At 65.4% G+C, this 55113-nt stretch carries 57 protein-coding genes and 1 pseudogene (2 of these 58 only partly in view); 26 read left to right on the top strand and 32 right to left on the bottom strand.

All coding sequences use genetic code 11. The annotated features are described in order from the left end of the window. The 7 genes from XI09_RS32785 to XI09_RS32755 all read right to left on the bottom strand — a co-directional run. On the bottom strand, positions 1-628 hold the 5' portion of the coding sequence (locus XI09_RS32785; RefSeq protein WP_271570548.1) for a PhzF family phenazine biosynthesis protein. 287 nt of this gene lie to the left of the window's left edge; the window shows 628 of its 915 coding nt (coding positions 1-628); its start codon is at positions 626-628; its stop codon lies beyond the left edge, outside the window. 216 nt (positions 629-844) lie between these two features. Continuing rightward, positions 845-1048 carry a hypothetical protein gene (locus tag XI09_RS32780; protein WP_271570547.1) on the bottom strand — a complete coding sequence of 68 codons (204 nt, stop codon included), beginning with the start codon at positions 1046-1048 and terminating at the stop codon, positions 845-847. A gap of 145 nt (positions 1049-1193) precedes the next feature. Further along, a complete protein-coding gene (locus tag XI09_RS32775) occupies positions 1194-2501 on the bottom strand; it encodes an adenylate/guanylate cyclase domain-containing protein (protein WP_271570546.1) in 1308 nt (435 codons plus the stop codon). Between the two features lie 30 nt (positions 2502-2531). Continuing rightward, on the bottom strand, positions 2532-3695 hold the full coding sequence (locus tag XI09_RS32770) for an ABC transporter permease (RefSeq protein WP_271570545.1): 1164 nt from the start codon (positions 3693-3695) through the stop codon (positions 2532-2534). Then, the gene (locus XI09_RS32765; protein WP_271570544.1) at positions 3692-4624 is read right to left on the bottom strand and encodes an ABC transporter ATP-binding protein; all 933 of its coding nucleotides are present in this window, start codon (positions 4622-4624) and stop codon (positions 3692-3694) included. The genes XI09_RS32770 and XI09_RS32765 overlap by 4 nt, the downstream gene beginning before the upstream one ends. Beyond that, positions 4621-5409 carry an HlyD family secretion protein gene (locus tag XI09_RS32760; protein WP_271570543.1) on the bottom strand — a complete coding sequence of 263 codons (789 nt, stop codon included), beginning with the start codon at positions 5407-5409 and terminating at the stop codon, positions 4621-4623. The genes XI09_RS32765 and XI09_RS32760 overlap by 4 nt, the downstream gene beginning before the upstream one ends. Continuing rightward, positions 5406-6029 (bottom strand): TetR/AcrR family transcriptional regulator, encoded by a 624-nt coding sequence (locus XI09_RS32755; protein WP_271570542.1) that lies wholly within the window; start codon positions 6027-6029, stop codon positions 5406-5408. Before XI09_RS32755 ends, XI09_RS32760 begins: the two co-directional genes overlap by 4 nt. A gap of 162 nt (positions 6030-6191) precedes the next feature. On the opposite strand from XI09_RS32755, the gene XI09_RS32750 reads away from it, so the two are divergent. Genes XI09_RS32750 through XI09_RS32740 form a run of 3 tightly spaced genes read left to right on the top strand, consistent with a single transcriptional unit; the run spans position 6192 to position 7414 of the window. Next, positions 6192-6527: an ArsR/SmtB family transcription factor gene (locus XI09_RS32750; protein WP_271570541.1), complete on the top strand. Its 336-nt coding sequence runs from the start codon at positions 6192-6194 to the stop codon at positions 6525-6527. Further along, the gene (locus XI09_RS32745; protein WP_271570540.1) at positions 6524-6988 is read left to right on the top strand and encodes an SRPBCC family protein; all 465 of its coding nucleotides are present in this window, start codon (positions 6524-6526) and stop codon (positions 6986-6988) included. The genes XI09_RS32750 and XI09_RS32745 overlap by 4 nt, the downstream gene beginning before the upstream one ends. Positions 6989-7000: 12 nt before the next feature. Beyond that, positions 7001-7414, top strand: coding sequence for a GFA family protein (locus XI09_RS32740; RefSeq protein ID WP_271570539.1), 414 nt, complete (start codon positions 7001-7003; stop codon positions 7412-7414). A gap of 10 nt (positions 7415-7424) precedes the next feature. Here XI09_RS32740 and adhP read toward each other — a convergent pair whose 3' ends face one another. The 11 genes from adhP to XI09_RS32685 all read right to left on the bottom strand — a co-directional run bounded on the left by adhP (position 7425) and on the right by XI09_RS32685 (position 16522). After that, on the bottom strand, positions 7425-8450 hold the full coding sequence (gene adhP / locus XI09_RS32735; RefSeq protein ID WP_271570538.1) for an alcohol dehydrogenase AdhP: 1026 nt from the start codon (positions 8448-8450) through the stop codon (positions 7425-7427). Between the two features lie 143 nt (positions 8451-8593). Continuing rightward, positions 8594-9004: a DUF2000 family protein gene (locus XI09_RS32730; RefSeq protein ID WP_271570537.1), complete on the bottom strand. Its 411-nt coding sequence runs from the start codon at positions 9002-9004 to the stop codon at positions 8594-8596. Between the two features lie 66 nt (positions 9005-9070). Further along, positions 9071-9460 carry a DUF4189 domain-containing protein gene (locus XI09_RS32725; RefSeq protein ID WP_271570536.1) on the bottom strand — a complete coding sequence of 130 codons (390 nt, stop codon included), beginning with the start codon at positions 9458-9460 and terminating at the stop codon, positions 9071-9073. 198 nt (positions 9461-9658) lie between these two features. Next, entirely contained in the window at positions 9659-11263 is a 1605-nt protein-coding gene (locus XI09_RS32720; RefSeq protein ID WP_271570535.1) for a molybdopterin-binding/glycosyltransferase family 2 protein, read from the bottom strand. Further along, on the bottom strand, positions 11260-11961 hold the full coding sequence (locus XI09_RS32715; protein WP_271570534.1) for an XdhC family protein: 702 nt from the start codon (positions 11959-11961) through the stop codon (positions 11260-11262). The genes XI09_RS32720 and XI09_RS32715 overlap by 4 nt, the downstream gene beginning before the upstream one ends. 2 nt (positions 11962-11963) lie before the next feature. After that, entirely contained in the window at positions 11964-12287 is a 324-nt protein-coding gene (locus tag XI09_RS32710; protein ID WP_271570533.1) for an XdhC family protein, read from the bottom strand. Positions 12288-12298: 11 nt separating this feature from the next. Then, complete coding sequence (locus tag XI09_RS32705) at positions 12299-13501, bottom strand: vWA domain-containing protein (protein ID WP_271570532.1); 1203 nt, start codon at positions 13499-13501, stop codon at positions 12299-12301. Positions 13502-13639: 138 nt separating this feature from the next. Beyond that, the gene (locus XI09_RS32700; RefSeq protein WP_271570531.1) at positions 13640-14548 is read right to left on the bottom strand and encodes an AAA family ATPase; all 909 of its coding nucleotides are present in this window, start codon (positions 14546-14548) and stop codon (positions 13640-13642) included. Positions 14549-14611: 63 nt separating this feature from the next. Further along, positions 14612-15418 (bottom strand): FAD binding domain-containing protein, encoded by an 807-nt coding sequence (locus tag XI09_RS32695; RefSeq protein ID WP_092192496.1) that lies wholly within the window; start codon positions 15416-15418, stop codon positions 14612-14614. 36 nt (positions 15419-15454) lie between these two features. Then, complete coding sequence (locus XI09_RS32690; protein WP_212288800.1) at positions 15455-15940, bottom strand: (2Fe-2S)-binding protein; 486 nt, start codon at positions 15938-15940, stop codon at positions 15455-15457. 135 nt (positions 15941-16075) lie between these two features. After that, the gene (locus XI09_RS32685) at positions 16076-16522 is read right to left on the bottom strand and encodes an SRPBCC family protein (protein WP_271570530.1); all 447 of its coding nucleotides are present in this window, start codon (positions 16520-16522) and stop codon (positions 16076-16078) included. A 169-nt stretch (positions 16523-16691) separates the two neighbouring features. On the opposite strand from XI09_RS32685, the gene XI09_RS32680 reads away from it, so the two are divergent. From XI09_RS32680 to XI09_RS32670, 3 genes are all read left to right on the top strand, one after another. Next, complete coding sequence (locus XI09_RS32680) at positions 16692-18047, top strand: 3-carboxy-cis,cis-muconate cycloisomerase (protein WP_271570529.1); 1356 nt, start codon at positions 16692-16694, stop codon at positions 18045-18047. 72 nt (positions 18048-18119) lie between these two features. Continuing rightward, on the top strand, positions 18120-18902 hold the full coding sequence (gene pcaD / locus XI09_RS32675; protein ID WP_271570528.1) for a 3-oxoadipate enol-lactonase: 783 nt from the start codon (positions 18120-18122) through the stop codon (positions 18900-18902). A gap of 104 nt (positions 18903-19006) precedes the next feature. Then, positions 19007-19399 (top strand): carboxymuconolactone decarboxylase family protein, encoded by a 393-nt coding sequence (locus tag XI09_RS32670; RefSeq protein ID WP_271570527.1) that lies wholly within the window; start codon positions 19007-19009, stop codon positions 19397-19399. On the opposite strand, the gene XI09_RS32665 is transcribed toward XI09_RS32670, so the two are convergent. Together XI09_RS32665 and XI09_RS32660 are read right to left on the bottom strand one after the other, a co-directional pair. Continuing rightward, the gene (locus XI09_RS32665; RefSeq protein WP_092192502.1) at positions 19361-19885 is read right to left on the bottom strand and encodes a hypothetical protein; all 525 of its coding nucleotides are present in this window, start codon (positions 19883-19885) and stop codon (positions 19361-19363) included. The genes XI09_RS32670 and XI09_RS32665 overlap by 39 nt on opposite strands. A 210-nt stretch (positions 19886-20095) precedes the next feature. After that, on the bottom strand, positions 20096-20281 hold the full coding sequence (locus XI09_RS32660) for a hypothetical protein (RefSeq protein ID WP_271570526.1): 186 nt from the start codon (positions 20279-20281) through the stop codon (positions 20096-20098). Positions 20282-20582: 301 nt separating this feature from the next. Between XI09_RS32660 and XI09_RS32655 the strand changes: the two genes are divergently transcribed. The 5 genes from XI09_RS32655 (at position 20583) to XI09_RS32635 (ending at position 25795) form a co-directional block, all read left to right on the top strand. Beyond that, on the top strand, positions 20583-21500 hold the full coding sequence (locus XI09_RS32655; protein WP_027548690.1) for an ABC transporter permease subunit: 918 nt from the start codon (positions 20583-20585) through the stop codon (positions 21498-21500). A 59-nt stretch (positions 21501-21559) separates the two neighbouring features. Further along, positions 21560-22837: a high-affinity branched-chain amino acid ABC transporter permease LivM gene (livM, locus tag XI09_RS32650; protein WP_271570584.1), complete on the top strand. Its 1278-nt coding sequence runs from the start codon at positions 21560-21562 to the stop codon at positions 22835-22837. Continuing rightward, on the top strand, positions 22834-23667 hold the full coding sequence (locus tag XI09_RS32645; RefSeq protein ID WP_271570525.1) for an ABC transporter ATP-binding protein: 834 nt from the start codon (positions 22834-22836) through the stop codon (positions 23665-23667). The genes livM and XI09_RS32645 overlap by 4 nt, the downstream gene beginning before the upstream one ends. A 124-nt stretch (positions 23668-23791) precedes the next feature. Beyond that, positions 23792-24526, top strand: a complete 735-nt coding sequence (locus XI09_RS32640; protein ID WP_271570524.1) for an ABC transporter ATP-binding protein — start codon at positions 23792-23794, stop codon at positions 24524-24526. Between the two features lie 150 nt (positions 24527-24676). After that, on the top strand, positions 24677-25795 hold the full coding sequence (locus XI09_RS32635; protein WP_271570523.1) for a branched-chain amino acid ABC transporter substrate-binding protein: 1119 nt from the start codon (positions 24677-24679) through the stop codon (positions 25793-25795). 89 nt (positions 25796-25884) lie between these two features. On the opposite strand, the gene XI09_RS32630 is transcribed toward XI09_RS32635, so the two are convergent. Then, complete coding sequence (locus tag XI09_RS32630; RefSeq protein ID WP_271570522.1) at positions 25885-26271, bottom strand: response regulator; 387 nt, start codon at positions 26269-26271, stop codon at positions 25885-25887. Between the two features lie 226 nt (positions 26272-26497). On the opposite strand from XI09_RS32630, the gene XI09_RS32625 reads away from it, so the two are divergent. Together XI09_RS32625 and XI09_RS32620 are read left to right on the top strand one after the other, a co-directional pair. Next, positions 26498-29323 carry a PAS domain S-box protein gene (locus tag XI09_RS32625; RefSeq protein WP_271570521.1) on the top strand — a complete coding sequence of 942 codons (2826 nt, stop codon included), beginning with the start codon at positions 26498-26500 and terminating at the stop codon, positions 29321-29323. A gap of 59 nt (positions 29324-29382) precedes the next feature. Next, positions 29383-30378 carry a P1 family peptidase gene (locus XI09_RS32620; protein ID WP_271570520.1) on the top strand — a complete coding sequence of 332 codons (996 nt, stop codon included), beginning with the start codon at positions 29383-29385 and terminating at the stop codon, positions 30376-30378. A 174-nt stretch (positions 30379-30552) separates the two neighbouring features. On the opposite strand, the gene XI09_RS32615 is transcribed toward XI09_RS32620, so the two are convergent. Then, positions 30553-31368 carry an EF-hand domain-containing protein gene (locus tag XI09_RS32615; protein WP_271570519.1) on the bottom strand — a complete coding sequence of 272 codons (816 nt, stop codon included), beginning with the start codon at positions 31366-31368 and terminating at the stop codon, positions 30553-30555. Positions 31369-31622: 254 nt separating this feature from the next. On the opposite strand from XI09_RS32615, the gene rpe reads away from it, so the two are divergent. The 4 genes from rpe to XI09_RS32595 all read left to right on the top strand — a co-directional run bounded on the left by rpe (position 31623) and on the right by XI09_RS32595 (position 33603). Next, complete coding sequence (gene rpe / locus XI09_RS32610) at positions 31623-32324, top strand: ribulose-phosphate 3-epimerase (RefSeq protein ID WP_271570518.1); 702 nt, start codon at positions 31623-31625, stop codon at positions 32322-32324. Between the two features lie 49 nt (positions 32325-32373). Then, positions 32374-32973 carry a hypothetical protein gene (locus XI09_RS32605; protein ID WP_271570517.1) on the top strand — a complete coding sequence of 200 codons (600 nt, stop codon included), beginning with the start codon at positions 32374-32376 and terminating at the stop codon, positions 32971-32973. Positions 32974-33207: 234 nt separating this feature from the next. After that, complete coding sequence (locus XI09_RS32600) at positions 33208-33387, top strand: hypothetical protein (RefSeq protein ID WP_271570516.1); 180 nt, start codon at positions 33208-33210, stop codon at positions 33385-33387. Between the two features lie 24 nt (positions 33388-33411). Beyond that, positions 33412-33603 carry a hypothetical protein gene (locus XI09_RS32595; RefSeq protein WP_271570515.1) on the top strand — a complete coding sequence of 64 codons (192 nt, stop codon included), beginning with the start codon at positions 33412-33414 and terminating at the stop codon, positions 33601-33603. 27 nt (positions 33604-33630) lie between these two features. Here XI09_RS32595 and XI09_RS32590 read toward each other — a convergent pair whose 3' ends face one another. From XI09_RS32590 to XI09_RS32570, 5 genes are all read right to left on the bottom strand, one after another. Beyond that, a complete protein-coding gene (locus tag XI09_RS32590) occupies positions 33631-35070 on the bottom strand; it encodes a bifunctional serine/threonine-protein kinase/universal stress protein (RefSeq protein WP_271570514.1) in 1440 nt (479 codons plus the stop codon). Between the two features lie 5 nt (positions 35071-35075). Then, a complete protein-coding gene (locus XI09_RS32585; RefSeq protein ID WP_271570513.1) occupies positions 35076-35816 on the bottom strand; it encodes a metallophosphoesterase family protein in 741 nt (246 codons plus the stop codon). Positions 35817-35932: 116 nt separating this feature from the next. Then, positions 35933-36538 carry a hypothetical protein gene (locus XI09_RS32580; protein ID WP_271570512.1) on the bottom strand — a complete coding sequence of 202 codons (606 nt, stop codon included), beginning with the start codon at positions 36536-36538 and terminating at the stop codon, positions 35933-35935. Further along, complete coding sequence (locus XI09_RS32575) at positions 36531-37202, bottom strand: hypothetical protein (protein ID WP_271570511.1); 672 nt, start codon at positions 37200-37202, stop codon at positions 36531-36533. Before XI09_RS32575 ends, XI09_RS32580 begins: the two co-directional genes overlap by 8 nt. Further along, entirely contained in the window at positions 37199-37969 is a 771-nt protein-coding gene (locus XI09_RS32570; protein WP_271570510.1) for a MotA/TolQ/ExbB proton channel family protein, read from the bottom strand. The genes XI09_RS32575 and XI09_RS32570 overlap by 4 nt, the downstream gene beginning before the upstream one ends. A 179-nt stretch (positions 37970-38148) precedes the next feature. On the opposite strand from XI09_RS32570, the gene XI09_RS32565 reads away from it, so the two are divergent. From XI09_RS32565 to XI09_RS32555, 3 genes are all read left to right on the top strand, one after another. Then, the gene (locus XI09_RS32565) at positions 38149-39519 is read left to right on the top strand and encodes a sensor histidine kinase (protein ID WP_271570509.1); all 1371 of its coding nucleotides are present in this window, start codon (positions 38149-38151) and stop codon (positions 39517-39519) included. A 7-nt stretch (positions 39520-39526) separates the two neighbouring features. Continuing rightward, positions 39527-40180, top strand: a complete 654-nt coding sequence (locus XI09_RS32560; protein ID WP_271570508.1) for a response regulator — start codon at positions 39527-39529, stop codon at positions 40178-40180. 107 nt (positions 40181-40287) lie between these two features. Next, positions 40288-40593, top strand: coding sequence for a hypothetical protein (locus XI09_RS32555; protein WP_271570507.1), 306 nt, complete (start codon positions 40288-40290; stop codon positions 40591-40593). Positions 40594-40609: 16 nt separating this feature from the next. Here XI09_RS32555 and XI09_RS32550 read toward each other — a convergent pair whose 3' ends face one another. Beyond that, positions 40610-41197 (bottom strand): TetR family transcriptional regulator, encoded by a 588-nt coding sequence (locus tag XI09_RS32550; protein ID WP_271570506.1) that lies wholly within the window; start codon positions 41195-41197, stop codon positions 40610-40612. Between the two features lie 541 nt (positions 41198-41738). Between XI09_RS32550 and purB the strand changes: the two genes are divergently transcribed. After that, positions 41739-43046, top strand: coding sequence for an adenylosuccinate lyase (gene purB, locus XI09_RS32545; protein WP_027548669.1), 1308 nt, complete (start codon positions 41739-41741; stop codon positions 43044-43046). 145 nt (positions 43047-43191) lie between these two features. Beyond that, positions 43192-44364 carry a M20 aminoacylase family protein gene (locus tag XI09_RS32540; RefSeq protein ID WP_271570505.1) on the top strand — a complete coding sequence of 391 codons (1173 nt, stop codon included), beginning with the start codon at positions 43192-43194 and terminating at the stop codon, positions 44362-44364. A 138-nt stretch (positions 44365-44502) separates the two neighbouring features. Here the strand turns inward: XI09_RS32540 and XI09_RS32535 are convergent, their stop codons facing one another. After that, a complete protein-coding gene (locus XI09_RS32535; protein ID WP_271570504.1) occupies positions 44503-46356 on the bottom strand; it encodes an ATP-binding protein in 1854 nt (617 codons plus the stop codon). 202 nt (positions 46357-46558) lie between these two features. On the opposite strand from XI09_RS32535, the gene XI09_RS32530 reads away from it, so the two are divergent. After that, positions 46559-47920: an ABC transporter substrate-binding protein gene (locus XI09_RS32530; RefSeq protein ID WP_271570503.1), complete on the top strand. Its 1362-nt coding sequence runs from the start codon at positions 46559-46561 to the stop codon at positions 47918-47920. Between the two features lie 58 nt (positions 47921-47978). Beyond that, positions 47979-48134, top strand: a pseudogene (locus XI09_RS32525) (amidohydrolase); the annotation flags it as partial. A gap of 57 nt (positions 48135-48191) precedes the next feature. Here the strand turns inward: XI09_RS32525 and XI09_RS32520 are convergent. Continuing rightward, positions 48192-50072: a caspase family protein gene (locus XI09_RS32520; RefSeq protein ID WP_271570502.1), complete on the bottom strand. Its 1881-nt coding sequence runs from the start codon at positions 50070-50072 to the stop codon at positions 48192-48194. A 127-nt stretch (positions 50073-50199) separates the two neighbouring features. After that, complete coding sequence (locus XI09_RS32515) at positions 50200-52107, bottom strand: acyl-CoA synthetase (RefSeq protein WP_271570501.1); 1908 nt, start codon at positions 52105-52107, stop codon at positions 50200-50202. Between the two features lie 250 nt (positions 52108-52357). On the opposite strand from XI09_RS32515, the gene XI09_RS32510 reads away from it, so the two are divergent. Both XI09_RS32510 and XI09_RS32505 read left to right on the top strand, forming a co-directional pair. Continuing rightward, entirely contained in the window at positions 52358-53455 is a 1098-nt protein-coding gene (locus XI09_RS32510; RefSeq protein WP_271570500.1) for a SecDF P1 head subdomain-containing protein, read from the top strand. Positions 53456-53707: 252 nt separating this feature from the next. Further along, entirely contained in the window at positions 53708-54514 is an 807-nt protein-coding gene (locus XI09_RS32505) for a Crp/Fnr family transcriptional regulator (protein WP_271570499.1), read from the top strand. A gap of 7 nt (positions 54515-54521) precedes the next feature. Here the strand turns inward: XI09_RS32505 and XI09_RS32500 are convergent, their stop codons facing one another. Next, positions 54522-55113: the 3' portion of a glutathione S-transferase family protein gene (locus tag XI09_RS32500; protein ID WP_271570498.1), read on the bottom strand. 50 nt of this gene lie beyond the right edge of the window; the window shows 592 of its 642 coding nt (coding positions 51-642); its start codon lies beyond the right edge, outside the window; the stop codon is at positions 54522-54524.

The raw sequence follows: 55113 nt of genomic DNA, 5'->3' as shown, positions 1-55113 counted from the left end.
CTTCCGCCGCCGGCACGTCGCGCGTGTAGAAATAGACCGAGAAGGCGCCATCGCGCGGCAACATCCGGCTGAACGCCGCAGCATCGGGCTTGGCCCGCCGCACAGCCTCGCGCGACCCCACTTCCGCCACCACGAAGGGCGTTCCAACGCCGACGACCTGCGGTGCATGGCGATCGATCTTGATATCCTCCGCGGTCAGGGAAATGCAGGCCGCGATCTCTTCGGCGGAACACTTCGCGAGGCGCGCCAGCGGCTGCGGCGCGGTGAGCTCGGTGCTGACCACCCGTCCCTGCTCCCGTACGATCTCGACCGGGACCAGCCCCGCTTTCTCCTCGAACAGCAGGCGCGGCTTCGGCTCCTTTGCGAGGCTCGCCAGCACGAAGGCGGTGCCGACATTGGGATGACCGGCAAAGGGCAGCTCCCGCACCGGCGTGAAGATGCGCACCTCGGCGTCATTGGCCTTGTCGCGCGGCGGCAGCACGAAGGTCGTCTCGGAATAGTTGAACTCGGTCGCGATCGCCTGCATCTGCGCCGTCGACAAGCCGCCGGCATCGAGCACCACGGCAAGCTGGTTGCCGCCGAAGGGGCGGTCGGTGAACACGTCGACGGTGATGTAGCGGCGCTGCATCGTCACTTCCTCATGCAAATGGCGACCACGACCGGCCGCATCGCGCAGCAGTCTACAAGCCGAAAACATCACTCGTCATGCCCCAAAATTCGGAGCAATCGGAGCAATGGCGGAAGAGATCTAGAGGCGGAAGAGCAGGCGCGCACGCTCGCAACGGCCTTCGCCGCGACGCCGGGCTGGCGGACGTCACCAGCCCGGCGTCGTCTACCGTGGTCGTTAGTACGTCGCCGTGTTGGGCAGGCAAGGCGGCCGCTTGTAGGGCGCCGTGGCATACGCGCCCTCTGCCGGGGCCCTGACGCAGTAGTCGGCCGTCGCCTCGGTTGTCGCGCGCGGTGGGGCGACGTGGCGCGCGGATGCGGCCTGGGTTTGGGTGACGGCGGCGGCGATCAGGGCGGCCGCAACGAGGGTCAGTCGGGTCATTGGCTTTCTCCGGGTGACAGACGGAAGCCGAGCTGTTTCGGCTTCCACTGCGCAAGACCCGAAAGCTAGCAGAGATATTTCATCACGCGCCTTCAACGGCACGCGACTCAGCTTCAACCAAACGCGACCCACATTTGAACGCGCGCTATCCCAGTTGAAACACCGCCACCTTCTGCTCGTAGCCGCGCACCTCGACTTCGCCGAGCGCGACGGCATCCTCGCCGTCATCGCCGAGCGCCTCGCGCACGGACGCGGAGATCAGGAGCTGCGAGCCAAAATCCTTGTTCAGCGCCTCCAGCCGCGAGGCGAAGTTCACGGTGTCGCCGATCACCGTGTACTCCTTGCGCCGGGGCGAGCCGATATTGCCGGCGACGACCTCGCCGAAATGGATGCCGATGCCGATCCGCAGCGGCCAGCTCGTCTGCGCGTTGATGTGGTCCATCGCGGCCAGCATCTCGCGGCCTGCAGCGACCGCGCGGTGCGCAGCGTCGGAGGCCTCCAGCGGCGCGCCGAACAGCGCGAGAAAGCCGTCGCCGAGAAACTTGTTCACGATGCCGCCCTGACGGTCGAGGATGTCGACCAGCACCGCGAAGGCGCCGTCGAGCCGGTCGACCACCTCCTGCGGGGTGCGCGACTGCGCGCCGGCGGTGAAGCCGCGGAAATCGACGAACATCACCGCGACGCGGCGGAGGTCGCCGGCGGCGCTCGTCCCCTCCGCCATCAGCCGCTCCACCACCTGCGGCGAGACGTGCTGGCCGAACAGGTTGGTGACCCGGTCGCGCGCGGTGGCCGCCGCGATGCTCGCGGCAAATTGCCGCCGCAACTGCGCGCCGACGGAGCCGGCGAGCACGCCGCAGATCAGGATGATGGTGCTGCGGACCGCGTGGAAATAGGCCTGGGGCTCGCCGACGCCACTTGCAGGATCATAGATCAGCGCCACGGCGAGCAGCTCGGCCGCGGCGACGAAGCCGGTGAAGGTGGACAGCCAGAAATCAAGCCGCAGGGTCGAGAGAATGATGAAGATGAAGTACATGAGCGGCACGGCAAAGCCGAGCGCCTGGGTTGCACCCATCGACCGGATTTGCAGGATGAGGATCACCGTGGGCAGCGATGTCTCGATCAGCGCACCGATATAGCGGCGGACCACCGGGAGGTCGCGATCAAGCCTGAGATTCTTCCTGATCTGGCTGTGGACCCAGGTCTCGAACAGGATGAAGCCGGCCAGAAGGCTGTAGACCTCGACGAGCCCTTCCGTCCCGCGCCAGACCCGGTTCACGATGGCAGGATCGATCAGATAGATCGCGGTGAGGAACACGGTCATGACGCAGCCCGTCATGATCAGCGCCCGCACCCGCAACAGCTCGGTGCGCAGCACCTCCCGCGTCAGCTCGCGCTCGAATTCCTCCGACAAGGCGGCGTGCTGCCGCGCCTTCCTGCTCGCAAACCTGACCATTCCACCCCCTTGATTCAGGGGTATCTTGCCTCAATCCAGCGTGCGGCGGAAGCGCGTCACGGCGATGGTCATGGCGATCAGCATCAGGGCCGCCAGCGCCAGCGCGTCGAAGTGCAAATTCTGCATGCTTGCGCCCTTCAGCATGATGGCGCGGACGATGCGCAAATAATGGGTCAGCGGCAGGCATTCGCCGACATATTGCGCCCAGGCCGGCATGCCGGCGAACGGGAACATGAAGCCGGAGAGCAGAATGCTCGGCAGGAAGAACATCATCGACATCTGCATGGCCTGGAGCTGGTTCTGCACGACGGTCGAGATCGTGTAGCCGATCGACAGGTTGGTGGTGATGAACAAGGTCGAGAGCAGCGCGAGCAGGAACAGATTGCCGAGCACGGGCACGCCGAACAGGCCGACGCCGATGCTGATGATCAGGAAGGCCTGGACGAAGCCGACCAGCACGTAAGGGATGATCTTGCCGAACATCACCTCGACCGGCTTGATCGGCATCGACAGCAGGCTCTCCATGGTGCCCCGCTCGACCTCGCGCGTGACCGAGAGCGCGGTGAAGATCAGCATGGTCATGGTGAGGATGGTGCCGACAAGCCCCGGCACGATGTTGAGGCTTGACGCTGCGGCCGGATTGTAGCGCGCATGCGCCCGGATCTCGAACGGCATCTCCGGGGGATTGCCGATATAGAGATCGTGCTTGAGCGCGGTCTGCACGACCATGCCGAGCGAGCCGAGCGCGGAGCTCGCGGCGACCGGATCGGTTGCGTCGGCCGCGACCAGCAGCGCCGGCCTGTCGCCGCGCCGCACCGCCCGCTCGAAGCCGCGCGGGATCTCGACGCCGAACAGCACCTTGCCGGACTTCAGCAGATTGTCGAAATCCTCGACGTCGTGCACTTCGTAGATGAAGCGGAAATAGGCGGTGTTCTCCAGCGCTTTCAGGATCGAACGGGTGAGATCGGAGTCCTCCTGGAGCAGCACCGCGCTCGGCAAATTGTGCGGCGTGGTGTTGATGGCATAGCCGAACAGCGTGAGCTGCATCACCGGCAGCATCACGATCATCGCGAACGAGACGCGATCGCGCTTGAGCTGGATAAACTCCTTGACCAGCATCGCGTAGGAGCGCCGCAGGAAACCGAAGCGCTCGCGGATTTCGTGGGGTGGTGCGGGATGATCGATTGCGCTCATTGGAAATTGTCCTTGGACCGGCCCATCAGTTCGATGAACACGTCTTCGAGCGAGGGATGCGACTTCTGCCAGTGCAGGCCGCTCCGCTCGCGCCACGGTGCGATGCTGGCTTCGAGCGCGGCAACGTCGCGCCCCGAGACGTGCAGCGAGGTGCCGAACGGTGCCACCATGTCCACGCCGGGCTTGCCGGTGAGCGCAGCCGCGAGCTCGTTGAGGTCCTCGCCGGTCACAGTGTAGGTCGAGAGCGCGGACTTCGCGATCACCTCCTCCACCGTGCCGTGCGCCAGCAGATGGCCGTAGGCGATGTAGGCGATCTCGTGACAGCGTTCGGCTTCGTCCATGTAGTGGGTCGAGACCAGCACGGTGAGGCCGTCGGCGGCGAGCGCATGGATCTCGTTCCAGAAGTCGCGCCGCGCCTTGGGATCGACGCCGGCAGTCGGCTCGTCGAGCAGCAGGAGTTGCGGATTGGGCAGCGTACAGGCACCTAACGCCAGGCGCTGCTTCCAGCCACCAGAGAGCTCGCCGGCAAGCTGCTCCTCGCGACCCGAGAGCCCGAGCCGCTTGACCATGTCAGCCGCCGCGCCGCGTGCATCGGCAAGGCCATAGAGCCGTGCCACGAATTCGAGGTTCTCGCGCACCGACAGGTCCTGGTACAGGCTGAAGCGCTGGGTCATGTAGCCGACCTGGCGCTTGATCTTTTCGGCATCGCGGCGGATGTCGTAGCCGAGGCAGGTGCCCTCGCCGCTGTCGGGCGTCAGCAGGCCGCAGAGGATGCGGATGGTGGTCGTCTTGCCCGAGCCATTGGGACCGAGGAAGCCGTAGATCGAGCCGCGCTTCACCTGCATCGACAGATCGTGCACGACCTCGCGGCCGCCGAACGACTTCGTCAGGCCCTTGACGTCGATTGCGATCCCGTTGCCGCCGTTCATCGCTTGTCCGCCATCGGAGTTTTTGGATTGAGATAGACATCGATCGGCTGCCCGACCCGCAACGCATCGGGACGCGAGGGCCGCGCCTGGATCAGGTAAACGAGCTTGTTGCGCTCATCGAGGCTGTAGATCACCGGCGGGGTGTATTCGGCCGAGGTCGCGATGAAATAGATCTTGGCGGTGAGGTCGGCGGCGCAATTGTCGCAGCCGATCCGGACCGTGTCGCCGATCGCAAGCTTCGGCAGTTCGGTCTCCGGCACGAAGAAGCGTAGCTTCATGTTGCCGGGCGGCATGATCGAGAGCACCGGCCGCTGCGCCGCCACCATCTCGCCCTCGCGGAAATAGATCTGCTGGATGGTGCCGGCGACCGGCGCAAAGCCCCTGCGCCGCGCCATCCGCGTCTCCGACGTCGCCACCCGCGCTTCCGCCACGCGCAGGGCGGAGACGGCGGAATCGAGATTGGCCTGCGTGCCCGAACCGGTCTTGTTCAGCGAGGCCGCACGGTCATAGGTCTGCTGCGCGTTCGCGAGCGTCGCCTTGTTCTGGTTGAGATCGGCAAGCTGGAGATCGTCATCGACGGAATAGAGGGCGTCACCGACCTTGACCTCGTCACCCTCGCGGACGCTCAGCTTCGTCACCCGGCCCGCCTCGTCCGGGCTGACGAAGATCATGTCGGCCTCGACCCAGCCCTGGAAGCCGGGATCGCGCTTCTCCTTGCAAGCCGCCAGCGCGGTTGCGAGCAGGACGGCCAATGCAAATCTGAAAATTGCTTGCGACGACCTCATGTCGTCCTCCGTTCGCCAAAAATCAAATCGAGATGGACGCGCAGCATGTCCCGCGCGTCGAGCGGCGCGTGACGCTCAAACAGGCTTTGCCAGATCACCGCGATCATCGCAGGCGCGATCAGGATCTGCGGATAGCGCGCAAGGTCCCTCTCGCGGATCTCGCCGCGGGCGATGCCGAGCTCGATCAGCGAGCGCATCGCGGCGACCCCGCGCGAGACCACCTCGCGATAGTAGAAGTCGGCGACGGAGGGAAAGCGCGGCCCCTCCGCCACGATCAGGCGCACGAGATCGCCGCGCCTGGTGCCGATCACCTCCTTGAGGAAGTTGCCGGCGAAGGCTTCGATGAGGTCGCGCACCGAGCCTACCGGCGGCGGCAACGTCGTCAGCCGCGCCACCACAGGCACGATCACGACGCGTACCAGCTCCTCGAACATCGATTCCTTGTCCTTGAAGTGCAGGTAGATCGTGCCCTTGGCGACGCCGGCGCGCTTTGCAATGTCGTCGAGCCGCGTTGCGGCAAAGCCGCGCGCGATGAACTCCTCCATCGCTGCCTCCACGATCGCCGCACGCCGCTCCGCCGCGCGTGTGGCACGGTTCGAGGCGGGCGCAGCTTCGGGCATGGGGCTCCCAGCCTGGGCCGCAGATGCCGCAGCGAGTTTGGCGGGCTTCTTCATCGTTCAATTATGACTGACTGGTCAGTCATAGTCAATCGATGAAGCAGAGCCGTGCGACTGAATTGAATTAGCCTTGACTAATGAATTAGCGTTCGCTAATTTATTGGCATGATCGAAGCCGCCCCAAACCCCGTCACCACCGTGATGCGCGCCCTCGCCGATCCGACCCGCCGCGCCGTGTTCGAGCGTGTGTTCGGGAGCAAGGAGATCAGCGTCGCCGAGCTGACGCGCGGCAGTGGCGTGACGCAAGGTGCGATCTCGCAGCACCTGAAGTCGCTGAAGCAGGCCGGCCTCGTTGCCGAGCGCGCCGAGGGCCGCAACGTCTACTACCGCGCCGCGCCTGAAGGACTCGAGCCGCTGGTGACCTGGATGGATCATTACGGCGTCTTCTGGCGCGAGCGCTTCCAGAACCTGCGTGACCTCTTGAAGGAGATCGATCCGTGAGTGCTGCCGCGTTGAAAGCTGAAACAAAGGACATCGTCATCGACGAGGTCTTCCCTCACACGACCGAGACGATCTGGAAGGCGCTGACCAGCGTGCAGCTAATCGCGCGCTGGCTGATGCAGCCGACCGGCTTCGAGGCCGTCGAAGGCAAGGCCTTCACGTTCCAGACCAAACCGGGTGGCGACTGGGACGGCGTCATTCATTGCCGCGTTCTGGAGGTCGTGGCCAACAGGCGCCTCGTCTACGCCTGGAAGGGCGGCGACGAGCGCAACACCGGCTATGGCGCACCGCTCGACACCGTCGTGACCTGGTCCCTCACCCCGGTCGAAGCCGGCACGCGGATCCAGCTGGTTCATGCGGGCTTCGTGCTGCCCAGGAACGAGAGTGCCTACACCGTCATGAGCGGCGGCTGGAAGAAGGTCGTCCGACAGCTCGACGAGATCAGCGGCGAAGACAGGTAAGGAGTCATCACGATGGACAAGCCCTATACCGGCGGCTGCGCCTGCGGCGCGATCCGCTATTCGATCACCGGTGAGCCCCTGTTCAGCAATCACTGCCAGTGCCGGGACTGCCAGCGGGAAAGCGGCGGCGGCCACGGTTCGTACATGACCTTCGCGCGCGCCGGCGTCACCGTAACCGGCGAGGCGAAACACTGGGACATGGTCGGCGACAGCGGCAATGTGAAGACGCGCGGTTTCTGCGTCCGGTGCGGCTTGCCGGTTTACCTGACCTTCGCGGCAATGCCCGACATCTTCACCATCCGCGCCGCAAGCCTCGACGAGCCCGCCCGCTACAAGCCGCAGGTGGTGACTTACGCCGCGCGCGGCCATGACTGGGATCGTCTCGATCCGGACCTGCCGAAGTTCGAGACCATGCCGCCGCCGTGAGGCGCCGGCGCTAGCCAAAATCCAACACCATGCGGCCGTCGATCTTGCCGGCCTTCATCCGGTCGAAAACGTCGTTGATCTGCGCGAGCGGCACTTTCGTCACCTCGGCCTTGACCTTGCCGTCGGCGGCGAACGCGATGGCTTCATCGAGGTCGCGACGGGTGCCGACGATGGAGCCGCGCACCGTGATGCGCTTGAGCACGACGTCGAAGATCGGCGTCGGGAATTCGCCCGGCGGCAGGCCGACGAGACTGACGGTACCCTTCCGGCGCACCATCTTCAGTGCCTGGGCAAACGCTGCGGTCGAGACCGCCGTCACCAGCACGCCGTGCGCCCCTCCCCCGGTTGCCGCCAACACCTTGTCCACGGTATCGGCCGCGAGCGCGTTGACGGCGAGGTCGGCGCCGGTCTCGCGTGCGAGCTTGAGCTTGTCCTCGGCGATATCGACGGCCGCGACCTTGAGCCCCATCGCCTTGGCATACTGGATCGCGACATGGCCGAGCCCGCCGACACCCGAGATCACGACCCACTCGCCGGGCTTTGCCTCCGTCTCCTTCAAGCCCTTGTAGGTGGTGACGCCCGCGCACAGGATCGGCGCGACGCCGGCAAAATCGATCGTTGCCGGCAGTTTGGCGGCGAAGGCGGCCGAGGCGATGACATATTCGGCAAAACCGCCGTTCACGCTGTAGCCGGTGTTGTGCTGGTGCTCGCACAGTGTCTCCCAGCCGGTCTCGCAATATTCGCAGGACATGCAGGCGTCATGCAGCCAGGCGACGCCGACAGCATCGCCCACTTTCAGATTTTTCACGCCGGGTCCGAGTGCGGCGACGATGCCGGCAACCTCGTGGCCGGGGATGAAGGGCGGCACCGGCTTCACCGGCCAATCGCCGGAGGCGGCGTGCAGATCGGTGTGGCAGACACCGCAAGCCTTCACCTTGACCAGAACCTCGCCGGGACCGGGCCGCGGCACCGGCACGTCCTCGATCACCAGCGGCTTGCCGAATTGTCTGACGATTGCGGCTTTCATGGTCGGCATCGGTCTGCTCCTTTGTATTACGCGGAGCAGACTAGCGAGGCCGCAAGGCTCCCCCTTGATTGGAATCAAACCGCACAAAGTTTGCGCAAGCGCTCGCGCCATCGTGACATCACGATGACGACGCGGCGCGAAGCGCGGGTGTGTCAGCTATGGAACTTGAGGCCGTCGACGATCTTGTCGACCACCTTGCGCTCGGCGCGAACAGCGATACCGACGAGGTTGAGATCGGCACGCACCACCGCTTTCACCACCTCGCGATTGGCGGCATCATGCGTGGTCTTGAACATGTCCTCGGTATAGACCGCCGGCACCACGTTGCGGGTGAGCGCACGATCGAGCGCGCGCGACAGCGCCGGACCGTCGGCGCCGTAGATCAGGATCGGCTGGCCGATCAGCGCGTGATATGTCGTGCCCGAGGCATCCTCATAGGGCTCACCGATGCATTCGGAAAAAGCCGCGGCGATGCCGCTGGTGAGGAAAGCCGCCACGTTGAGCTTCTGCCAGGCCTGAAGATCGGAGCGGATCACGACGGCGATCTTGGTGTCGAACTGCATGTGCTTCCTCAGCTGTCATTCCGGGCTCGATGCTACGCATCGCCCCGGAATGACAGCAAGAGAAATTCAACCCTTCGCGTCGCAGGCCCAGGCGCGGATCACGCATTCCTTGCCGCCGTACTTGTAGCATTCGCGCGTGGCGGCATTGAGCGAGGCGGAGATCTTCGGCTTGACGGCATAGCCATACGCGCCGCAGGGGTTGGCGAGGTCGACCGACATCGCGGCGCAGGCGCGCTTCATCGTCACCGTCGTGCAATCGCCCTTGCACTGCTTCTGTGCCACGGCGCGGGCCTCGTGCTCGGCGCCGTAATCGAAAGCCTGGCCATAGGCGCCGCACTTGCCGACCGCAAATGCGCCGGCGGCGCGTGCATCCGTGATGTGGCGAGCGCCCGCGACACAAACAGACAACGCAAAGAAAAACATCGCGCAACGGCGCGCGACGACATTCGAAGCCATGGAAAAACCCCTCCCCCCAAGGCAGGTGGAGGCGACTCTAAGCGGCGGTCGTTTCCAGATGGTGAACGGGTGGTTGAAATCGGCGGGCTTGGGAGATGCCGTAGGGTGGGCAAAGCGAAGCGTGCCCACCGATTCTCATCATGATCCGACGAGATGGTGGACACGGCGCCGCGCGCCTTTGCCCACCCTACGGCAGCGTCATCCCCGTCGTGCCGCTTCCAGCGCCTGCGGCGTGTCGATATCGAGGAAGGCGCTCTCGCCGTCGACAGGCACTTCGGCGACCGCCTCGGTGTGCTTGGCGATCAGGTGACGCGCGCCGACGTCGCCATCGAGCGTCATCAGCTCCCGGAAGAAGCGGCGCGACCACAGCACGGGATTGCCGCGGCGGCCTTCGCTGACGGGTACGACGATCAGATTGCCGCGGTCCGGTGCGAAGCTGTCGATGAGACGGTCGATCAGGCCGGCATCGATCAGCGGCATGTCGCCGAGGCAAACCACGGCGCCGTCGCAAGCTTCAGACACGGCCGCGATGCCGGCCTTGACCGAGCTCGCGATGCCGCCGGCGAAATCCGGATTCCTGACGAACCTCACCTTCAGGCCTTGCAGCGCCTGCTCGACCAGCTCGGTCTGGTGGCCGGTGACGACGATCACCTCCGATGCCTTCGAAGCCAGCGCCTGCTCGGTCGCGATCCGCACCAGCTTCTTGCCGTCGAGCTCCGCGAGCAGCTTGTTCGGCCCGCCCATGCGGGTCGAGCGTCCCGCCGCGAGCACGATGGCGGCGACCTGGCTGTTGCCCTCGATCTCGGGCGTTGCGCGCGGCTGCGGTCGCGTCACGATCTCCATCAGGAGCCCGCCGACGCCCATGCCCATCAGCTCGGCGCGCGTCACCTTGATGCCGGCAAGCAGCCGCATCAGCACCCAGTCGAATCCGTTTTCGACCGGCGAGCGTGCGCAGCCCGGCGCGCCCAGCACCGGCACGCCGCCGGCCCGCGCGATCAGCAGCAGATTGCCGGGATCGACCGGCATGCCGAAATGCTCGATCTCACCGCCGATTCCCGTGACGGCCGCCGGGATCACATCGCGGCGGTCGGCGATCGCGGAGGCCCCGAACACGATGACCAGCTCGGCGCCAAGTCCGAGCAATTCCTTGATCGCAGCCGACAGCGCATGCTCGTCATGCTGGACGCGCCGCTCGGCGATGATGCTGGCGCCGGCCGGCGCCAGCCGCTCGGCGGTAACGCGCAGCGTCTTGTCGATCACCTTGGAGGACAGGCCCGGCAGCAGCGTCGAGACCACGCCGACGCGCTGGATGACATAGGGGGCGATCTTCAGGACGTCCCTGCCGGCGGCCTTCACCGCGGCATCGCGCAAAGCGCCCTCGACGCCGAACGGGATGATCTTGACGGTGCCGACCATCTCGCCCTCGACCACCGGCTTGTAGGCGGACAGCGTCGCAAAGGTGATGGCCTCGTCGATATTGTTGATGCGGTCAACGGCGGCGCGGTCGATCACCAGCACGCCCGGGCGCGCGGCGAACAGGTTGGCGCGGCCGGTGAAGGCGCGCTCGACATGGATGCCCTCGCCGCCGACGGCCAGTGCGATGCTGGCGGCCGCGACGTCCTCGGAGACGTCGCCCTCCTCCATCCGCACCACCACGACGTCCTTGATGCCGGCGCGCTCCAGCGCCTCGACCTCGGCGGGCCCGATCGTCGTACCCTTCTTCAGCACCAGCGGCCCCTGGCGCAGGGTGTGGACGGTCACCCCGCCGATCGCATCCCTGGGGCTCGCCGGGCCGAACTTCATGCCGCTTCTTCTTTTTCTTTGGGTGGCAGCCGGAGCACCGCGGTGATCTCGGCCATGATCGACACCGCGATCTCCGACGGCGAGACCGCGCCGATCGCAAGGCCAATGGGCGCGTGGATGCGCGCGATGTCGCTGTCCTTGGCGCCCTGCGCCCGCAGCCGGTCGCCGCGCTTGGCGTGCGTCTTCCGCGAGCCGAGCGCGCCGATATAGAAGCAGCCGCGCTCGAAGGCGTGCAGCAGCGCGGGATCGTCGATCTTGGGATCGTGCGTCACCGCGACGAACGCCGTGTAGGCATCGACGTTGAGGGGCGGCAGCGCGGTGTCGGGCCATTCGGCCACCAGCGGAATATCGGGGAAGCGCTCTGCGCTCGCAAAGGCCGTGCGCGGATCGACGACAGTGACGTCGTACCCGAGCGAGCGCGCCAGCGGCGCCAGCGCCTGACTGATATGGACCGCGCCGACGATGACGAGCTTCGCGGTCGGTGCGTAGACGTTGAGGAACAGCTTCTTGCCGCCGACCTCGACATTGGCGCTCTTGCCCATGCGAAGCTGTTTTTCGAGCTCGACGCGCAGCGGGTCGTTCGCGAAATCCTTCGCCTTGACCAGGCGCTGCTCGCCGCTCTCGGTGTCCGTCACCAAGATCGCCGGACGGCGCGCGGCGCGCTCGGCATTGAGTTCGTGCAAAATCGCGAGCTTCACGGCTAGCCGACCTTCTCGACGAAGACGCGGATGGTGCCGCCGCACGACAGCCCGACATTCCAGGCGGTCTCGTCGGCGACGCCGAACTCCAGCATCTTCGGCTTGCCGCTCTCGATCACGTCCATGGCCTCGGTGACCACGGCGCCCTCGACGCAGCCGCCGGAGACGGACCCCAGGAACGTGCCCTCGTCGTTGATGACGAGGCTCGAGCCCGCCGGGCGCGGCGCCGAGCCCCAGGTCTCCACCACGGTGGCGAGCGCGACGCCACGGCCGGCCTTCTTCCAGTCCTCCGCCGCCTTCAGAATGTCCTCGTCGCGATCGAGCATGGGGTAACCTCTCAAGCTGCGGAACGGATCAGGCTGCGGTGATGCGGCGGCAGCGGCCGGGAGAGCGTCGTGATCAGCTCCTGGATCGAACTCAAATTATGTACCGGGCGGAATTCGTCAACGTGCGGGAGCATCATTTTGATGCCCTGCGCCTTGGCCTCGAAGCCGCCGAACCGCAACAGCGGGTTGAGCCAGATCAGCCGCCGGCAGGAGCGGTGCAGCCGGTCCATCTCGAAGGCGAGCCTGGAATCGGCCTCCCGCTCCAGCCCGTCGGAGATCAGGAGCACGATGGCGCCCTGGCTCAGGACGCGGCGCGCCCACAATTTGTTGAAGTTGTGCAGCGAGGCCGAGATCCGCGTGCCGCCGGCCCAGTCCTCGACCGAGGCCGAGCAGCTCGCCAGCGCCTCGTCGGGATCGCGCTGGCGCAGCGCGCGGGTGACGTTGGTGAGGCGGGTGCCGAACAGGAACACCGAGACGCGCTTGCGCGCATCCCCGATCGCATGGAGGAAATGCAGGAACAGTCGGGTGTATTCGTTCATCGAGCCCGAGATGTCGAGCAGCGCGACGATCGGCGCCGGCTTCTCGATCCGCCCGAGCCGATGGATGTCGATGATGTCGCCACCGGTGCGCAACGACGCACGCAGCGTGCGGCGCAGGTCGAGGCGCAAGCCTCGGGAATCGGGCCGGTGCCGGCGCGTCAGCAGTTCGGCCTGCGGCAGCCGCATCCGCTCGACGGCGTGCAAGGCCTCGCTGATCTCCGCTGCGCTCATCTGCGCAAAATCCTTCTTCTGAAGGATTTCCTTGTCGGACACCGACAGGCGCAGATCCTGCTCCTGGTGCTGCGGCGTCTCCGTCATGCGCGGCTGCGACATCGCTTCCTGCACACGCCGCGCGCCGGCCTGCGGCTTCTTCTTGGCCTGGTCCGGCAGCGGCACCGAATCCAGCATGTGCTTCCACTCCTCCGAGGCGCGGAAGAACAGGTTGAAGGCCTGCTTGAAGATCAGCGCATGCTCGTGGCGCTTGACGAAGATCGCCTCCAGCGTGGTGAAGACGTCGGCCCGCTTGCCGATGTCGATCACCTCAAGCGCGTTCATGGCATCGATCACTGCGCCCGGCCCGACCGGCATGCCGGCAGAGCGCAACGCGCGGGCGAAGCCGACGATGTTGTCGGCGAACTGCTCGGTCTGCTCGGGTGCCAGGTGGTTGATGGCCATGGTTCAACACTCTCGGTCGTCATTCCGGGGCGCGCCTCTTGGCGCGAGCCCGGAATCCATACTCCCGATCGTGGTTATGGATTCCGGGCTCGCGCTACGCGCGCCCCGGAATGACGAGTTAGTTATGACGCGCGAAAATCAATCCTCGCTCGTCGCTTCCTTCAGCACCTTCTGCAAGGTATCGCCCTGCATGCGGGTGATGTCGTCCTGGTACTTGAGCAGCGCGCCCAGCGTGTCGCCGACCACCTGCGGGGTCAGCGAGCGGGCGTCGAGCTCGGACAGCGCGGTGGCCCAGTCGATGGTCTCGGCGACGCCCGGCGACTTGTAGAAGTCCTGGTTGCGCAGCGCCTGGACGAAGCGCACTACCTGCTGCGACAGCTTCGCGGAGATGCCGGGCACGCGCGTCTTGACGATCGCGAGCTCGCGCTCGGCAGCGGGATAATCCACCCAGTGATAGAGGCAGCGCCGCTTCAGCGCGTCGTGGATCTCGCGGGTGCGGTTGGAAGTGATGATGACGATCGGCGGATACGGCGCCTTCACAGTGCCGAATTCGGGGATCGTCACCTGGAAATCGCTGAGGATTTCCAGGAGATAGGCTTCGAACGCCTCGTCGGCGCGGTCGAGCTCGTCGATCAAGAGCACCGGCGGGCCGGCAACGTCGGGCTCCAGCGCCTGGAGCAACGGCCGCTTGATCATGTAGCGGTCGGCGAAGATGTCGCTCGACAATTGATCGCGATCGGTGTCGCCGGCGGCTTCCGCCATCCGGATCGCGATCATCTGCGCGGCGCTGTTCCACTCGTAGACCGCGGAGGAGACGTCGAGGCCTTCGTAGCACTGCAGGCGGATCAGCTTCCGCCCCAGCGCCGCCGACAGCACCTTGGCGATCTCGGTCTTGCCGACGCCGGCCTCGCCTTCGAGAAACAGCGGCCGACCCATGCGCAGCGACAGGTAAGTCACCGTCGCCAGCGATCGCTCCGCGAGGTAGCCGCGCGACGTGAGGAGTTCGAGCATCGCATCGACAGATGCCGGCAGGGCCGCTGAAGTCATGAAAGGGCCAGTCTCGTTTACGCCCTCACCGGGGCAAGTCGTCGGGCCAGTTGGTGAGGCCCATCATTCCTTGGCATTGGCGGCGTCGACGGCCCGCCGCGTCAGCACCCCGATGAGGTGCGCGCGATATTCGGCACTGCCGTGGATGTCGCTGTTGAGACCCTCGGCCGGCACCTCGATGCCATCAAGCGCCTTCGCCGAGAAGCGCTTCTTCAGGGCTTCCTCGAACGCGGTGACGCGGAACACGCCTTCGGAGCCGGCGCCGGTGACGGCAACACGGACATCCGACGGACGCCGCGCCACGAACACGCCGACCAGCGCGTAACGCGAGGCCTGGTTGCGGAATTTGATGTAGGCGGCCTTCTTCGGCAGCGGGAACATCACCTTGGTGATGATCTCGTCGGCCTCGAGCGCCGTCGTGAACAGCCCCTGGAAATACTCTTCGGCCTTGAGGCGGCGCTTGTTGGTGACGATGGTCGCCCCTAACGCCAGCACCGCGGCCGGATAGTCCGCGGTCGGATCGTTGTTGGCGAGCGAGCCGCCGATCGTGCCCTTGTGGCGCACGGCGGGATCGCCGATTCCGCCGGCAAGGCTCGCGAGCGCCGGGATCGCTTCGCCGACGATGGCGGAGGTCGCGACCTCAGCGTGCCTGGCGGTGGCGCCAATCACCAGCGAGCGGCCCTTCATCTCGATCGTGTTGAGCCCCTCGATGTGGGAGAGGTCGACCAGATGCGGCGGGCTGGCGAGGCGCTGCTTCATGACGGGAATCAGCGTGTGGCCGCCGGCGATCACCTTGGCGTCTTCGTTCTTCACCAGGAGGTTGGCGGCCTGCCGAACGGTCCCGGGGCGATGATATTTGAATTCGTACATCTGAATGTCCTGATCGCGGGATGCGCGCGTGTCGATTTAGGCGAGGTCGGATTTCGCCATCGCCTTGGCGCCGGCGGAGATCGAGGCGACGATGTTCTGGTAGCCGGTGCAGCGGCAGAGATTGCCTTCCAGCTCCTCGCGGATGGTGTGGTCGTCGAGCTCGTGACCCTTGCGATGGACGATGTCGATCGCGGTCATGATCATGCCGGGCGTGCAGAAGCCGCACTGCAGGCCATGGTGCTCGCGGAAGGCTTCCTGCATCGGATGCAGCGGCGCGCCGTCGGCAGCCAGCCCCTCGATCGTCCTGACCTCGTGGCCGTCGGCCATCACGGCAAGCGTGGTGCAGGACTTCACGGCCTTGCCGTCGAGATGCACGACGCAGGCGCCGCACTGCGAGGTGTCGCAGCCGACATGGGTGCCGGTCAGCCGCAGATTCTCGCGCAGGAACTGCACCAGAAGCGTGCGGGGATCGACGTTGGCCGTCACAGGATTGCCGTTCACGATGAGGGAGATTTTTGCCATAAGCACTCTCTATCAGCGCCCCGACGGGTCCCGTCGAAGCGGTTCTTATAATTATTCCAACCCATCATATGGGCCATTATGCCCCGGGGCAACATCGCCCCGGACGCAAGGCGCCATGCCGAAAGGCGATAGCCTTCAGCCCTGTACCGCCTTGGCGAAGTTCGCGAAAAACTCGTCGGCCAGCTTCTTGGCGGCACCGTTGATGAGGCGCTGTCCGAGCTGCGCCAACTTGCCGCCGATCTGCGCCTCGACGTCGTAGGAGAGCAGCGTGCCGCCGTCCTTCTCCGCGAGCTTGACCACGGCGCCGCCCTTGGCGAAGCCGGCCACCCCGCCCTCGCCTTCGCCGGAGATCTTGTAGCCGTTCGGCGGGTCGAGATCGGAGAGCGTCACCTTGCCCTTGAAGCGCGCCGACACCGGGCCGACCTTCATTTTGGCTGTGGCGCGAAAGCCGCCGTCGTCGGTCTTCTCCAGCTCCTCGCAGCCGGGGATGCAGACCTTCAGCACCTCGGGATCGTTGAGCTTGGCCCACACAGCCTCGCGCGGCGCCGCAAGCTGGACTTCGCCGTTCATCGTCATGGCCATGGGGTGCCTCCCGGGATCGTGCAACTATAATGCTCAAGTAACGCACGCAGGCCGCAAAGGAAAGGGCGGCCTCCGGTCACGTGCAATGCATATTCGCAACTGCAAAAAATCTTGTGCGGTCGGTTTGGGATTGGCACAGGCGAGCCATGATGGTTAGGTCCCGCGCAACATGAGCACAGCCCTCTCCCCCCTGCTCGCGCCGATGCTGTCGAGCGTCGCCATGCGCGCCGTCTGCGACGACCGCTCTACCCTTCAGAACATGCTCGATTTCGAGGCAGCCCTGGCCCGGGCCGAGGCCGCCACCGGCGTGATTCCCGCGGCCGCCGTGGGCCCGATCGAAGCCGCATGTCAGGCGGCGTCCTTCGACCCTGCTGCCCTCGCAGAGGCCGCGACGCGATCGGGCAATTTGGCCATTCCTCTGGTCAAGACGCTGACCGCCAATGTCGCCAGGGCGGATGCGGAAGCTGCCCGCTACGTGCATTGGAGCGCAACCAGCCAGGACGTCATCGACACCGCGACCATGCTCGCACTGCGTGCCGGCATCGATGCACTCGACGCCGACCTCAGCCGTGCCATCAAGGGCTTTGCCGCGCTGGCGCGCAATCATCGCAACACCGCCATGGTGGCGCGGACCTGGCTCCAGCATGCGTTGCCGATGCCGTTCGGGCTCAAGGCCGCCGAATATGCCGCAAGCCTTGCCCGCGCCCGCTGCCGCCTCAGGCGGCTCTCCCGCGAGGGCCTGGCGTTGCAATTCGGCGGCGCGGCCGGCACGCTCGCGGCCCTCGGCGACAAGGGGCTCGTCGTTGCGGAGCGACTGGCGCAGGAGCTCAACCTGCCGCTGCCGGAAGCGCCATGGCACACCCATCGCGACCGCATCGCGGAAGCCGCATCGGCTCTTGCGATTCTTGCCGGAAGCTGCGGCAAGATCGCGCGCGACGTCTCGCTGATGATGCAGACCGATGTCGCCGAGGCGTTCGAGCCAGCCGGCGAAGGCCGCGGCGGCTCCTCGACCATGCCGCACAAGCGCAACCCGGTCGCAGCCGCAAGCGCGCTCGGATGTGCGACCATGGCCCCGCAGCTCGCCGCGACGATTTTTGCCGCACAGGTGCAGGACCACGAGCGCAGCGCCGGCCCCTGGCACGCGGAATGGCCGACGCTGCCGCAACTGATGCTGGTCACCTCGGGCGCGCTCGCCGCCATCGTCGATATCGCCGAGGGCCTCGACGTCGATGCCGCGCGCATGCGCAGCAATCTCGATGCGACGCACGGGCTGATCATGGCCGAGGCGGTCACCTTCGCGCTGGCCGAGACCATCGGCAAGAGCGATGCGCATCATCTCATCGAGGCCGCGAGCAAGCGCGCAGTCGCCGAGAAGAAGCATCTGCGCGAGGTGCTATCAGGCGATTCGCAGGTCACCGCGCATCTTTCGCCGGAAAAAATTGCGGCATTGTTCGAGCCGATGGCCTATCAAGGGGCTTCCCAAGCCCTGATCGACCGGCTGCTCGACAGCCTCGAGCGAGATTAATTGTTTGAGCATGATCTTTTCGGAAAACCGCTCCACACTTTTCCGGATCATGCTCCAGAACGGAGACGCCGCATGCCCATGATCGATGCCGACGGTTGCCTGATCAACGTCTCCGTCGAGGGCCGCGACGGCGGGCCGACCCTGGTGCTGTCCAATTCGCTCGGCTGCACGCTTCAGATGTGGGAGCCGCAGATGAAGGCGCTGACGCAGGTCTTCCGCGTCATCCGCTATGACCGCCGCGGCCACGGCAAGTCGAACGTTCCCCCCGGCCCCTATACGATGGAGCGCTTCGGCCGCGACGTGCTGGCAATCCTCGACGATCTCAACATCGAGAAGGTGCATTGGTGCGGCCTGTCGATGGGCGGCATGGTCGGGCAATGGCTGGGCGCAAATGCGCCGGAGCGCTTCGGCAAGCTGATCCTCGCCAACACCTCCTGCTACTACGCCGAGCCGACCAAATGGCTGGAACGCATCGATGCCGTGAAGAAGGGCGGCATCGCGGCGGTGGCCGATGCCGTGATCGCGGGCTGGCTCACCCAGGATTTCCGCGAGCGCGAACCCGACATCACCGCCCGGATGAAGGCGATGCTGCTCGCCTCCCCCGTCGAGGGCTATCTCGCCTGCTGCGAGGCGCTGTCGACGCTCGACCAACGTGAGCTGCTGCCAAAGATCAAGAGCCCGACATTGGTGATCGCCGGCCGCCACGACATGGCGACGCCGATATCCGCGGGCGAACTGATCCGCTCAAGAATTCCCGGCGCAAGCATGACGATCATCGACGCCGCCCACATTTCCAATGTCGAGCAGCCCCACGCGTTCACCGATGCGGTCGTGGGGTTCCTGACGCAACGCTGATCTCACAGCTCGTCATTGCGAGCGCAGCGAAGCAATCCGGACTGTCTCCGCGGAAAGATTCTGGATTGCTTCGCTGCGCTCGCAATGACGGAGAGGAGGATACGATGGACGACCAGAAGCGCCGCGATGCCGGCATGAACGTGCGCCGCAAAGTGCTGGGCAATGCCTGGGTCGACAAGTCGATCGCGGGTCGCAATGCCTTCAACACCGATTTCCAGGACCTGATCACCCGCTATGCCTGGGGCGAGATCTGGACGCGGCCGCATTTCGACGAGCGCACCCGGCGGGTGCTTGTGATCGGCACCATGGTCGCGCTCGGGCAATGGGACGAATTCCGCCTGCATGTGCGCGCGGCACTCGCCGAAGGCGGCTTCACCCCCGACGACATCAAGGAAATCTTGCTCCAGCAGGCGATCTATTGCGGCGTGCCGGTGGCGAACCACGCCGTCAAGGAAGCCTCAGCGATTGTGCAGGAGCTCGGCCTGCTCAAGACCTAGCGGCGCGGCGGCCTCGGCGGTCTTGGGTGCCGCCACAGGCCGCTCGATCACCATCACGATCGCAGCCCCCAGCAGCAGCAAGAGCTCGGTGGCGTGCAGCCGGAGCGCGGCCATCTCGCCGACCTTCGAGGCCATGACCATGCTCGCAAACGAGATCAGGCTGCCGATCGCCAGCGCAATGCCGAGCGCCTCGTCACTGCCGCCAGTCCTGCGGACGCGGGGAATGCACAACAGCGCGAGGTAGATCGCGAAGAACGCCACCACGGTCAACCGTCCCAGTGCCAGCAGCCAGGCCGCGCGCACCGTGTCCATCCCCGCCATCTGGAGATGGTCGCTGAGGAACAGCGCCACCGCGACGCTCGGCCGCTCGTAGAGGCCGTGCACCGGTGCCACCATGATGTTGAAGGCAACCAGCGTCCAGGCCGGGATGAAATAAGCCGCCAGCAGCGCGCCGTTGACCGAGTCGATCCGCCAATTCCTGAACATGCCGCTTCCCGCTTCGCCTGCCACGCAGCCTTCAATGGGAAGGCTTTGCCGGGAGCTAACTCGCATCAGACTGTGGCGGCAATTTAAACCCTTTGTTTACCTTAACCGCCCGACGGCCGGCGCCCCAAACGAAAAAAGCCCCGCCTTTCGGCGGGGCCCTTCCTCACTCACTCCTGCTCACTCGCAACTGCTTACTCCTGGGCTCCCAGACTAGTTGTCCTGACCGTGCTGGCCACCCTGCTGGCCGGGCCGGTTACCCTGGCGCATCGGGTCATTCTGCTGCTGCTGTCCGGGTTTCTGCCCGCCGCCCTGCTGCTGCCCTGGCTGCTGACTTGGGCGCTGCTGACCGGGATTCTGACTCTGCTGACCCGGATTCTGGTTCTGCTGCTTCGTCATCGGGGGGAACTCCCTTGTTGGACGTCAGAGGGAAAGTAACAACCGGCCCTGGATTTGGTTGCCATGCGGAACCCGGTTCCTCGCAACTGCGGAACCGGGGATGACGTCCGTCACCACCGGGGGGATGACGTCCGTCGCCGAATGAGTTCTGTACAAGCCATTATGCTAAGGCCTGCACAGTTGCGGCCGCCAGTTCCCTCCTGTTACAAAACGAGAAGAATGCTCAAGGGCTGCCGGGGCCCAAGAACTCTCTCTCGAAGAGCTCCCTTTGAGCCGCCTCAGGTTTGGTAAACGGCAGCCTATGGATTATTTCGCCCAGCAGCTCATCAACGGCCTCGTGCTCGGTTCCATCTACGGCCTGATCGCGATCGGCTACACGATGGTCTACGGCATCGTCGGCATGATCAACTTCGCCCATGGCGACGTCTTCATGATCGGCGGCTTCATCGCCCTGATCACCTTCCTGATCCTGATCTCGCTCGGCCTGACCGCGATCCCGGTGATCCTGCTCGTCGTGCTGCTGGTCGCGATGGCGATCACGGCGCTTTATGGCTGGACCATCGAGCGCATCGCCTACCGGCCGCTGCGGCATTCCTTCCGCCTCGCCCCGATGCTGTCGGCGATCGGCATGTCGTTCGTGCTGACCAACTATTCGCAGGTGGCGCAAGGCGCCCGCGTCAAGCCGATCCCGCCCTTCATCACCGGCGGCTACACGCTGCATGAGAGCGCGGACGGCTTCGTCATCCAGCTCTCCAACATCCAGATCATGGTGGTCATCACCACCATCGTGCTGCTGGCGATCTTCACCTGGCTGGTGTCGCGCACGCGGCTCGGGCGCGACATGCGCGCCTGCGAGCAGGACCAGACCATGGCGGCCCTGCTGGGCGTCGACGTCGACCGCACCATCTCCATGACCTTCGTGATCGGCGCTGCGCTCGCCGCGGTCGCGGGTTTCATGTACCTGCTCTATTACGGTCTGGTCGACTTCTTCATGGGCTTCGTTGCCGGCATCAAGGCCTTCACGGCAGCCGTGCTCGGCGGCATCGGCTCGCTGCCCGGCGCCATGCTCGGCGGTCTTGCGATCGGCCTGATCGAGACGTTCTGGTCGGCCTATTTCTCGGTCGAATACAAGGACGTCGCGGCATTCTCGATCCTGATCGTCGTGCTGATCTTCATGCCGACCGGCCTGCTCGGCCGTCCCGAAGTCGAAAAAGTCTGACGGACCGCCGCGTGACACCCATCCCGCACAAGACCACGCACGCAAGCCGCACCGCCGGCATGACCTATATCCTGAAGAAATCCCTGCTCAGCGCACTGGTCGCGCTGGTGCTGTTCTCACTGATGGTCGGCGTCCGAACCGAGGCCGGCTCCGACGGCCAGCTCACCTATTGGACACGTTTCGGCGAGGTCGCAGCGCTTGTCGCCGCCGTGTTCGGAGGCTCCATCGTCATCGAGCTGCTCCGGCAATGGATCGGCCCGGCCGGCGCCGAGAAGCTGGTGCCGCCTGCGGTGCAGAGCGGGATGTCGTTCGTCGGCCGCTACCTCGCGCCGGCACTGCTGATCTTCACGCTGCTGGTGCCGGTGATCTTCTATAACCAGCGCTACATCCTGGACCTCGCGATCCTCGTCCTCACCTATGTCATGCTGGGCTGGGGCCTCAACGTCGTGGTCGGCCTCGCCGGGCTGCTTGACCTCGGCTACGTCGCCTTCTATGCGGTCGGCGCCTATTCCTATGCGCTGCTTGCGACCAATTTCGGCTGGTCGTTCTGGGTCTGCCTGCCGCTCGCGGGCATCCTCGCCGCGTTCTGGGGCGTGCTGCTCGGTTTCCCCGTGCTGCGCCTGCGCGGCGACTATCTCGCCATCGTGACGCTCGCCTTCGGCGAGATCATCCGCCTCGTCATCATCAACTGGCAAAGCCTGACCGGCGGCCCCAACGGCGTCCCCGGCATTCCCCGCCCCACTTTCTTCGGCATCCCGCTCGACAACAGCGACGACGGGCTCGCCGCCAAGCTCGGCATCGAGTACTCGGCGACCCAGCGCATCGTCTTCCTGTTCTATTTGATCCTGGCGCTTGCGCTCCTCACCAACTGGGTGACGATCCGCCTGCGCCGCCTGCCGATCGGGCGCGCCTGGGAGGCCTTGCGCGAGGACGAGGTCGCCTGCCGCGCGCTCGGCATCAACACCACGACCACCAAGCTGACCGCATTCGCGACCGGCGCGATGTTCGGCGGCTTTGCCGGTGCGTTCTTCGCCACCCGCCAGGGCTTCATCAGCCCGGAATCGTTCACCTTCCAGGAATCGGCGCTGGTGCTGGCCATCGTCGTGCTCGGCGGCATGGGCTCGCAACTCGGCGTCGCACTTGCGGCACTGGCCATGATCGGCGGCTTCGAGCTGTTCCGCGGCCTCGAGACCTACCGCATGCTGGTGTTCGGCATGGCCATGGTGCTGATCATGATCTGGCGGCCGCGCGGCCTGATCGGCCATCGCGCGCCGACCGTGTATCTGACCAAGGCGCAGGCGATCTCCTCCGACCTCGTCAAGGAAGGGCACGGATGAGCGGCGACAAGATTCTCAGCGTCGACCAGCTGACCATGCGCTTCGGCGGCATCGTGGCCGTGCAGGACCTGTCGTTCTCGGCCGAGCGCAAGAAGATCACCGCGCTGATCGGGCCGAACGGCGCCGGCAAGACCACCGTCTTCAACTGCATCACCGGCTTCTACAAGCCGAGCGGCGGTTCCATCCGCCTCGCCCACGACGACGGCAAGATCATCGCGCTGGAGCGGCTGAACGATTTCCGCATCGCCAAGCAGGCCAAGGTGGCGCGCACCTTCCAGAATATCCGTCTGTTTCCCGGCATGACCGCGCTGGAAAACCTGATGGTGGCGCAGCACAACGCCTTGATGCGGGCCTCCGGCCTCACCTTCCTCGGCCTGATCGGTGCGCCCGGCTATCGCGATGCCGAGAAGCGCGCGATCGATCTCGCCACCGACTGGCTCAGGCGGGTCAACCTGCTCGACCGCGCCGACGATGCCGCCGGCAATTTCGCCTATGGCGACCAGCGACGGCTCGAAATCGCGCGGGCGATGTGCACCGAGCCCGCGCTTCTGTGCCTGGACGAGCCCGCAGCCGGCCTCAACGCGCGCGAGAGCGCCGCCTTGAGCGAGCTCCTGCTCTCGATCCGCAACGAGCTCGGCACCTCGATCCTCCTGATCGAGCACGACATGTCGGTGGTGATGGAGATCTCCGACCACATCGTGGTGATGGACCATGGCGTGAAGATCGCGCAAGGCACGCCGCGCGAGGTTCGCGACGATCCCAAGGTGATCGCCGCCTATCTCGGCGCCGACGAGGAAGAGGCGGTCGCCGTGATGGAGAGCGGGTCGTGATTGCCGGTCTCTCAATATCGTCATGCCCGGGCTCGACCCGGGCGTCCACGCCTTTGCCAAGTGTCGAGCTTCAAGACGTGGACGGCCGGGACAAGCCCGGCCATGACGGCAGAGAGGTCACGGCATGACCACTCCCCTGCTCGCGATCCACGGCCTGCGCGCCGCCTATGGCAAGATCGAGGCGCTGAAGGGCGTCGACGTCGAGATCAATGCCGGCGAGATCGTAGCGCTGATCGGCGCCAACGGCGCCGGCAAGTCGACGCTGATGATGACGATCTTCGGCAAGCCGCGCGCCCGCGCCGGCCAGATCCTGTACGAAGGCCGCGACATCACCGACGTGCCCACCCACGAGATCGCGCATTTGCGCATCGCGCAATCGCCGGAGGGACGGCGCATCTTCCCGCGCATGAGCGTGGCGGAAAACCTCCAGATGGGGGCCGACGCCACCGGATGCACCGATTCCGAACGCGACGCGACGCTGGCACGCGTCTTCACGCTGTTTCCACGGCTGAAGGAGCGCTACGCCCAGCGCGGCGGAACCCTGTCCGGCGGCGAGCAGCAGATGCTGGCGATCGGCCGCGCCTTGATGAGCCGTCCCCGCCTGCTCCTGCTCGACGAGCCCTCGCTCGGGCTCGCGCCGCTGATCGCGCGCCAGATTTTCGATGCGATCCGCACCCTGAACCGGCAGGACGGCCTGACCGTCCTGATCGTCGAGCAGAACGCCAACCATGCGCTCAAGCTCGCCCATCGCGGCTATGTCATGGTCAATGGCCTGATCACGCTGGCCGGGACCGGCGCCGAGTTGTTGCAGCGCCCCGAGATTCGCGCCGCCTATCTGGAAGGCGGCCGACACGGCTAAGGCGGGCCACGTGCGGCCGAATGTGGCGAGATATCTCCGCCGATGCCCGTATTTTGCCGGTGACTTCTCCTCGAATTCGTTCAAGAATGGCCCCGGTTTGGACCGGGCATGCCCGGCAACTTCCACAGGCGACCACCCGCGAGGTATCTCATGAAATCACTGAAGCTCATCGGTCTGGCATTCGGCGCGTCGATCGCGTTGTCGAGCGCGGCATTCGCGCAGGATGTCAGCATCGCAGTCGCAGGTCCGATGACCGGCGGCGAGTCCGCCTTCGGCCGCCAGATGAAGAACGGCGCCGAGATGGCCGTGGCCGATATCAACGCCGCCGGCGGCGTCAACGGCAAGAAGCTCGCGCTCTCCATCGAGGACGATGCCTGCGATCCGAAACAGGCGCGCTCGGTCGCCGAGAAGATCGCCGGCGCGAAGATGCCGTTCGTCGCCGGGCACTATTGCTCGTCGTCGTCGATCCCCGCCTCCGAAGCCTATGCCGACGGCAACGTGCTCCAGATCACCCCGGCCTCGACCAATCCTCTGTTCACCGAGCGCAAGCTCTGGAACGTGGCACGCGTCTGCGGCCGTGACGATCAGCAGGGCCTGATCGCGGCGCAGTACATCGCCAAGAACTTCAAGGGCAAGAACATTGCGATTCTCAACGACAAGACCACCTACGGCAAGGGTCTTGCGGACGAGACCAAGAAGGCGCTCAACAAGGCCGGCGTCACCGAGAAGATGTACGAGTCCTACAACAAGGGCGACAAGGACTTCAACGCGATCGTCTCGCGCCTGAAGCGCGACAACATCGATCTCGTCTATGTCGGCGGCTACCATCAGGAGAGCGGCCTGATCCTGCGCCAGATGCGCGACCAGGGTCTCAAGACGGTGCTGATGGCCGGCGACGCACTCGCCGACAAGGAGTACGCCTCCATCACCGGCCCGGCCGGCGAAGGCACCCTGTTCACCTTCGGCCCCGATCCGCGCAACAAGCCGACCGCCAAGAAGATCGTCGATGCCTTCAAGGCCAAGAACATCGATCCTGAAGGCTATACGCTCTACACCTATGCGGCGATGCAGGTCTGGTCGCAGGCGGCCAAGAAGGCCGGCACCACCGATGCCAAGAAGGTCATGGAGGCGATAAAGGCCGGCAAATGGGACACCGTGATCGGTCCGATCGAGTACGACGCCAAGGGCGACATCAAGCAGATCGACTACGTCGTCTACAAATGGGATGCCAAGGGCGGCTACACCGAGATCAAGGGCAGCGGCACCTAACGCGTGGGCCTCAGGGCCGCCATCCAAGCGTCATCACGCCCCGGCTCGCCCGGGGCGTTCTTCTTTTGGGCAAGGGTTTTGGGCAAGGGTCAGACGGCTGCGGGCAGTTCGCCGCCCGCCGCGGTCTGGGCCTTCCGCAGCGCTTGCAGGAGATCGTTCGGCCGAAACGGTTTTTGCAGGCAGACCACGTTGGCAAGGTGAGGCGATTGTTCCATGAAATCCAGTGCCGTCATCCCGGACACCGCGACGATCGGGAGTCCCGGCGCGCGCTCGCGCAGGCTCGCGACGACGTCGACGCCGCTGGTGTCGCCAAGGAAGATATCGACGATCGCCGCGTCAAACGGACTTTCCGCGAAGGCGTTCAGCCCGGCCGCGCCGCTTTCGGCCTCCACGACCTCGAAACGATGGACCCGAAGCACGATCCCGACCATCGCGCGGACGTCCTTCTGGTCGTCGATGACGAGAACGCGGGGCATAGGGAACAACTCCCGGATATTGAGATCAAAATCGACGATTCAAACCTGGAACCCACTGCGGCGGAAGGGCATTATGGCACCGTCCAGTAAAGCGCATCTTACCCGATCCCTATTCCGTGGTCCCATCAGAATTAAGTAATCTGTAACTTTCGGTTGAGTCGCGCCGCAACAGTTCAGCACGTGCGCCCGTAACCCGCTACCATAACGCTGGCCTGCGGGGATTTGCATGACGTCGATGAAGATGGCGAAGACCGGTCTGCGAGAGGTGGACGTGCCCGCAACGATTGACCGAAGCACATTCCTTTCGACCCTGCCGGCCACCTCGACCGACCGCACCGCTGCGTTGACGGTCGTCGGCATATCCGCGATCCTGTTCGCATTGGCAGTCCCCTTCGCGGGTACCCCGCTCCTGCCCGTCCCGGCCTTTGTCGCGAGCTATCAATCGGCCCTCGCCGTGAGCGACGTCGTGACCGCCGTGCTGCTGCTGTCGCAGTTTTCGGTCCTGCGGACCCGCGCGCTGCTGTGGCTCGCGAGCGGCTATCTGTTCACCGCCGCGGCGGCGCTGGTTCATGCCCTCACCTTCCCCGGACTGTTCACCCCGACCGGACTTTTCGGCGCGGGCCGGCAAACCACGGTCTGGCTCTACATGATCTGGCACGGCGGCTTCCCGATATTCGTGCTGGGTTATGCCTGGCTGAAGGAGGCCGACGGCGGCGCCAGGATCCGCGGCACGACGACCGGGGCGATCTACGCCATCGTGTTCGGCGTCGTCGCCGCCATGGCCGTCTTCGCCTGGATCGTCACCGCCCAGCACGATCTGCTCCCGATCCTGCTGCGCGACGGCCACTACACGCCGACCATGATCGGCGTCGTGTCCTTCGTGTGGTCGCTCAGCTTTGCCGCCCTCGTCTCGCTCTGGTTCCGCAGGCCGTATTCGGTGATCGACGTCTGGCTCATGGTCGTGATGTGCGCCTGGCTGTTCGACATCGCGCTCTCGGCGATCGTGAACGTCGCGCGCTTCGATCTCGGCTTCTACGCCGGCCGCCTCTACGGGCTCTGCGCGGCGACCTTCGTGCTCGCGGTGCTCCTGGTCGAGAATGTCCGCCTCCAGGCGCAGACCGCGAGCATGGTCGGCGCGCTGAAGCGCCGATCGGACGCCGAGCGCGACTATCACGCCGAGCGCGAGCGGCTGTTCACCGCCGTCGTCGAATCCTCCAACGACGCCATCATCACCAAGTCGCTCGACGGCACCATCACGACCTGGAACAGCGCGGCCGAGCGCGTCTTCGGCTACTCCGCCAACGAGGCGGTCGGCCGCTCCATCGACATCATCTTGCCGGACGATCAGCGTGACGAAGTCGCCGAGAGCCTGGCTCGCACCCGCAACGGCGAGGTCATCGACCAGCAGGAGACCGTACGGCTGCACAAGAGCGGTCAACCTATCGACGTGGTGCTGAGCCAGGTCCCGCTGCGATCGACCGAGGGCAAGATCATCGGCGCGTCCAAGGTGGCCCGCGACGTCACCGAGCGGAAGCGAGCGGAGATGGCGCTCAATCGGGAGATCGAGGAGCGCCAGCGCATTTTCGAGACCTCGCAGGACCTGATCCTGGTCACCGATGGTTTCGGCAATTTCGTCCAGGTCAGCCCGAGTGTGAAGGACATCCTCGGCTTCAGCCCGGACGACATGGTCGGGCACAGTGCGATCGAGTTCATCCACCCTGATGACCTCGAGAAGACGCGCAGCGAGATGCGCGCGGCGCGGCGCGGCGCGGTCAAGCGCAGCTTCGAGGCGCGCTACTATCACTACGACGGTCACGAGGTCACGCTGAACTGGATGGGCACCTGGTCCGAGCCGGTGAAACGCCATTTCTTCATCGGCCGCGACCTCACCGAGAAGCAGGCCGCCGAAGCCCAGCTCCGGCAGGTCCAGAAGATGGATTCGATCGGCCAGTTGACCGGCGGCGTCGCCCACGACTTCAACAACGTGCTGACCGTCATCACCGGCACGATCGGCATTCTGGCGGATGCGGTCGCCGACCGGCCCGAGCTCGCCGCCATCACCAAGCTGATCGACGACGCCGCCGAGCGCGGCGCGCAGCTGACCAAGCACCTGCTCGCCTTCGCCCGCAAGCAGCCGCTCCAGCCGCGCGAGATCGACGTCAATGCGCTGACGCTCGAGGCCGCCAAGCTGCTGCATCCGACGCTGGGCGAGCAGATCACCATCATGCCCCAGCTCACCGAGGATGCCTGGCCGACGCTGGTCGATCCCGGCCAGCTCTCCACCGCCATCCTCAACCTCGCGCTGAACGCGCGCGATGCCATGCCCGACGGCGGCACCCTGGTGCTCGAGACCCGCAACGTTTTCCTCGACGACGGTTATGCCAGCATGAATCCCGACGTCGTTGCCGGCAATTACGTGATGATCGCGGTCAGCGACACCGGCAGCGGAATTCCGGCCGATCTGATCGAGCGGGTGTTCGATCCGTTTTTCACGACCAAGGAGGTCGGCAAGGGCACCGGCCTCGGGCTCAGCATGGTGTTCGGCTTCGTCAAGCAGTCCGGCGGCCACATCAAGATCTACAGCGAGGAAGGCCACGGCACGAGCGTGAAGATCTACCTGCCTCGCTCCACCGGCGTGCAGGAGACCGAGTTCGAGGCGCTCCAGAACGCGCCCGTCGCCGGCGGCAGCGAGAAGATCCTGATCGTCGAGGACGACGCGCTGGTACGGCAATATGTCGTGACCCAGATCAAGAGCCTCGGCTATGCCGCACTCGAAGCCGCCAACGCGGCCGAAGCCCTCATCATCATCGACGCCGACAAGGACATCGACCTGCTCTTCACCGACGTCATCATGCCGGGCGCCATGAACGGCCGTCAGCTCGCCGATGAAGCGGCCCGCCGCCGCCCCGACCTGAAGACGCTGTTCACCTCGGGCTACACCGAGAACGCCATCGTCCATCACGGCCGGCTCGACTCCGGCGTGCTGCTGCTGGCCAAGCCCTACCGCAAGTCCGAGCTGGCCAAGATGCTCAGGACCGCGCTGGCGAGTTGAGCCTGCGGCGTCTCTGCGCTATCGCAGAAGCGAACTCCTTATCAGCGCGCGAGGCCACCTTGAAAAACCTTCTCACCGACATCGCCGGCGTCCGCGTCGGCCATGCCGAGGATGCCAAAGTCGCCTCCGGCACGACCGCGATCATCTTCGATTCCCCCGCGGTCGCGGCGATCGACGTCCGCGGCGGCGGCCCCGGCACGCGCGAGGACGCACTGCTCGATCTCGCCAATACCGTCGAACGCATCGACGCGATCGCGCTGTCGGGCGGCTCCGCCTTTGGCCTCGATACCGGCGGCGGCGTGCAGGCCTGGCTCGCCGAGCAGGGCCGCGGCCACCGGGTTCGCGAAGCGCTGATCCCGATCGTGCCGGGTGCGATCCTGTTCGATCTCCTCAATGGCGGCGACAAGGCCTGGGGACGCTTCTCGCCCTATCGCGACCTCGGCTACGCCGCGGCAGCCGCCGCCGGCACGGACTTCGCGATCGGCAGCGTCGGCGCGGGCCTCGGCGCCACCACCGCGACGTTCAAGGGCGGGCTCGGCTCAGCCTCGGCGGTGACGCCCGATGGCGTCAAGGTCGCGGCGATCGTCGCCGTCAACGCGGTCGGCAGTGTCACCGTCGGCAACGGGCCGTGGTTCTGGGCGGCGCCGTTCGAGGTGGACGGCGAATACGGCGGACGCGGCCTGCCCGACAAGTTCACCGACGACATGCTCCGCATGCGCATCAAGGGCGGTCCCGCGGCGAGCGCGCGCGAAAATACCACGATCGGGGCCGTCGTCACCGACGCGGTGCTGACCAAGCCCCAGGCCAAGCGGCTGGCGATGATCGCCCACACCGGCTTTGCCCGCGCCATCTATCCGGTGCATGCACCGACCGACGGCGACGTGCTGTTTGCGGCTGCGACCTGCGAGAAGCCGATCGAGCCGCTGGTCGGCCTCACCGAGCTCGGCACGGTCGCCGCCAACGTGGTCGCGCGCGCGATCGCACGCGGCGTGTATTGCGCAACTGCGCTGCCGTTCGGCGGCGCACAGCAGGCGTGGAAGGACCGGTTTGGCTAGCCGTGGCCGCGGCATTGGCGCGCTCCCTCGCCCCGCTTGCGGGGAGAGGGCCGGGGTGAGGGGGAGTCTCCACGAGGACGGTGACAGTTGGACTCGTGGAGAGTCCCCCTCACCCGGAATTCAAGCTACGCTTGAATTCCGACCTCTCCCCGCAAGCGGGGCGAGGTAAGAAGCTCACACGCTCATCGACATCGAGGAAGCGGTGGACCCGGACGCGGCCTGCGCCTGGCGCTGCATCATCTGTCCGAACCAGTCGTAGGGCGAGTTGCCGCCGCCGCCCGCATTTGAGGAGCTGGACGCGCCCGGCACGGTCGTCGACATCTTGAAGCCGTCGGCATAGGTGACGGTGGTGGTGCTCGAGCCGTCGGCATTGGTCGTCGTGGTCGAGGTCGATCCGCCGCTCGACGACGACGAGGAGGAATCCGAGCCGCTGCCGGAGGCATCGCCCGACCCGCCGGCACCCTGGGCGTGGTGGTGACCGCGATGGCCGCTCTTCAGCGCTTTCGACATCTCGTCGAGGTTGACGCTGCCGTCGGCATTCGAATCCAGCTTCGAGAACACGTCATCGGCCTGTGTCAGGTTGGTGCCGCCGGCTCCCAGCGCGCTCTCGAATTCGGACTTGGTGATCTTGCCGTCGCCGTCCGCATCGATCTGCGAGAACAGGTCCTTCAGCGCAGCGTCCCGGCTGGTCGACGTCGAGGACGACGAGCTCGACGAGGTCGAGGTCGCCGCGCTGCTGCCGTCCGACGACTGGCTTTGCGCGGCGATCAGCGCGCTCATCGTCTCCGGTGCGATCTGCGCACAATTGCCCGAGTTGACCGACGAGGTCGCGCCGCTGCTCGTGCTGTTGCTGCCGCTGTCGATCGCGAACGGATTGGTCGGCGCGCCCTGCGATGATCCCGTCTTGTGGGTCGAGGATGACGATTTCGAATTCGTCAGCGACTGGATCGCGTCGAGCGCGCTCGAGACGGCGCCAAGGGCAAACAACATTGCACAACTCCAACCGATGCGGCATGCCGCGGTCAATGTTCCGGGGAGGAAGTCAGCAAGCGCCGTGCCAGCGCGAAAAGCTCAATGAATTCCGCTTCCAGCGCACCTGGCGCGGCCCGGCAATATCGGCAATTCGTGCCGGAGACGGCAGAAATTTCCGCCCCCAGGAAACGCGCCTCCCCTGCATTGCCCGCCACGGAGGCCCATGTTAGGCGAGGCCCATTCCTCTTTCGGCCGCCACGGGAAACAGCGTCATGACCCAAGCCTTCACCCCCCGCCCCCTGGCAATCGCGCCCTCGATCCTGGCCTCGGATTTCTCCAGGCTCGGCGAAGAGGTGCGCGCGGTGGACGCCGCCGGCGCCGACTGGATCCATCTCGACGTGATGGACGGACACTTCGTTCCGAACATTTCCTATGGCCCCGACATCATCAAGGCGATGCGTCCGCACACCAAGAAGGTCTTCGATGCGCACCTGATGATCTCGCCCTGCGATCCCTATCTCGAGGCCTTCGCGAAAGCCGGCTGCGACCACATCACGGTCCATGCGGAAGCAGGTCCCCATCTGCACCGCTCGCTCCAGGCGATCCGCGCGCTCGGCAAGAAGGCCGGCGTCTCGCTCAATCCGGGCACGCCCATCAGCGCGCTCGAATACGTCCTCGACCTGGTCGATCTCGTACTGGTGATGTCGGTCAATCCTGGCTTCGGCGGCCAGGCCTTCATTCCCTCCGCGCTCGGCAAGATCCGCGACATCCGCGCGATGACCGCAGGGAGGCCGATCGACATCGAGGTCGACGGCGGGGTCGGTCCCGACGTCGCGGGCGCGCTCGCCGCGGCCGGCGCCAACGCCTTCGTCGCCGGCACCTCCGTGTTCAGGGGCGGCACGCAGGACGCCTACAGGAACAATATTGCCGCGATCCGCACCGCGGCGGCAACGGCGCGCGGCGAGGCCATCTGACGGCCATTCGCGGTCCGAACCGGCCTTGCGGCCGCTGCGACCAACGGGCATGGATGAAATCCGCGCCACTCCGTTTTCCGCCGGCCTGCGGCGTCTGCGCATCGAGGCCCTGCAGGACGGGGAGCAGGTGGTCTGGCAGGGTCAGCCCGACGGCGTCGCCCGCATGATCATGTGGCGATTTCTGTGGTGGATCGGATTCCCCTGGCTGTTGCTGACCGTCATCGCCATCAGAAACGATTGGATCGACCAGACGGCCCAACCTCTCGTGATGCTCGGAGTTGCGATGGTTGCAGCCCCGCTGGTGATGCTGCTGCAAGACCTGCAGACGCTCTATCTGATCACCGATCGCCGCGCGCTGATCCTGCGAACGGCCTGGGGCAGACGGACGGTCAGCCAGACACCGTTCCAGGCGATGGACGCGGACCTCGAAATCCTCGACATCGGCGGCGGAGCCGGTCACCTCAACTTCGCGTTAGGGCGATCGACCCGTTCGCCCGATACCGACTACACCGGCCGCTACGGGTTTCGCTTTCTTCGAGACGCTCCGCGCGTCCGGGATATCCTCGCAGGCGCGCGCACAGGCAAGATGCGGCGGCTGCACACGCAAAAACCCGTGGCTTTTACGGGTGCAGCAGCGCGCGATGCCTAAAATTGTCCCTGCGCCCCGTACTCGTCCGGGCTTCACTGATTCGCGCAAATCACCGCTACTAGCTCCTGCCTGCTTTTGACGGGAGCACATCATGACGACGACCCTGGTTTGGACTGGCGTGGCGTTGTGGCTTGGTTTCAGTGGATTTGTTGTGTTTGGCCCATCGGTCGGACCGGCAAAGGTTGCGGTACGTTCCGCCCGCCTCAATCACCTTCGTCGCCGGGGCTGACGTCCATGCAGATCGCGCTCGTAAGACGTCAGCCGAAGCGCAGGTGCCGGATTCCGCGCCGCCCGCATCCAAGCCTCGATTATTTCTTCGGCCGCCTCGAGCGCGCCGACGGCGCGATGGACGACGATGCCGGGCTCGACAATTCGGAGCTCGACCATGCGTTTCCCTCGCAGCGCCGACACTGAGAACCTTCTTTCCGGATCGAATCCATGAAACCGCATTGCCCGAACTGCCTGAAGGAAATGACCAAGGCATCCGCATCGCGTAACCTGTTCAACTGCGAGCCCTGCCGCGAGATCATCCAGTATTTCGGCGGCAGCGCAGATCATTGCGAGCCCGGTCCGCAATTCTCCTGGCCCATCCGCCGCCAGCGCTCCGGCCACACCGCCCACGTGGCCTGATCTCACCCTCGAAACGCCAGGCGCAACCTATCCCGCCGCCTCACCGGCGCCTGCCTCGTCCGCATCCGCAGCCATCCGCGGCGGCCGCACCACGGTGACGGTGCAGGCCGCTTCCGCGGCCACCTTGGCCGAGACGCTGCCGAGCAGCGTGCGCCTGAACGAGCCCTGCCGCGCACCGATGATGACGTGGTCGACGTGGTTGACCTCGGCGAATTCCAGGATCGCCGCGGCGGGATCGACCGCCTCCAGCACATGAGCCGACATCCGGCTCTCGTCGAGCTTCAGCGGCGTGGCCCAATGCCGGAGCGCCACCAGCCGGTCGATATGCTTGTTGGAGCCCTGCTCATCCAACGTCCGGTCGATCGCGATGCGGTTGAGCTTCAGGACGTTGAGGCAGGCAAGCCGCGCCGAGGGCAGCGTGGCGAGAATGCGCTCGGTGGTGACGCGCAGCGCCTCGTTGAGCTCGGGCGCGCCTTCCGCCGTGTCGAGCGCGACCGCGAGGATCGGGCTCGATGCGATCTGGGCCGCGACATCTGATTTCGCACGCGGCTGCATGACGCCCTGGTTGAAGCGGCGCCGCCAGGCGACGCTGAGGGGGTCGCGCTTCATCCGTTCCGAGCGTGTGGTGAGCCTGACCTGATCCGGATGGGTCAGATCGAAGGCGAGCTGGGACGCGGTCGGATAGCGCCGCACCGGCTCGATCTCGAGACACCGCAGCACCACCTCCTGGAGCCAGGGCGGATAGTCGGCGCGAAGTGCGCGCGGCGGATGCGGATCGCGCCACAGCCGGCGCCGCATCGCGCGCAGCGTCTCGCCCTCTCCGAACGGCCGCTCGCCGGTCGTGAAGAAATAGAGCAGCACGCCGAGCGAGAACAGGTCGCTGCGCGGATCGTCGCGCACGCCCAGGAGCCGCTCCGGCGCCATGTAGGGCGCGGTGCCGTAAGGCAGGCGGAACTCCTCCTGCAAGAGATCGGGCAGATGGTTGTGGTGCGACAGGCCGTAGTCGATCAGCACCGCTTCGCCGGACTCGCGGAACATGATGCTGCTCGGCTTGATGTCGTGATGGATCACGTTCTGCCGGTGCAGATCGGCGAGCGCGGTCGCGATCTTCGCGACCAGCAGCCGCGCTTCCTCGTATGGCAGCGGCAGGTCGGCCAGCCGCTTGTAGAGCGTGGTCCCGGCGATGCGCTCGATCACGACATAGGCCTGGTGGGCGAAATCGCCGGTGCCGAAACACGAGGGCACGTGCGGGCCCGCGAGCCGCGGCAGGATCATCATCTCCATCTCGAAGGAGACGATCGCGGCGGGGTCCTCGCCCTCCGACACCCGCGGAATCTTCATCAGCAGCGGGACGTCGATGCCGGGATGGGTGACCGTCCACAGCGTCGCCATGCCGCCGGCGTGGACGCATTCGCCGATGGTGTAGCCGTCGATCTGCGCGCCTGATTTGACCAGGGGTTTCGGCATCGCCGTCAACGTCCCTGCGACAGCCGATCGGCGAGCCAGGGCGGCAGGCCGTTCTCGCGGATCTTGTTCGCCGCGCTCGCGATGTCATAGGGCACGCGGCAATAGGTGATCTGGCACGAGACCGTGTCGAACAGCACGAAAGATGCGGACGGATCGCTATCGCGCGGCTGGCCGACCGAGCCGAGCACGGCGAGCCATTGCCGTCCGCGCAGGAGCTGCACCGGGACGTCGGTCTTCGGCACGAAGCTCGTCATCTTCGCCGTTACCGACATCGAATAGAGCGCCGGACGATGAATGTGACCGCAGAACGTGACATGGGCGGACGTCGATATCAGGCTCTTGGCCGCATCCGCCGTCGAGCGGACGTAATGCCAGCGCTGCGGACTGGAGGCTTCCGAATGCACGAACAGCCGGTCGCTGTCCTCCACCAGCATCGGCAATTCGGCCAGGAACCGGCGCTGCACGGCATCAAGCCGGCCGCGGGTCCATTCGATCGCGATCTGCGCCTCGGCATTCATGGTCTCGGCCGAGGAATTCACCGCCTGGTCGTGATTGCCGCGCACGGCCACGGCGCCCCCGGCGACGAGCTCCATCGCGGTATCCACGACCCATTCCGGATCGGCGCCATAGCCGACGAAGTCACCGAGCAGGATGAACCGCTCCGCGCCCTTCGCACGGGCAACCTTCAGGCAGGCTTCGAACGCCTGCCGGTTGCCGTGGATATCCGATAAGACAGCGAGAAGCACGCACCCTCCACCCTCAGGTTCTTATCGAAAGCCGATAAGGCCAAATTGAGGGACGTCAAGAAGATGCGCCAGCGCGGGGCCGTTTTCCAGCGTGCCCCGCCACCATGGTCAAGGGCCTATTGCTCGTCTTTCGGCGGCATCCGGGGCGGCGGCAGCGGCGTGAACACGACGCCTTGCGCGCCGGCCGGCGGGGCGCTGAACTCGCCGGTCGAGGAATCGCCGCCGCTGGTCTCCAAAATGGTCTTGGGCGTCACATATTCCCGGACCATGTCGATCAGGCTGCCGTCGCCACCGCCGAAATCCGCAGCGCGCCCGCCTTGCGGATGGCCGGCCGCGATCTCGTTCTGCGCGGCATGGGTCTTATCGGCCAGCCGGTCGTCGTAGGGCACGCGGAAGGCCCGGGGGATGCCGCTCGGACGATTGTCCTCGTCGAGCTGCTCGACCCACAGATAGATCGAGCCCGCATCCCCCTCAAGCGAATGCGGCTCGACGATGCGGGCCTGGAGCAGCTTGAAGGACGTTGGCAACCGGTCGGCGCTGGCCCAGCCGAGCAGCCCGCGCATTTCGGTGAAGCTGACGACATAGAAGGCGCTGGTCACGACCACCGCGACCGCCTTCAGCGACCAGTGCAGCCGCGCATAGACCAGCACGACCAGCAGCAGCGCACCGATGACGGCATAGGCGACCGACAGCGTCAGGATGACCGTTTGCAGGTTACTCACGGCGCACCCTCACCCGCGTCCTCGGGTCGATATCGGCGCCGTTACGCCAGCTGTTGCGGAACGTCTCCAGCAGCGATTTCGGCCGCTGGTCCACGTTGACGACCTTTCCTTCCCCATCGAGCCGGAACCGCACTGCGGTCTTCTCGTCGCCGGTGTGGTCGAGCGTGAACTTGTTGTCGAAGACCACCTGCGCGGTCGGATTGAGCTTCTGTACCTTCACATTGGCCGTGACGGGCTCGCCGGTCGTCGCGACGAAATGCGAGACGTTGACGGTGTATTCGCCGGCGACGATGCCTCGTATCGTGACGATCTCCTCGCGGATGGGCGAGGCGATCTTCTTGCCGGCGACCATGATGAAGTCGTTGGCCCCGCCGCGATCGTCGCGGTCGAGCGTGAGGAAGCCGGCCTCGCGGTGGCGATACCAGGCGATGTTGCCGGCGGGATCCTGCACGAAGAGGTCGAGATCGTCGGGGTGGTTATCCGGCCAGTCCAGCGTGATCATGAACTCGGCCTTGGAGTCGATCTTGCCGTCCTTGGCGTCGGGAGAGACCGCGAGCAGCGCCAGGAAGAACAGGAACGCGATCACCTGGAGCGCCTTGAACAGCATCACGCCGAGTGGATCGAACGGCTCCTCGCGCGGATAGAGACCGAAATCATCCATCATGACGGGATTCCGGCGCCCTTGCGCTCCAGCACCGGCGTCACATAGGTCTCGGTCAGCACCACCGCATCCGAGAACACGCGCTGGGTCGCGGCATCCAGCATGTAGTACTGGATGCGGACCAGGATCGAGCCGACGAGGCCCGCCAGCGTCGTGTACATGGCCACCGCCATGCCGTCGCTCATCAGCCCCATCGAGGAACGCATCGCGACCTTGTCGGCGGCGTCCAGCCCCGCGATCGGCGCCAGCATGATGATGAAGCCGATGATGGTGCCGAGCAGGCCGAGCTTCATCAACGTGTCCGAGACGAAGGCGCCGAAACCGTTGGAGCCGCGCAGCCGGTCGGCCAGCGTTCGCAGCAGCAGCGTCTGGTTGACCGGGCGGTAGTCCTGCGCGGCGGCCTTGGTGACCAGGCTGTCGATGTGATCCCGCACCAGTCCGCGCGGCAGAGCCGTCGCGCTCGCATCAAGCACCTTGCTGCCGTCAGGCGCCGCGAGCGCCGCCCGGCAGCGCCGCGCCGCCGCCCCCTCCCGCGCGATCGCCCGCGTGCGCAGGAAGCAATGGCCGCAGGTGACGACATAGAGCAGCGCGATCACGCTGGAAATGTAGGTCCGGTCCGAGGTCAGCATCAGGTGGATCAGGCCGAAGCGCCACAACAGCACGACGGCGAAGATCGAAAGCCCGGTGAAGATCATCCAGAACAGCAGTGCGCTACGCTCGGAGGGGTCGGCGGCAGCGCCGGCGATCGGCCCAATCGTCATCGAACTCATGCTGCACCGCTCCTGGCCTGATTCCTCACCGATTAGATCAAAGCCGCCGCGCCCGGTCCAAAGAGCCATGCCCAATCCGGCTTGGGAAATTTGCCCGAGCTGCGATCCTGCCGTTCCCTGCGATTGGCAAGGCGCGGCGGCGTTGTTAGGCTGACCTTACCAAACTTTGGGGTGATCGCATGCGCCTCGTGCTTCAGCTTGTCGCCCGTCTGCTGCTCATCGTGGCGCTCTGCCTGGGCGCCGCAACCGTATGGGCCACGTTCGACGCCTATCGCAGCGTCGACCGGGCGACCGCGGCCTCGGCGCAGCGGGTCGCGCAGGCGCTTCAGGCGCTGTACTGGCACGAGCTGTTGTTGCGCAGCAGCAGAGCGCGCGAACATCTGCTGCCGGTTCCGGAGTGGCGCACGCTGGACACGATGAAGCTGATCTCGCCCGGCGTCTGCGTCGAGTTCCAGCCCGCCGCAGCATTCGAAAAGCCGCTCTGCGGCCAGAGCGAGGGGCTGGGCAAGACGCCGCCGCGCTGGTTCGCGTCGATCGTGCCGACCTTCCTCGGCAGCCACGCCGAGGTGGTGCGGCCCGTCAGTCCGCGCGCCGCGGCGGCCGGCACGGTCGTCGCGACGCCCGATGCCGCGGCCGCGATCTCGCTCGCCTGGGACTACATCCTCAACGTCATCGACGTTGCGCTGCTGATGGCGGCGGCGATTGCGCTGCTGGCATCGCTTGCGATCGCGCATACGCTGACGCCGGCACGCGCGATCGTCACCGCACTCCAGCGCATGGCGCGCGGCCATTATCGCACGAAGCTGCCGCGCTTCCGCTCGATGGAACTTGCGATGATCGGGGGCGCCGTCGGCGAGCTCGGCACCCGGCTGGAAGAAGCCACCGAACAGCGCGCGGCGCTGACGCGGCGGCTGATCGAGATTCGCGACGACGAACGCCGCGCGCTTGCCCGCGAGCTGCACGACGAGTTCGGCCAAAACCTCGCGGCCATCCTCGCTTTCGCCAACACCATCGAGACGACGAGCGCGAAGGACAAAAGCGACAACGTCATTGCGCAGGATGCGCGGATGATCTCGCAGGCCACCCATCATCTGATGGCCTCGCTGCGCGATGCGCTGAAACGCCTGCGCAATCCCCTGCCCGAGGAGCTTGGACTGGAGGCAAGCCTCGTCAATCTCGTCGACAGCTGGCGCTCGCAGAGCGCGGCGCGGCCAACGATCCAGCTCGACCTCAGGGGCGATCTCACCGACATCAGCGGCCCGGCCGCCACCACCGCCTATCGCGTCGCCCAGGAATGCCTGACCAACGCGCTGCGCCACAGTTCGGCACGCGAGATCTCCTTGCGCGTCGAGCGGCGCGCCGGCGAGGACGACGCGCTGCTGATCCGGGTCGAGGACGACGGCGGCGGCGATGCGGAACGCGTCGCGCAGTCGGCGGGCTTCGGCCTCACCGGCATCCGCGAACGCGTCGCAGCCGCCGGCGGGTCGCTCTCGATCCTGCCGGCCAGAGGCGGCCTCAGCGTCGCCGCCACCATCCCGCTCGCCGCGTGAGGCCGAGATGAGCGAGGTTGCGGCAACAGGCATCTCCGTGCTGCTGGTCGACGACCACCCCATCGTCCGGCAAGGCTACCGGCGCGTGCTGGAAAGCCAGGGCGATCTGCATGTCGTGGCGGAAGCCGACAACGCGGCGGATGCCTACGGCGCCTTCAAGGCGCACGACCCTGACGTCGTCGTGCTCGATATCTCGATGCCCGGCGCCAGCGGGCTGGAGGCGATCCGCAACATCCGCGCGCGCAGCCCGCGGGCGCGGATCCTGGTCTTCACCATGCACAACGAGGCCGTGCTGGTGAAGGCCGCCTTCAGCGCCGGCGCCTCTGGCTTCGTCACCAAGAGCAGCGAGCCGTCCGCGGTCGTGAATGCGATCCGCAGCGTCGCCCGCGGCGAGCGGGCCATGAGCGACGACATCGCGCATATCCTGGCCGAGGACAGCCTGTCGCCGACCGGTTCAGTGCTGGATCAACTGGGCGAACGCGAGATCGAGATCCTGCGCCAGTTCGCCGGCGGTGCCACCACCGAGCAGATCGCCTCACACCTCAATCTCAGCGTGAAGACGGTGCAGAACTATCACTATCTGATCAAGACCAAGACCGGCGCACGCACGGATGCGCAACTCGTGCGGCTGGCTGCGACGTGCGGTCTGACGAGAATCTAGCAGCGGGGCTGCCGGATTCCTCAAGCGACGTGTTGCTCTTGAATCTGCTGAGCGGGATGGAACGGAGGCCATCCAGCTCCGGTTAGTAGTAGAGTGGAGGAATCGCAATGAGTAAGGCTCATCACAAGGCAATCGACCATCCCCCGATCATCACCGTAGGCGAGCTCATCGACGAACTTTGCCGCTTGCCCGATACGGCCGTCGTCCACTTCCGCTGCCCAATGCTCGAACAGGAGCTGACATTCTACCGCCTTCGAAAGCGGTCAAAGGATATCGTCGAAATCGCGGTCAATACATATCCGGAGAGCCCGCCCGTCGTACCAGCAGCCAACGGCGCGTTTGACCCGCGCAGACACGCAACTGCCTCGCCCTCCGTTCGCGAGGACGCGCTTCTTCACAAGGCAAGAGGGTGAGTTAAGTGCCGCGGCCTCACGCCGCCTTCAACCCGCGCAGCAGCAGCGCGAGCGTCGCATCGACGCGTGCGGGCAGATCGGCGTCCTTCCACTCGTCGGCATGGGCCGGATGATGGAAGCGGACGGTGGCATCGAAGATCGCGCGCGCAGTGGCCTTGACGTCGTCCACAGCGAATACGCCCTGCGTCACGCCGTCGGACAGGATCGCCGCGATCTGGTCGATCATGGTATCCTTGTGACACTTCACGGCCGCGCAGGCCTCGCGCGCCAGGGTCAGATAGGTCTCGAACATCTCGGGGTCGTCGAGCACGCGCGAACGCTTGGCGGCGAACAGCGTGCGCAGCCAGCGGTCGAGCCGCACCGGCGCGGGCCCTTCCTCCTTCGCGATCTGGAGCAACGGCGCGTCGATACGGTCAAGCCAGCGTTTGGCAACGGCCTCGCGCAGCGAGGCCTTGCTCGGGAAATGGCGATAGACGCTGCCGTGGCTCACATCGAGCGCACGGGCAACGTCGACCACGGTGGCCTTGGCAAGTCCATAGCGCCGCAAAACGTCCTCGGTGACCTCGAGGATCCGCTCCGGCGTCAAGACAACGGCTTCGTTCATGCCAGCACCATGTTCCCGCTCGGGGTTCATTTATCCGGCGATGGCGCTGCTTCCGAAGCGCCCTGCCGGTCGTTCGGAAAGCTCTCGCCTCAATGAGGCAGTTTTGCAGCCTGCGCCGCGATCTGGCGCGCCACCAGTAAATTGAGCCAATGCCCAATCGTCCCGGTCAAATTGATGATTTCGGTCGTCATTGTCGTAAGTCTCCATTCGTCCACGGTCCCCTCTCTTCAATTTCGTCCCTCTATCCGCATTTGTTTCGGACGTCGGGGCTTCCGGGGGTGGCCGGGGGATACCCAATCGGAGCATCCGGGAACGGATATACACGTCCCGCTGACAGATTTCAATATCTGTCAGTCAATGATCCGTGATTGACAGCTACTTTTTGACCCCCTGACCCGGCGGGCGGGTTCCGTGGTCATCCCCCGTTACCTTGCCTCCACCGTTTGTTTCGCCCTCCCCGCTCTGCTAAATCACGGCGTAAAAAGCATTTTGGCCGGTCGCCGCCCCCTTGGGCCGCCGCTCACCTTCCTGGAGCAGTCTGATGATCCCCCGCTATACCCGCCCGGAAATGGCCTCGATCTGGGAGCCGCAGACCCGGTTCAAGATCTGGTTCGAGATCGAGGCGCATGCGGCGGACGCCCTGGCCGAGCTCGGGACGATCCCCAAACAGGCCGCCAAGACGGTCTGGGACAAAGCCCGTAACGCCACCTTCGACGTCGCCCGCATCGACGAGATCGAGCGCGAGACCAAGCACGACGTCATCGCCTTCCTCACCCACCTCGCCGAGATCGTCGGCCCCGAGGCGCGCTTCGTGCACCAGGGCATGACCTCCTCCGACGTGCTCGACACCTGTCTCAACGTTCAGCTCACCCGCGCCGCCGACCTGCTGCTCGCCGACCTCGACAAGGTGCTGGCGGCGCTGAAGAAGCGCGCCTTCGAGCACAAGATGACGCCGACCATCGGCCGCAGCCACGGCATCCATGCCGAGCCGGTGACCTTCGGCCTCAAGCTCGCCTATGCCTATGCCGAATTCTCGCGCGCCAAGGAGCGCCTGATCGCGGCGCGGAAGGAAGTTGCGACCTGCGCGATCTCCGGCGCCGTCGGCACCTTCGCGCAGATCGATCCGCGCGTCGAAGAGCACGTTGCAAAAGCCATGGGCCTCGTGCCCGAGCCGATTTCGACCCAGGTGATCCCGCGCGACCGCCACGCGATGTATTTCTCGACCCTTGGCGTGATTGCCTCCTCGGTCGAGCGCATTGCGGTCGAGATCCGCCACATGCAGCGCACCGAGGTGCTGGAGGCCGAAGAGTTCTTCTCCGAGGGACAGAAGGGCTCTTCCGCCATGCCGCACAAGCGCAACCCGGTGCTGTCCGAAAACCTCACCGGCCTCTCCCGCATGGTGCGCGCCTATGTGACCCCTGCGCTGGAGAACGTCGTGCTCTGGCACGAGCGCGACATCTCGCACTCCTCCGCCGAGCGCATGATGGGGCCTGATGCGACCGTCACGCTCGACTTCGCGCTGGTGCGCCTTGCCGGCCTGATCGACAAGCTGCTGGTGTACCCCGCCAACATGCAGAAGAATCTCGACCGCCTCGGCGGCCTCGTGCATTCGCAGCGCGTGCTCCTGGCGCTGACGCAGAAAGGCGCGAGCCGCGAGGACGCCTACAAGCTCGTGCAGCGCAACGCCATGCCGGTCTGGCGCGGCGAAGGCGACTTCCTCCAGCTCCTGAAGAAGGACACTGAAGTGAAGAAGTATCTCACCGACGCCGAGATCGAGGAGCAGTTCGACCTCGGCTATCACCTCAAGCACGTCGACACGATCTTCAAGCGCGTGTTCGGGGAGTCGTAGGATCGTAGGGTGGGTTAGCCTTGCGGCTGCGCGAAGCGCAGTCCGCTGGGCGTAACCCACCTCTTTCGTGTCCACGGAGACAAACAGCGGTGGGTTACGCTACGCTAACCCACCCTACGAACGACAACAAAAACGGATCCCCCTCATGCCCATCGTCAACCGCATCGCCGCCCTGTCCGACGAAATGGCCGCCTGGCGCCATGACTTCCACGAGAACCCGGAGTTGCTCTACGAAGTCCACCGCACCGCCGGCATCGTCGCCGACAAACTGCGCGCGTTCGGCTGCGACGAGGTGGTGACGGGGATCGGCCGCACCGGCGTGGTCGGCGTGATCCGCGGCCGCAAATCGGCCTCCGGCAAGACCATCGGCCTGCGCGCCGACATGGACGCGCTGCCGATCATGGAAACCTCGGGCGTGCCTTACGCCTCCAAGGTCCCCGGCAAGATGCACGCCTGCGGCCATGACGGTCACACCGCGATGCTGCTGGGCGCGGCAAAATATCTCGCCGAGACGCGCAATTTCGACGGCACCGCAATCATGATCTTCCAGCCCGCCGAGGAAGGCGGTGGCGGCGGCAAGGCGATGGTCGAGGACGGCTTGATGACGCGCTGGAGCATCCAGGAGGTCTACGGCATGCACAACATGCCGGGCCTACCCGAGGGCCATTTCGCAACCACCCCCGGCGCGATGCTCGCCTCCTCCGACAACATCCAGATCACGGTCCACGGCAAGGGCGGCCACGCCGGTGCGGGTCCGCACAAATCGGTCGACAGCGTGCTGATCGGCTCGCAGATCGTCAATGCGCTGCAATCGATCGTCGCGCGCAACGTCGATCCGCTCAAATCCGCGGTCATCTCGATCACGCAATTCCACTCCGGCACCGCCTTCAACATCATCCCTGAGGTCGCCGAGCTCGGCGGCACCGTGCGCACGCTCGACCCTGAGGTGCGCGATCTCGTCGAGCGCCGCATCGGCGAGGTCGCCGAGAGCGTCGCCCGCGCCTATGGCGGCTCGGCGGAGACGAAATACACGCGGATGTATCCGGTGACGATGAACCATGCGCGCGAGGCCGGCATTGCCGCCGACGTCGCCCGCGACATCGTCGGCACCGAACGCGTCAACGACAAGTTCGTCCCGATGATGGGCGCCGAAGACTTCTCCTTCATGCTGGAGGCGCGCCCCGGCGCGATGGTGCTGGTCGGCATGGGCGACGGCAACGAGTGTCACCACCCATCCTATGTCTTCAACGACAACATCCTCGGCCACGGCGCCTCGTTCTGGGTGCGCCTGATCGAGACGAGGTTGCCGGCGGGTTGAGACTGTATTCGCTGCACGTGTAGCCCGGGTGAGCGCAGCGACACCCGGGAACGCGAATACCGATCCTCTTGACGTCCCGGATGTCGCTTTCGCTCGTCCGGGCTACATTCCCGCAAAGGACCAGGCTGCGCGGAGCCGTCATCCAGCCGCGGAGCGTCGACCCGTTGCCTCATCCGCCTCCAGCGGGCGAGATGCGGTCTCGTCTAACGCAAGAGGCAGGGTGAACTGAAAGAAGGCGCCCCGAGGCTCGTTTACACCGGCCCACAGCCGCCCGCCATGCGCCTCGATGATCGAGCGGCAGATGGCGAGGCCCATCCCCATGCCTGTGGGCTTGGTGGTGTAGAAGGCCTCGAACAGGCGCTCCACGTTCTTCGGATCCAGCCCCGGACCGGAATCCCGCAAGGTGACGTGGACGCCGCCCGATGCATCCCGACCGGTGCTGATCAGCAACTCGCGTCCCCCCTCGCCGACCGCGGCCATCGCCTCGATCGCGTTGACGATCAGGTTGAGCACGACTTGCTGAAGTTGAACCCGATCTGCCTGAATCGGCGGCAAGCCCTCGGCAAATTGTGTTCGTACCGACACGCCGTTCTTGAACGCTTCGCTGCGTGTCAGCGCGATGACCTCGAGCACCGCCTGGTTGATCTCCAGATTCTCCTTTTGCGGGGGAGCGTTCCTGATGAGCGCCCGGATTCGACCGATGATATCGCCGGCTCGCATGCCGTCATTCGTGATCCAGTCGAGCGTCTGTCGAACCCGCGCCATATTTGGCGGTTGAGCCTCCAACCAATTCAGCCCGGCCTCGGCGTTCGCGACTATCGCGGCGATCGGCTGGTTGACTTCATGAGCAATCGAAGCGGTTAGTTGCCCCATCGTGGTGACGCGATTGGCGTGCGCGAGCTCCATCAGCGCTTCACGGTAGCGCCGCTCGTGTTCGCGGCCTTCGGCTTCCGCCCGCTTGAGAGCCGTCAGATCAAGGACAAAGCCGACGCCATTCTCCGTACCTTCTCCAAACATGGTCCCGCCGATCAGCACCGGCACACGGCTTCCGTCCTTCCGCACATACTCCTTCTCGAATGGCTGGGCCGTCCCGACCCGCTTCAGTTCCGCCACGGTTTGCAAGTCGCGGTCGCGCCATTCCGGCGGCGTGAGGTTGGTCCGATGCAGCCGCCCCGCGGTGAGATCTTCCCGGTCGTATCCCACGATCCGCAGGAATGCATCGTTGGCCTCGAGAATGCGCCCCTCGACTTCCCAGATGATGATGCCGATGATGTTGGCATCGAACAGGCGCCTGATCTTGATATCCCGTGCTGCAAGATCACTCTGGAGCTGGATATTCTCCTCAATCGCCTTTCTCCGCCGTTTCGCTTCGAGCCGCGCGAGCGCCAGCGCCGCGCCGGCCAGCGCGATGACGAGGACAACGGCGCCGGCGATCAGCCAGGTCCAGCGTTGCTCGAATGCTTCGGCGCGCGCCTCCCGGCTGGCGAGCCGAAAACGCTCGTGATCCACCATCTGGTCGATTTGCGAGCGGATCTCGTCCATGCTGCGGATCATTGCCAGCGCGGCCAGCCCGGACGTGCCGGCCGTCTTCAGCAGTTCGTCGATCTCGCGCAGCGTGGCTGTAACGGTCAGCGCCAGATGGCCGGCCCGAAGGCCCTGCAACGGATCATCCACGACCAGCGTCTGCAGCGCCTGAGCCTCCCGCCGTACACTTTCGTCAGAGACGCCGTAGGCCTTGAGATAGGCGGGGTCGAGGGTCATGAGATACCCGCGCCTTTCGGTCTCCAGTTCCGCGACGATCGCCCGCAGCCGATCGAGCGTTTCGAGGACCTGGCGACTATGCTCGATGAAGTGATGAGCTGCTTGCCGCTCCTGCCAGTATTGCAGGCCGAGGACGCTGGTCGCGGCAAACAGGGTCACGAGCACTGCGACCGCAAGGATCAGCGGACGAGCAAACCATCGCAGAGGCAGGGCCCGAACAGGAACGGACATTGGCCGTGGATCTTCGATGCTCGTGTGACCACGCGTGTTCTGGTGCCGACGCCAGAGCATGACAGGACAATAGCACGGATAGGGAGGTCGGGAACCCGACATTCATCGAATACGCCAGGCGTGAGGGCCGTGATGTCGCAGGGCTGCGGCCCAGTGCGTGTGCTATGGATGAATGCCCTTGGTTGATTCAAGGAGCATCATCATGGCACAGGGTGAAAACTCATTGAGCCATCCGGCGAGCCGGCGCAGTTTCATCAAGGGACTGGGAGCGGCTGGTGCGGGCCTGACCGCGCTGCCGCGCTGGAGCTTTGCCCAGGATACCGCTGCGGCTTATGCCAACGCCGCGATCGACTGGAAGCAATTTGCGGGACAGACGATCGCGCTTTCGGGCGCGATCCATCCGTGGTCGAATGCGATCACGCCGCTGTTGCCGGAGTTCACCATACTCACCGGCATCAACGTCACCATCGATTTCCAGCTGGAAACCACCTACCTCGGCGCGCTGCCGATCAGGCTCGCCCGCGGCAGTAGCACGCCCGACGTCTTCATGTTCACGACCTATGGCCAGGGCATCTCGAACGGATGGGTGGAGCCACTGAACGGCTATTATTCCCAGAGGTCGCTGACCGACCCCGCCTGGTATGACGAGAGCGACCTGCTCAAGACGGCCCGAGCCTTCCCGCTGTGGTCGGACGGCGAACGGTACGCCGTTCCGATTACCTCGGAGGCGATGACCCTGTTCATCAACAGCGAGGCGCTGGCAGCCAAGGACCTGCCGATTCCCCAGACTTTCGAGGAGCTGCTTGTCACCGCCAAGGCGGTCAAGACCAACGGGATGTCGGGGATCGCGATGCGGGCCCAGGCCAGCGGCAATTCCTCCCCGCCAGCCATGGGCTTCCTGTTCTCCTACGGTGGGGCCATGGTCGAGCACAACAGGGTCGCTTTCGCGAGCCCGGAGGGGATCGCGGCCGTCGAAATGTACGGACAGGTGCTCGGTCAGGCGGGGCCCGCCGGCGTCGGCAGCTACGAATGGTACCACGTGCTGGACGACTTCCTGCAGGGGCGGACGGCCATGGCGATCGACAGCAGCAACTTCGCGACCGACATCTCCAATCCCGCGAAAAGCCGCGTCGCCAAGCAGGCCGGGTTTGCAACCTTTCCGCATCTCGCCGGTCGCCGAGCCGTCCCCTTCATGTCGCACTGGCAGGCGTGCATCAATTCCAGATCTCGAAACAAGCGGGCGGCTTTCCTGTTCCTGCTCTGGGCGACGAGCAAGGCGACCTCGCTGCGGACCGCTGCAGCGGGGCTGGCGACGACACGCGTGTCGGCCTGGTCGAGCGAGGGCTTCAAGAAGGCGTTCGGATCGCAAGCCGCCGAGGCGGCGCTGACCAACTTGCAGAATGCCGATGTCGACCGTGCCAAGGCAATCCTTTTCCATCCGCAATCGAGGCCGATCATGGACGCCTTCATGATCGGCGTGAATGAAGTGGTCAACGGTGCGAAATCGGCAAAGGATGCGATGACGGGCGCAGCCGAAAGGGCCAATGCGGCGATCCGCGGATAGCGGCGAGGCGTTTCCAATCGGAAGAGTTGGGACCGCGCCGTGCGCGGCCCCATTGGGCTTCTCCTTCATGCTGGAGGCACGTCCCGGCGCGATGGTGCTGGTCGGTATGGGCGACGGCAACGAATCCCACCACCCGTCCTATGTCTTCAACGACAACATTCTCGGCCACGGCGCCTCGTTCTGGGTGCGCCTGGTCGAGACGAGGATGCCAGCGGGTAGGCAGGGCATTGTCGGTGCCAACGCCCTGCCCCAGTGGATGAAGCCGGGCTGGTCAGTTGCAGATCTCGCCGGTAATTTTCACGATTCCGTTGCCTGGACCCGGCACCGAACCGAGGCGGCAACCCTTAGCAACCGGTCTGCAGCCGGCATTGTTGCAGATTATCTGACCGGACGCTTGCGACTTTGGCGCCGCGGATTCCGACTCTTTCCGGTCCTGATCGCGCTTCTTTGAATCCTCGCGCGTCGCAACCGGCTTCTTCTCCTGCACCTTCTCGCATTCGTTGTCGTCCCCGACGCGATAGCCGGCGCGGCAGGTGATCTTCACGCATTGATCGCCGTCGGCCTTGAAGCCGAAATTGCACACGAGCGGGCAGACGCGTCCCGGCTTCGTCTTCAGTGCATCGAGCGCGTCGACGCTCGCCAGCTTCACGTCAAACTTGGTGCCGGCATATTTGTTGAAGAGCGTCAGCGAACGCTGCGCGGCCGAAGTCCACTCGCCCTCCGCAGCCGAGGTCAGGCAGCCGACACGGCGCAATTCGCTCTGCACTGATTTCGCCAGATCGGCCGCCGATGCGGTCGATGTCGGCGCTGGTGCGAGCGCTGCCACTTTCTGGGTTTCGGCGTCGGGCAACATCTGCCGGTCGGCCGTCTGCTTCGTCGCCCCGGCGGCTGCCTCTTTCTCCGCCGCCTGCTTGGCGGCCAGCTCAGCCTTGGCCTTCTCCGCCGCCTGCTTCTCCGCAAGCGCTTTTGCAGCGGCGGCCTCGGCCGCCTTGCGCTGCTGCTCGGCAGCATCCGCTCTAGCCTGCTCGATCGCTTTCGCCTTCTCCGCCGCGATCCTGGCCTCTTCCGCCACCTTGGCCGCGGCGGCCGCCTTCTCCTGCTCGGCCTTCTGGGCGCGCTCGGTGATGAGTCTTGCCTTCTCCTGCTCGGCCGCCTTCGCCTTTTGCTCGGCCGTCGCGCGTGTTTCTTCAGCGGCGATCTTGTTCAATTGCCCCTTGGCCAGATTGGCATAGAAGCCGTCGGGATATTGTCCCAGAAATGCTTCCCAGCCGTCGCGTGTGCCGAGCTGCAGCGCGAGCTCATAATCCCTGCGAATGGCATCCTGCGGATTCGCCTGCGGACCTGTGGCAGCGGGCTTGGCCGCAACCAGCGGGACATCATCACCGCCGAGCGAACCGTAGACATACGGCTCCTGCTTGTAGCCGGTGGTCTTGAGCACGTCGTCGCGCACGAAGCCAAAGGCCTTGCGCAGATCGAGGCCGGGCTTTGGCAGATGATCGGCCAGGGCGGTTGCGAACGGGCTATTCCTCGCGTCACCGTCTGATGCTGTCGAACCGGCTTTGGCCGCGAACGCAATCATCGTATTCGGGCTGGTCGGCTCAACCTTGGCAAGCCCGCGGCCGATCGCACGGGAGGCCACCGTCCGCTTCATGCTCTTGGCGAACGGGTTGTCGCGGCAGGCATCCAGAATAACGAGCCGAAGCTGCTTGGCTGTCTCGATCGTCACCAGCACGCGATCGAGCGGCAGCGCCTCGTCATAGACATCGGTATCGGTCTCAAGCGTCGCGTCGGTCGGGATGAGATAGTTCGCGCCGTCCACCTCCATGCCATGACCGGCGTAGTAGACCACTGCAACATCTGCGTCGCGCGTCTTGTTACCAAATTCGCGCAGCGCCTTGCGCATCTCGGACGCGCTGAGGTCCTGCCTGACATCGATCGTGTCGAAGCCGGCTCTCCTCAGTACGCCGCCGATCAGGCTGGCGTCGCTCACGGGGTTTGCCAGCTTCGGCACGCTCTTGTAGGCGGAATTGCCGATCACAAGCGCGACCCGCTTCTCGGCTTGGGCCGGTCCGCAGGTGAGCCAGATCGCAATAATCAACAAACCAAACAATCGAAGCGGAATCACTTGCTGTCCCCGCTGATGCAATTCCATCAGAGTATCCGCAGCGTGGACGAATGCAAACGTCCCCAGCGTGACGTGCATCACACAAAGGTTTCGAAAGCGGAGTCATGGATAATGCCCGGGTGTGTCTCGCCCCGAGGGTGATGCTGTTTCGTACCTATTCGTGCACCACCTCGTGGCGCATCACGAACGGTGCAAGCAGCGCGTGCACTTCTTGCTCAACGGGCGCGCGCTGATCCTCCGACAGGCCGGTAAGCGTCACGGTGGCGATCGAGCCGTGGCTGCCGTGGGAGCCGACCTTGACCTTGCAGTCGATGCCGCGCTCGGCGAGCGGCGCCAGTACCTTGGTGAACACGCGCTGCGCGGCATCCCAGCGCAGCTGCGGCTTGAACACTTTGCCGACGCCCGTTACCGGCATCGGGTCGATCGGGATGACCTGCACCGGTACGGCAGCACGCTCCGGCGTGCGCTCGCGCACCCACGCCTCGAGCTCGCCCGGCTCGACGGTCGCGCCCGGCTTCAACTGCACGTAGCCCACGGGCAGTTCGCCCGCATAGGCGTCGGGTTGGCCGACCACCGCGGCAAAGCCGACGGCCGGATGCCGGAACATGATCTCCTCGATCGGCGCCGGATCGATGTTGTGGCCGCCGCGGATGACGAGATCCTTGGCGCGGCCGGTGATCCAGAGATAGCCGTCGGCGTCCAGCCGGCCGAGATCGCCGGAATTGACCCAGACCTCGTCGACGAAGGCGCCCTTGTTGTGTTCGTCGTTGAGATAGCCGCCGAACACGCCGGGCCCGGCCATGATGACGACGCCGATCTCGTCCGGCGCGCAGTCGCGGATCAGACGGCCGTCGGCATCGAGCTGCACGATGCGCACGCGCGCATAAGGCATGGGAAGGCCGACCGAGCCGAGCCGGATCGGCCGCGACGGATAGGCCAGCGTGTGCACGCTCGACGTCTCGGTCATGCCGTAGACCTCGACCACCGGCAGCTTCAGCTTCTCCTGGATCGCCGAGCCGACCGCGACCGGAATCGCCGAGCCGCCGCCGGCGGCATATTTCAGGCTGGAGATGTCGGCATTGCCCGGCGGCACCGCCAACGTCGCGGCAAGGACCGTCGGCACGCTCGACAGCGCCTCGGGCTTGAAGCGTTCGACCAGCCCCCAGATGTTCTTCACCGCATTCGGATTGCGCCAGCCGCTCGGCGACAGCACAACCAGCGAGCCGCCGCTCGACAGCGTCAGCAGCACCTGCGTCAGCGATCCGCCGACGTGAAACAGCGGCATGCCGAACAGCAGGTTGGAGCCCGGCCTGGGCTTCAGCAGCAGATTGAGCGCCCAGGCCTGATAGACCTGGTTGGCGTGAGTATGCCGCACCAGCTTCGGCGTGCCGGTGGTGCCGCCGGTGTGGAAATAGGCGGCGATATCGCTGCCGAGAATCCTGCGTCCGCTGACCAGCCGGTCTGACGGCTGCTGCTTGATGAGATCGTTGAAGGCAAAGATTCCCTTGGCGGGGTCGCCGCCACCGAACACCTGCACGATCGCCTTGAGATGCTTGAGCTGCGGGCGGATCTGCTCGACCTTCTGCCAGATGTCGGTGCCGGGCATCGGCCCGAGCGCCACCAGGATTTTCGTGTTCGCGGCCTCCAGGATCTCCGCGATCTGGTGCGGCTCGAGCAGCGGATTGACGGGATTCGCGATGCCGGCGGCTTCCGCGCCGAACAGCGTCACGAAGGCGTCGGGCACCAGCGGCAGCATGAAGCTGATGACGTCGCCCTTCTCCGCGCCGAGCGCGTGAAACATGTTGGCGGCCTGCGTGACGCGGCCGATGAAGTCGCGGTAAGTGACCACGACCGGCGTGTCGGCCGGATCGGCGGTTTGCAGGAACTGGATCGCCGGCCCGTCGGGATTGCGCTCAGCACCGAGCCTGATCGCGTCATAAGTGCTCTCGGCCGCGACGCGATCCGCGTAAGGGACCTGCTCGAAGGCCCGGACCTCTTCGTCGGTCGCCAGGTCCGGATAGTCGTTGCCGATCAGCCGATCGAGCGCGTGGATGCCCGCCATGGAATTCCGTCCTCCCTCAGATGCGTTTCCCCGCCCCCTGTCTTTTGACATTTTGGATCGGCGAGGCCTCGACCGATTGGCCGGTCGAGCGCGAACACAATGATGGATGATTTGGCGTTCGTCTATTGCCTAGCGGCTGCGGCGACAGGCGCCGGTTTGGACGGAATTTGAACCTCCGCGGCCGATCCGGGGACCAAGAACAGACATCGGATTCGCCTGCCAGCGTCCTGCCGCAAGACTCGAGGTCATCATGACTATGCCCCTGCGGGATCGCATCGGAAGGCTGATCGCCCTGCTCGCCGTGACTTCGGTGGTTCTGGGATTGGCAATCGCGCTGCCCCGCGCGGCGCTCGCCGAGGACAGCCAGTTCGACAAGATGCGCGCCAAGATCGCGGGCTTCGTCGCCGACAAGATGGAGAAGCTGGGCGGCTCGCGCATCGTCTACAAGGTGGACAGCGATGGCCTGCGCGAGAGCGTTGTCACGGATTTGCGCGACGACGTCTACAAGACCTTACGCGAGGGCAAGATCGCCTTTTCCGGTCTTGCGATCCGCGACGGCGGCGTCGAATTGAAGATCGTGGACGCCAAGGGCCGCGAAGAGTTGAAGCGCAAGCTCGCCTCGGCCGCAGAGGGATTGCCATCGCATGCGCTCACCGTGACCGACGGCGGCGACGGCCTGGTCAGGCTCGCGCCGACCGATGCAGCATCCGCGGCTCGGCTGCATGATCTCGTCGAAGACGCCATCGCCATGATCGAGCAGCGCCTCAAGGACGCCGGCATCAAGCTCGCCAGCGTCCAGCCTGACGGGGCCGACCGCATCCGCATCTTCCTGCCGGGCGAGATGGACCCCGGGCGCGTGACCGCAATCTTCGCCAGGAAGGTCAGGGTCAGCTTCCGTTTGGTCGACCTCTCGATGCCGCCGGAGCAGGCGCAATCGGGCACGCCGCCCGCGGGCACGGAAATCCTGCTCGGCTTCAAGGACAAGCAGCCCTATCTCGTTGCCAAGGAGAGTGCGCTCGACGGCGACGACATCAGCTATGCCGGCCCCGGCTTTGCGAGCGGCACGAAGGACCCGATCGCCTCGTTCCGCTTCAACGGCCGCGGCACGCGGCGCTTCGCCCACATCACCGCAGAGAACGTCGGAAGACCCTTCGCCATCGTGCTCGACGACAGGGTGATCTCCGCCCCGGTGATCCGCGAGCCCATCACCGGAGGCTCCGGCCAGATCTCCGGCAATTTCACCCTGGAGGAAGCCAACAGCGTCGCCATGTTGCTGCGCGCCGGTTCGCTGCCGGGGCACCTCGCCCTCGTCGAGCAGCAGGTGATCCAGCCCGCCGGCAAGCCGTAAGGCGAAGATCGCCCGACGCCCCGCCCCGCCGGAGCCCCAGGTCCATCCACGACGCCGAAGCCCGTTCCGGGGCCCCCGAATCACGGGGCTCCACGGCCATACGCACCCAACGGGCAATTGCCGAAACGCCCGATCAGGCTAAAATTTGCCTCTTGCGGCATGACGGCCGAAGGCTTCATTCAAGCGGTCGTCATTCGATTTCGGCTATACGAATACCGACCAGGACTGAAGGCCTTACGCGGGGTTAGTACCATGCCGTCCGGCAGCGCAGACATTTCGTCGATCCTCGACCGCATTCTCGACGCGGCCACGGACAATCTCAGGATCGCGAAGATCCTGGTCCAGATGGGCCTCGATCCCAACAACGTCACCTACGACGCGATCTTCAATCGGATGCTGGAGATCTTTGTCCAAAACATCACCCTGGCCAATCTGTTCGCCGCGGTCGGCGCCGGCTTCTTCGTCGCCACCCTCTTGATGCGGACGATGGTGCCGCTGCGCGTCGCCAACATGATCGGCTGCGTGTTCTTCTCCATTTTCGGCGCGCTCTCCGCCAACGTCGCGACGTTCCTCCTTTATCTGCTGCTGCTTCCGATCAACGCCTTGCGCCTGCGGCAGATGCTCAAGCTGGTCAAGAAAGCGCGCCATGCCGCCGAAGGCGACATGTCGATCGAGTGGCTCAAGCCGTTCATGACCGAACGCAAATATCGTCGCGGCGACACGCTCTTCAAGCTTGGCGATCCCGCCAAGGAGATGCTCCTCACGGTCACCGGCAAGTTCCTGGTCAAGGAGATCAATGTCGAGATCGGGCCCGGCGCGCTGATGGGTGAGCTCGGCTTCCTCACACCGGACAACCGGCGCACCGGAACGATCGAATGCATCGAGGACGGCCAGGTGCTGACGATCACCTATGACCGGCTGCTCGAGATCTACTTCCAGGACCCGCAGTTCGGCTATTATTTCCTGGTGCTGACCAGCCAGCGCCTGCTGCAAAACATCGATCGCTTGCAGAAGCAGCTGAACGCGGCACGCACTCCCACCACCAACAGGATCGCGTGAATGCCGCTCAGCTCAGCAGCAGCGCCATGCCGGGATCGCCCTTCTCCATCGCGCGCCGGTAGGCCGGACGAGCGCCGATGCGGCCGAGATATTTGATCACGTTGGGGCAGCGCTGGAGATCATAGGGCTGGAAGTAGCGCATCGTGGTGAGCGAAAAGCTCGTCATGATGTCGGCGGTGGTGAAGGTGTCGCCCGCCAGATATTCGGCGTCGCGAACGCGCGCATCGACCAGATCGAAGGCGCGGTCGACGCGCCCCCTGGTCGCGACCAGCATCGGATTGTCCTCGGCGAGCTTGAGCCGGTTCAGGATCATCAGCCGGCCCATGCCCGCTTGCAGCGTGCCGTTGGCGAAGTGAAACCAGTACAAGAACTGCGCGAAATCAGGATCGTCAGGGCGGAGCACGAGGCGCCCCTTGCCGTATCTGGCCATGATGTAATCGACGATGGCGCCGGATTCGGCGAGCACGAGATCGCCATCGGTGATGACGGGCGCCGTCCCGATCGGGTGCAGCGCCTTGTAGTCGGCAGGCGCCAGCATGGTGGCGGGATCGCGTGCGTAGCGCTTCAGCTCGTAGGGGATTTCGAGCTCCTCGCACAGC

The sequence above is a fragment of the Bradyrhizobium sp. CCBAU 11386 genome, assembly GCF_028128955.1.
Taxonomy (GTDB): Bacteria; Pseudomonadota; Alphaproteobacteria; order Rhizobiales; family Xanthobacteraceae; genus Bradyrhizobium.
The sequence above is the reverse complement of the archived record's forward strand: the minus strand, read 5'-3'. Positions and strand labels throughout refer to the sequence as shown.

Bases quoted from the DNA above. Each gene is read 5' to 3' on its own strand.
- XI09_RS32600 (WP_271570516.1), top strand. From the start codon at position 33,208: ATGCAGATCGCGCTCGTAAGACGTCAGCCGAAGCGCAGGTGCCGGATT.
- XI09_RS32670 (WP_271570527.1), top strand. From the start codon at position 19,007: ATGGACGACCAGAAGCGCCGCGATGCCGGCATGAACGTGCGCCGCAAA.
- XI09_RS32740 (WP_271570539.1), top strand. From the start codon at position 7,001: ATGGACAAGCCCTATACCGGCGGCTGCGCCTGCGGCGCGATCCGCTAT.
- livM (WP_271570584.1), top strand. From the start codon at position 21,560: ATGACCTATATCCTGAAGAAATCCCTGCTCAGCGCACTGGTCGCGCTG.
- XI09_RS32655 (WP_027548690.1), top strand. From the start codon at position 20,583: ATGGATTATTTCGCCCAGCAGCTCATCAACGGCCTCGTGCTCGGTTCC.
- XI09_RS32590 (WP_271570514.1), bottom strand. From the start codon at position 35,070: ATGCCGAAACCCCTGGTCAAATCAGGCGCGCAGATCGACGGCTACACC.
- XI09_RS32780 (WP_271570547.1), bottom strand. From the start codon at position 1,048: ATGACCCGACTGACCCTCGTTGCGGCCGCCCTGATCGCCGCCGCCGTC.
- XI09_RS32550 (WP_271570506.1), bottom strand. From the start codon at position 41,197: ATGAACGAAGCCGTTGTCTTGACGCCGGAGCGGATCCTCGAGGTCACC.
- purB (WP_027548669.1), top strand. From the start codon at position 41,739: ATGATCCCCCGCTATACCCGCCCGGAAATGGCCTCGATCTGGGAGCCG.
- adhP (WP_271570538.1), bottom strand. From the start codon at position 8,450: ATGCCGACCATGAAAGCCGCAATCGTCAGACAATTCGGCAAGCCGCTG.
- XI09_RS32555 (WP_271570507.1), top strand. From the start codon at position 40,288: ATGAGTAAGGCTCATCACAAGGCAATCGACCATCCCCCGATCATCACC.
- XI09_RS32660 (WP_271570526.1), bottom strand. From the start codon at position 20,281: ATGACGAAGCAGCAGAACCAGAATCCGGGTCAGCAGAGTCAGAATCCC.
- XI09_RS32765 (WP_271570544.1), bottom strand. From the start codon at position 4,624: ATGAACGGCGGCAACGGGATCGCAATCGACGTCAAGGGCCTGACGAAG.
- XI09_RS32625 (WP_271570521.1), top strand. From the start codon at position 26,498: ATGACGTCGATGAAGATGGCGAAGACCGGTCTGCGAGAGGTGGACGTG.
- rpe (WP_271570518.1), top strand. From the start codon at position 31,623: ATGACCCAAGCCTTCACCCCCCGCCCCCTGGCAATCGCGCCCTCGATC.
- XI09_RS32540 (WP_271570505.1), top strand. From the start codon at position 43,192: ATGCCCATCGTCAACCGCATCGCCGCCCTGTCCGACGAAATGGCCGCC.
- XI09_RS32645 (WP_271570525.1), top strand. From the start codon at position 22,834: ATGAGCGGCGACAAGATTCTCAGCGTCGACCAGCTGACCATGCGCTTC.
- XI09_RS32725 (WP_271570536.1), bottom strand. From the start codon at position 9,460: ATGGCTTCGAATGTCGTCGCGCGCCGTTGCGCGATGTTTTTCTTTGCG.
- pcaD (WP_271570528.1), top strand. From the start codon at position 18,120: ATGCCCATGATCGATGCCGACGGTTGCCTGATCAACGTCTCCGTCGAG.
- XI09_RS32510 (WP_271570500.1), top strand. From the start codon at position 52,358: ATGACTATGCCCCTGCGGGATCGCATCGGAAGGCTGATCGCCCTGCTC.
- XI09_RS32750 (WP_271570541.1), top strand. From the start codon at position 6,192: ATGATCGAAGCCGCCCCAAACCCCGTCACCACCGTGATGCGCGCCCTC.
- XI09_RS32575 (WP_271570511.1), bottom strand. From the start codon at position 37,202: ATGATGGATGATTTCGGTCTCTATCCGCGCGAGGAGCCGTTCGATCCA.
- XI09_RS32535 (WP_271570504.1), bottom strand. From the start codon at position 46,356: ATGTCCGTTCCTGTTCGGGCCCTGCCTCTGCGATGGTTTGCTCGTCCG.
- XI09_RS32635 (WP_271570523.1), top strand. From the start codon at position 24,677: ATGAAATCACTGAAGCTCATCGGTCTGGCATTCGGCGCGTCGATCGCG.
- XI09_RS32595 (WP_271570515.1), top strand. From the start codon at position 33,412: ATGAAACCGCATTGCCCGAACTGCCTGAAGGAAATGACCAAGGCATCC.
- XI09_RS32680 (WP_271570529.1), top strand. From the start codon at position 16,692: ATGAGCACAGCCCTCTCCCCCCTGCTCGCGCCGATGCTGTCGAGCGTC.
- XI09_RS32770 (WP_271570545.1), bottom strand. From the start codon at position 3,695: ATGAGCGCAATCGATCATCCCGCACCACCCCACGAAATCCGCGAGCGC.
- XI09_RS32640 (WP_271570524.1), top strand. From the start codon at position 23,792: ATGACCACTCCCCTGCTCGCGATCCACGGCCTGCGCGCCGCCTATGGC.
- XI09_RS32730 (WP_271570537.1), bottom strand. From the start codon at position 9,004: ATGCAGTTCGACACCAAGATCGCCGTCGTGATCCGCTCCGATCTTCAG.
- XI09_RS32720 (WP_271570535.1), bottom strand. From the start codon at position 11,263: ATGAAGTTCGGCCCGGCGAGCCCCAGGGATGCGATCGGCGGGGTGACC.
- XI09_RS32755 (WP_271570542.1), bottom strand. From the start codon at position 6,029: ATGCCCGAAGCTGCGCCCGCCTCGAACCGTGCCACACGCGCGGCGGAG.
- XI09_RS32515 (WP_271570501.1), bottom strand. From the start codon at position 52,107: ATGGCGGGCATCCACGCGCTCGATCGGCTGATCGGCAACGACTATCCG.
- XI09_RS32565 (WP_271570509.1), top strand. From the start codon at position 38,149: ATGCGCCTCGTGCTTCAGCTTGTCGCCCGTCTGCTGCTCATCGTGGCG.
- XI09_RS32695 (WP_092192496.1), bottom strand. From the start codon at position 15,418: ATGTACGAATTCAAATATCATCGCCCCGGGACCGTTCGGCAGGCCGCC.
- XI09_RS32560 (WP_271570508.1), top strand. From the start codon at position 39,527: ATGAGCGAGGTTGCGGCAACAGGCATCTCCGTGCTGCTGGTCGACGAC.
- XI09_RS32685 (WP_271570530.1), bottom strand. From the start codon at position 16,522: ATGGCCATGACGATGAACGGCGAAGTCCAGCTTGCGGCGCCGCGCGAG.
- XI09_RS32700 (WP_271570531.1), bottom strand. From the start codon at position 14,548: ATGACTTCAGCGGCCCTGCCGGCATCTGTCGATGCGATGCTCGAACTC.
- XI09_RS32630 (WP_271570522.1), bottom strand. From the start codon at position 26,271: ATGCCCCGCGTTCTCGTCATCGACGACCAGAAGGACGTCCGCGCGATG.
- XI09_RS32760 (WP_271570543.1), bottom strand. From the start codon at position 5,409: ATGAGGTCGTCGCAAGCAATTTTCAGATTTGCATTGGCCGTCCTGCTC.
- XI09_RS32705 (WP_271570532.1), bottom strand. From the start codon at position 13,501: ATGGCCATCAACCACCTGGCACCCGAGCAGACCGAGCAGTTCGCCGAC.
- XI09_RS32505 (WP_271570499.1), top strand. From the start codon at position 53,708: ATGCCGTCCGGCAGCGCAGACATTTCGTCGATCCTCGACCGCATTCTC.
- XI09_RS32665 (WP_092192502.1), bottom strand. From the start codon at position 19,885: ATGTTCAGGAATTGGCGGATCGACTCGGTCAACGGCGCGCTGCTGGCG.
- XI09_RS32570 (WP_271570510.1), bottom strand. From the start codon at position 37,969: ATGAGTTCGATGACGATTGGGCCGATCGCCGGCGCTGCCGCCGACCCC.
- XI09_RS32605 (WP_271570517.1), top strand. From the start codon at position 32,374: ATGGATGAAATCCGCGCCACTCCGTTTTCCGCCGGCCTGCGGCGTCTG.
- XI09_RS32520 (WP_271570502.1), bottom strand. From the start codon at position 50,072: ATGGAATTGCATCAGCGGGGACAGCAAGTGATTCCGCTTCGATTGTTT.
- XI09_RS32530 (WP_271570503.1), top strand. From the start codon at position 46,559: ATGGCACAGGGTGAAAACTCATTGAGCCATCCGGCGAGCCGGCGCAGT.
- XI09_RS32690 (WP_212288800.1), bottom strand. From the start codon at position 15,940: ATGGCAAAAATCTCCCTCATCGTGAACGGCAATCCTGTGACGGCCAAC.
- XI09_RS32775 (WP_271570546.1), bottom strand. From the start codon at position 2,501: ATGGTCAGGTTTGCGAGCAGGAAGGCGCGGCAGCACGCCGCCTTGTCG.
- XI09_RS32615 (WP_271570519.1), bottom strand. From the start codon at position 31,368: ATGTTGTTTGCCCTTGGCGCCGTCTCGAGCGCGCTCGACGCGATCCAG.
- XI09_RS32710 (WP_271570533.1), bottom strand. From the start codon at position 12,287: ATGCTCGATCGCGACGAGGACATTCTGAAGGCGGCGGAGGACTGGAAG.